Raw genomic sequence first — 55,634 nt, forward strand, 5'->3', positions numbered from 1 at the left:
GTGGTGTTTCGGACGTAAAGCGGAGCAGTCCGAAACACCACCCCCGCCCCCACCACCGCCTCGTGTCACGGGGGCGGTTTCCCGTCGTCTGCCGGCGCTTTCCCTGGTGGTGCGTCTGCCGTCCCCTCCCGGCCCGTTCCACCCCGTGCGAAGCTGGGCCCGACACGGCGTGCGGGCAAGGGGGATCCGACATCACCAGCGGGACGGGCGAGCAGCGGACGGGCGGAGGACCGGTCCACCCGGTGCAGCGGACCGGGGGAACACGCGGTGGTGCGGCCCCCGAGGGCCCTGGCCGAGGGGGTGGCGAGCCGTCCCGTGGAGGGTCCGGTGAGATCTCCGGCGCCGGCCCGGATGGGGCTCCCGGCCACGGCTCCGACGAAGCCCGCCCCCGTGGCCTGCTGGACCTCCGGGCCGCAGAGACCGTCCCCGGTCTCCTCCGCTATCCGCCCGGTGCCGTCGTCGTGGTCGCGGGGCTGCCGGGCAGCGGCAAGAGCACCCTGCTGGGACGCTGGTCGGACGGGCCCGGGGCGCCCGCGGTGATCGATCCGCGCGCGGTGCACGTCGCCTGTGAGGCGGTGATGCCGCACTGGCTGCCGTACCCGGTCTACCGGCCGTGGGCGCGCTGGCGGCTGCTGCGGGAGGTGGTGGCCGCGCTGCGCGGGGACGGTCCGGTGCTGGTCCACGACTGCGGGAGCCGGGTCTGGCTGCGCCGGCTGCTGGCGCGCGGCGCCGCCCGCCACGGCCGGACGCTGCACCTGGTCCTGCTGGACGTCGGCGCCGCCACCGCGCTCTCCGGGCAGCGCGCCCGCGCCCGCCGGGTGCGCCGCCGTGTCTTCGCCCGCCACTGCCGCGGCCTGGACCGGCTGCTGCGCTCCCTGGACCGCCCCGCCGACGCCGCCGCGGAGCTGCCGGACACGCTCGCCGAGCTGACCTCGCTGGTGGTGCTGGACGCCGGTACCCGGGAGCGGGTGGCGGCCGTCCGTTTCGACGCCGTACCGCAGCGGGACGGCCGGGAGGCGCTTCCGCCCCGCGGGACCGCCGGGCCCGGCCCCCGCATATGCTCGGCCGTATGAGCGAAGCCGCACCGCTGGACCCCGAAGACCGCAAGATCATCACGCTCGCGCGCTCGGCGCGGGCCCGCAACGGCGTGCCCGAGGGTGCCGCCGTACGCGACGAGACCGGCCGCACCTACGTCGCCGGGACCGTCGCCCTGGACTCGCTGAAGCTCAGTGCGCTGCAGACCGCCGTGGCGATGGCCGTCGCCAGCGGCGCGCGGTCCCTGGAGGCCGCCGCCGTGGTCACCGACGCGGAGCACGCCGCCGACGCGGACCGCGCGGCCGTCGCCGACCTGGGCGGCCCGGACACCCCGGTGCTCGTGGCGGGCCCCGACGGCACCCTGCGGGTCACCGTCCCGGCGGGCGACGTCCGGGCCTGAGCCCCGGCGGGCGGCGTCCGCTCCTCCTGCGCCCGGCGCGGCCGTCCGGGCCGGAGCGCAGCGCCGCCGCACGCCGTCTCCGCGGACGCCGTCCGGCACGCCGGGCCCGGCGCCGCCGGTCGGGCGTCCGGCTGCCGCCGGGGCGACCGGTGGTCGGTCGGGCCGCGCGGATCGGGGACAATGGGCGCCATGAGCGCTCGTACAGACTCCTCCGCCCCGCACCGCGCGGGCTTCGCCTGCTTCGTCGGCCGCCCCAACGCGGGCAAGTCCACCCTGACGAACGCTCTGGTCGGCACGAAGGTGGCCATCACCTCCAACCGTCCGCAGACCACCCGCCACACCGTCCGCGGCATCGTGCACCGCCCTGAGGCGCAGCTGGTGCTCGTCGACACCCCGGGGCTCCACAAGCCGCGCACCCTGCTCGGTGAGCGGCTCAACGACGTGGTCCGCACCACCTGGGCCGAGGTCGACGTGATCGGCTTCTGCCTCCCCGCCGACCAGAAGCTCGGCCCCGGCGACCGCTACATCGCCTCCGAGCTGGCCGGTATCAAGAAGACCCCGAAGATCGCCGTCGTCACCAAGACGGACCTGGTGGACTCCAAGACGCTCGCCGCGCAGCTGCTCGCGGTCGACCGGCTCGGCAAGGAGCTGGGCATCGAGTGGGCCGAGATCGTGCCGGTCTCCGCCGTCGGCGACGCGCAGGTGGGCCTGCTCGCCGATCTGCTGGTGCCGCTGCTGCCGGAGAGCCCGCCGCTCTACCCCGAGGGCGACCTCACCGACGAGCCCGAGCAGGTCATGGTCGCCGAGCTGATCCGCGAGGCGGCGCTGGAGGGCGTCCGAGACGAGCTGCCGCACTCGATCGCCGTGGTCGTCGAGGAGATGCTGCCGCGCGAGGGCCGGCCCGCGGAGAAGCCGCTGCTGGACATCCACGCCAACGTCTACATCGAGCGTCCCAGCCAGAAGGGCATCATCATCGGCCCCAAGGGCAAGCGCCTGAAGGAGGTCGGGACCAAGTCGCGCAAGCACATCGAGGCGCTGCTCGGTACGCCCGTCTTCCTCGATCTGCACGTCAAGGTCGCCAAGGACTGGCAGCGCGACCCGAAGCAGCTGCGCAAGCTGGGCTTCTAGCGCCGTACGCCGCCGGACCGGCCCGTGCCCGCGTCCGCAGGCGCGCGCCGGACCGGCGGCCCCGGGCGCTCATCCCCGCTGCGCCCGCCAGGCGTCGCGCAGCCGGCGGAAGGACGCCTTCGGGGTGCGGCGCTGCGTCGCGGCGTCAAGGTCCGCGCTCCGGGCTGTCCGGATCGGTCCGGGAACACGGGCGGAGGGCGGCGCGGCCCACCGGCCGCCACCGCCCTCCGCCCGTCAACTCCCTTGCGCGGTACGTCAGTCACCCTCCTTCAGCACCCGGCTGATCAGCGTGCGCTGCTCCTCGGTCAGGCGCGGGTCGGAGCAGTAGACGGTTCTGCCGTCCACGGTGATCTGGTAGCGGAAGCCGTCCGGCACGCCGATCGGGGGCTCGGTGTGCCCCTGGGCGAGGGACCGTTCGGCGAGGGTGTGCCAGGCGTCGGCGTCGGACCGCGCCGAGGTGTCGACCTCGGCGCGGCGCTCGATGCCCGCGAAGCCACCGGTGCGTCTGATGTGAATGTGCATGGGTGGCTCCTACCCGCCCGGGGCGCCGCAGACGTCCCGGCGCTGTGCTATTCGGCGGTGACGACACCGACCGTCGACCACGCCTTGACGACGGCCTCGTGCTCGGCGCCCGACGCCCCGAAGCGGGTCTTGGCCGCCTCGATGGTCAGCTTGGCGAAGTCGGCGAACTGGGCGGTCTTCGTCAGCTTCCCGCCGGTCAGCACGTCGTACCAGACCTGCCCGGCCTTCTCCCAGGCGTTGCCGCCGACCGCCGTGGCGAAGAGGTAGAAGGCGTGGTTGGTGATGCCGGAGTTGATGTGCACGCCGCCGTTGTCGTCCTGGGTGTCGACGAAGTCCGCCATCTTCGCCGGCTGCGGGTCCTTGCCGAGGGCCGGGTCGTCGTACGCGGTGCCCGGCGCCTTCATGGAGCGCAGCGCCGCGCCCTTGACGCCGGGGGCGAGGAGGTCGGCGCCGATCAGCCAGTCGGCCTGGTCGGCGCTCTGCTTGAGGGCGTACTGCTTGATCAGCGAGCCGAAGACGTCCGAGATGGACTCGTTGAGCGCGCCGGACTGGCCGTTGTAGTCGAGGCCCGCGGTGTACTGCGTGACGCCGTGGGTGAGTTCGTGGCCGATGACGTCGACCGGGATGGTGAAGTCCTTGAAGAGCTTGCCGTCGCCGTCGCCGAAGACCATCCGCTCGCCGTCCCAGAAGGCGTTGTCGTACTTCTCGCCGTAGTGGACGGTCGCGTTGAGCGGGAGGCCGGCGTCGTCGATGGAGTGGCGGCCGTAGACCTTGAGGTACAGCTCGAAGGTGGCGCCGAGCCCGGCGTGCGCGCGGTTGACCGAGGCGTCCTTGGAGGCGCTGTCGGTCTCGGAGTGCACCTTGGTGCCGGGCAGGTCCTGGCTGTGCCGGGCGTCGTAGATGGTGCGGTTCGGCTTGTCGGAGCCCTCGGCGCGGGCCGCGGCGGTGCGCAGCGTGCACTCGTGGCGCCGGGTGCGTAGGAACGCGTCGTGTTCGAGGGTGCGGCGGGCCGGCTCGTGGTGTTCAGGAGCGTCGGATTGTGCCAGCTTGTCGAGGAGGTGGGGCGGCACGATCGTGCAGAAAACGGGAGTGGCCGGGGTACCCGGCTTCGAGGTGACGTCCATACCGCAAATGTCGCATTGTGTGACGCCCGTGTCACTGCCCGCTCCTGGATTTCCCGAAAAGGTGTGGTGCAAAAACGTGTGCTTGATCGCATTCCGGCCATGCTGTCCAAGCAGTCCCGCATACTGATACGGGGCCGCAGGACTCGATCGGCTCGGTTAAGGTGCGAGGCATCATGCGTTTCGGGCTGCTTCTCCTTAGCTGCCGCGGCGAGGGCCTGTAGTCGTAGGCCGACCCCCTCCCCGCGGAGTTCGGTGCTGCGAGTGATCGCCCCGTCGGCCTTCCCCGGCTCCCGGACCAGCCCGGACCGGGGACTTCCGCGGACTGCACGAGGAGCCCCACGCACCATGTCGAACCCGTCGACCCCCGCCGAGAACGCCGTCGGCCGTCCCACCCCGATCACCAATGCCACGCAGATGCAGCGGCCTTCGGGCATGCCGGTCCACAAGTACGGCCGGTACGAAGCGGTGGAGATCCCCGACCGCACCTGGCCGGAAAAGCGCATCACCAAGGCGCCCCGCTGGCTCTCGACCGACCTGCGCGACGGCAACCAGGCGCTGATCGACCCGATGTCCCCGGCCCGTAAGCGGGAGATGTTCGATCTGCTGGTGCGGATGGGCTACAAGGAGATCGAGGTCGGCTTCCCCTCCTCCGGCGACACCGACTTCCAGTTCGTCCGCTCCATCATCGAAGAGGGCGCGATCCCCGAGGACGTGACGATCTCCGTCCTGACGCAGGCGCGCGAGGACCTGATCGAGAAGACCGTCGAGTCGCTGCGCGGCGCCCACCGCGCCACCGTCCACCTCTACAACGCCACCGCCCCCACCTTCCGCCGGGTCGTCTTCCGCGGCTCCAAGGAGGACATCAAGCAGATCGCGGTGGACGGCACCCGGCTGGTCATGGAGTACGCCGAGAAGATCCTGGGCGACGAGACGATCTTCGGTTACCAGTACAGCCCGGAGATCTTCACCGACACCGAGCTGGACTTCGCGCTGGAGGTCTGCGAGGCGGTCTGTGACGTCTGGCAGCCCGAGGAGGGCCGCGAGATCATCCTCAACCTGCCCGCCACCGTCGAGCGCTCCACCCCCTCGACCCACGCGGACCGCTTCGAGTGGATGTCGCGGAACCTGACCCGCCGCGAGTTCGTCTGCCTGTCGACCCACCCGCACAACGACCGCGGCACCGCCGTCGCCGCCGCCGAGCTGGCAGTGATGGCCGGCGCCGACCGCGTCGAGGGCTGCCTGTTCGGCCAGGGCGAGCGGACCGGCAACGTCGACCTGGTCACCCTGGGCATGAACCTCTTCTCGCAGGGCGTCGACCCGCAGATCGACTTCTCGCAGATCGACGAGATCCGCCGCACCTCCGAGTACTGCAACCAGATGGAGGTCCACCCGCGCCACCCCTACGCGGGCGACCTGGTCTACACCGCCTTCTCCGGCTCCCACCAGGACGCCATCAAGAAGGGCTTCGACGCCATGGAGGCCGACGCGGCCGCCCGGGGCAAGACCGTGGACGAGATCGAGTGGGCGGTGCCGTACCTGCCCATCGACCCGAAGGACGTCGGCCGTTCGTACGAGGCGGTCATCCGGGTCAACTCGCAGTCCGGCAAGGGCGGTATCGCGTACGTCCTGAAGAACGACCACAAGCTGGACCTGCCGCGCCGGATGCAGATCGAGTTCTCCCGCACCATCCAGGGGAAGACCGACGCCGAGGGCGGCGAGGTGACCCCGGCGGCGATCTGGTCCGTCTTCCAGGACGAGTACCTGCCCACCCCGGAGAACGCCTGGGGCCGGATCGCGCTGCGCTCCGCGCAGACCTCCACGACCAGCGAGGGCACCGACGCGCTGACCGTCGAGGCGGTCGTCGACGGCACCGACACCGTCCTGACCGGCACCGGCAACGGCCCGCTGGCCGCGTTCATCGACTCGCTGCACGCGATCGACGCGGACGTACGGGTTCTGGACTACGTCGAGCACACCATGAGCGAGGGCGCCGCGGCCCAGGCCGCCGCGTACGTCGAGTGCGCCATCGGCGACAAGGTCCTGTGGGGCGTCGGCATCGACGCGAACATCGTCCGCGCCTCCATCAAGGCCGTCGCCTCGGCGGTCAACCGCGCGGCCCGCTGACCGCCCGGGGCGCCGCCCCGGCCCCTCCGGTGCCCCGTCCGCCCGTACCCCGTGTACGCGGCGGGCGGGGCACCGCGCGTCAACCCGCCGCCCGCCGCCTCCCCCTGACGGTGCGCACCCTTCGTCATTCGGCCGTTGTCCGTCCGGGGTGCTGACGCCGCATCGTGGATGTGGCTAACATCACGTCGGTGCGGCGAAGGGGCCGAGAAGCAGACGTTCGGTGCCCTCATGGCTACGGGGGAGATACGGAGGTCTGACGCGATGGTCAAGCTGGGTGTGGTGGGCGTACGCACGTCCTGGCGGACCGTCGCCGACGGCGAGTTCTTCTGCCCCGACTGCGGCGGCGACCGCAACTACCGCCGCCGCACCGGCCGGCGCCGCCTCACCGTCCTCGGGCTCCCGCTGCTCTCCCGCGGCCAGGCCGGACCGGTCGTCGAATGTTCCGCCTGCCGTGGCCGGTTCGCCCCGGACGCCCTGGACCACCCGACCACCGTGCGGCTCTCCGCGATGCTGCGGGACGCGGTGCACACCGTCACCCTGGCGCTGCTGGCGGCCGGCGGCACCGCCTCGCGTGCGGTGCGGGAGACCGCGGTCACCACCGTCCGCGACGCCGGGTTCCCCGACTGCTGCGAGGACCAGCTGCTCACCCTCCTGGCCGCGCTCGCCGCCGACACCGGTGCGCTGAGCCCCGCCTTCGAGGCGCTGACCGGCGACGACGGCGCCTCACGCGGGCTCGACCCGTGCGGGACGGCCCTCGCCATCGAGCTGCACTCCTCCCTCGGCCCGCTCGCCCCGCACCTCGCCCCGGCGGGCCGTGAGGCGCTGCTGCTCCAGGCGGCCCGGATCGCCCTCGCCGACGGTGCGTACACCCCCGCCGAGCGGGAGGTGCTGGCCACCGTCGGCACCGCGCTGACGCTGGCGAACGCCGACACCGAACGCCTGCTGGCGGCGGCCCGCACCCCGTCCTGACCGTCCCGGGGACCACAACGGCCGTCGGCCCCGCAGCCCGTGGTGGGCGGCGGGGCCGACGGCCGTTCAGGCGCGGATCAGCTCAGGCGTACCGGCAGCTCGCGGAAGCCGCCGACGATGAAGCCGCCCGCGGGCTCCAGCTTCTCGGTGGGGACGGCGAACGCCAGGTCCGGGAAGCGGGCGAAGAGCGCGGGGAGGGCGATGCGGGCCTCCATCCGGGCCAGCGGGGATCCGAGGCAGTGGTGCACGCCGTGGCCGAAAGTGAGGTGCTCCGGGGCGGGGCGGCGGATGTCGAACGCGCCGGCGGTGGGGCCGTGGTGCGCCTCGTCCCGGCCGGTGGCGGCGATGGCCGCGAGGATCGGCTCGCCCTTGCGGATGGTCGGGCCGCCCGGGATCTCGATGTCCTCGACGGCGAAGCGGAGCGGCAGGTTGGCGACGCTGGGGGTCCAGCGCAGGGTCTCCTCGATGACGTCGTTCCAGCCCGCCTTCCCGTCGCGCACCAGCTGGAGCTGGTCGGGGTGGGTGAGCAGGTTGTGCACCGCGTTGCCGATGAGGTTGACGGTGGTCTCGTGGCCGGCGACGAGGACGAGCAGGAGCGTGTCGATCAGCTCCGCCTCGCTCATCTTCTGGCCGTCGTCGTCGCGGGCGGAGACCAGCAGGCTGGTGAGGTCCTCCGCGGGCTCCTTCCGCTTCAACGCGACGAGGTTGCCGAGCAGTTCATGCGTCGCCACCAGCGTGACCCCGGCCTCCTCGGGGTCGACGGTGGTCATGATGATCTCGGAGAGCCGGGCCAGCTCCACGCGGGTGTCGCCGTCCGGTATGCCGAACAGCTCGCAGATGACCTGCATCGGCAGCGGGTGCGCGAACCCGGCACGCAGATCGGTGGTGACGCCGGCGGGGAGCGCCGCGAGGTCGTCGAGGAGCGCGGTGGTGATGCGCTCGACGGACGGCAGCATCGCCTCGGTGCGGCGGACGGTGAACGCCGGGGCGATCAGCTTCCGCAGCCGCCGGTGGTCGGCGCCGTACGCGGTGAACATGTTGTTCACGCCGACCCAGGTCTGCAGCCAGGTCTCGTGGTACTCGCCCCGCTGCCAGGCGGGCCAGTGCTCACGGGCGTTCTTGGAGACGCGCGGGTCGGTCAGCAACTCCTTGAGCAGGGCGTGGCTGGTGATCGACCAGGCCGTGGGCCCGTCGGGCAGCTGGACCAGGGTGGCGGGGCCTAGTGCGCGGAGGCGTGCCGCCTCGCCGTGGATGTCGGCTCCGGTCGGGTCGATGGCGACGGGCTGCTGTCCCATGGTGTAGCTCCTGCCTGGTCGGGAGTGATCGGGGTGAAGCGGGCCGGAAGAGCCGCGAGAGCTCGTTGGAACCCGCCGGGCCGCCACGTCAACGCCTCCGCCGGAACGGCGAGTTCGATGTCGGAGAGCCAGGCGGTGAGACGTTCGATCGCGGTGGTCGCGATCACCAGGGCGTGCCGCTGGACGGGGCACATGTGCGGCCCCGCCGCCCATGCCAGATGGGCGCCGCTGCCGGACCGGTCGTCGAGCGCGACCGCGCCGAACTGCGTGTTGGCCGCCGCGTACGAGACCAGCACCAGCTGCCCCGCACGCACCCAGGTGCCGTGGAAGAACACGTCGCGGCGCGGGTAGTGGGCGGAGTAGTTGGCCATCGGGGGGTCGTTCCACAGCACCTCGTTGATGGCGTCCTGCGCGGTGAGCGCGCCGCCGGAGAGGGTGCTGTAGTAACGGTCGTCGGAGAGCATCCGCGACAGGGCGTTGCCGATGAGGTTGGACAGCGGTTCGTTGCCCGCGGCCAGCGTCACGACGATCTGCGCGATGACCTCCTCGTCGCTCAGCCCGTTGAGGTGGTCGAGGAACCACGAGGTGAGGTCGGCGCCCCGCTCGGCCTTCTTCCGGCCGACCAGCTCCATGATGTACGCGGTGAAGGCCGCGTCCGCGCTGGCCGCCTCCTCCGGCGTCGCCCCGTCCATCAGCCCGCCCACGGCGGCGATCAGCTGGTCGCCGTACTCCTCGGGCATCCCGAAGAGGTTGTTGAACATCAGCAGCGGCAGCCGCTGGGCGTACTCCGGCATCAGGTCCACGTCGCCGCGGGCGCCGAAGTTCCGGATGAGGCTGTCGGCGGCGTGCCGGACGCGGGCGCGCAGTTCGTGCGGTTCGACGAGCCGGAAGCTGTCGGTGATCACCTGGCGGTAGCGCCGGTGGGTGTCGCCGTCGGAGAACAGCGCGTTCGGCCGCCAGCCCAGCATCGGCAGCACCGCGGAGTCCGGCGGCACGGTCTGCTGCCAGCTGCGGGAGTCCTTCGACCAGGTGGTGTCGTCGTTGAGCAGGTCGAGGGCGGCGCGGTAGTCGGTGACCAGCATCGCGGTCACACCGGTGCCGATCTCGACGGGCGCCAGGGCGCCGTACTGCCGCAGATGGGCGTAGTAGCGGTGCGGGTCGGCCGCGAACTCCGGGTCGTACAGCCGCACCAGACCGCTCTGCTCGGCGGGGTCCGGCCCGGGGGCGCCGTGCGCGGGGCCCGGCGCGCGGCCGTCCTGCGGTCCGGCGGGGGCCGCGCCGCCGTGTGCGTGCGCGGGGCAGCCGGGCGGCGGGGCGGCGCCCGGTTCGTACGGGGAAGTCACGGGTTCTGGTTCTCCTGGGGCGTATGGGCCAGCACATGTCCGACGAGGGAGATCAGCGCGTCGACGGACTGGTCGCGGTCGCGGGCGTCGCAGAGCACCAGCGGCGTCTCGGGGTGCAGGTCGAGCGCGTCGCGGAGCTTCTCGGTGTCGTAGTGCGGCGCGTCCGGGAAGGTGTTGACCGCGACGGCGTACCGCAGCCCGGCCTCCTCGATGATGTCCATCACCTCGAAGGAGTCCGCCAGCCGGCGGGTGTCGGCCAGGACGAGGGCGCCCAGCGCACCGCGGGCGATGTCCGCCCACAGCGGACGGAACCTCTTCTGCCCCGGGGTGCCGAAGAGGTACAGCACCAGATCGCCGGGGAGGGTGAGCCGCCCGAAGTCGATGGCGACGGTCGTGGTGGTCTTCTCCCGCACCCCGGCGAGGTCGTCGACGAACGCGCCGGACTGCGTCATCACCTCTTCGGTGTGCAGCGGCTGCGTCTCGGACAGCGCGCGGATCAGCGTCGTCTTGCCGACGCCGAACGGCCCGGCGACCAGCAGCTTGACCAGCGTCTGGTCGGTGCCGGACAGGTACATCGAGCCGCCGCCGGTGGCGGGCGCGCCGCTAGGACTTGAGAGAGCGGAGTCCATCGAGAACCCTCTCCAGGATCTGCCGGTCGAATTGCTCGGCTTCGGGTATGGGGACACGGGCGTGCAGCCGCCCGGCGTCGACGAGATCGGCCACCAGGACCTTCACCACGCTGACGGGCAGCCGCAGATGGGCCGCCACCTCGGCCAGCGACAGCGCGCCGGGCCGCAGCAGCTCCAGGATCCGGCGCTCCTCCGGCCGCAGCTCGCTGGTGGGCGGCATGTCCACGCCGTGCAGCAGTGTCAGCCGGTCCAGCGTGTTGCGGCTGGGCCGGGCCCGCCCACCGGTGGCCAGATAGGCCGGCACCAGGCGCCTGCCGTTCTGCCGCGGGGTCATGCGGGGCTGCCGAGGTCCCGGGCCGGGCTGTTCATGACCTTGGCGCCCAGCGTCGACACCTGCACCTGCATGTGGTGGGCGACGATGCCCATGTTGACCTCCGGCGCGGCGAAGACCGCGAGGCAGGTGTTCTCCCCGGCGGGGATGGCGAAGACCCAGCCCTGCTCGGACTCGACGACGGTCTGCCGCAGCGTGGCGTCGCCCTGCTCGGCGAAGGCGGCGGTCACCGCCCGTCCGGCGCCCTGCAGCGCGGACATCATCGCGGCGACGCCCTCGGCCGCCTCGCGGGTCAGGCCGGGCGAGGAGCCCTCGATGAATCCGTCACCCGAGATGACGGCTGCGTGGATAACATGCGGCAGCTCCAGGAGAGGCGCCAGCACCCAGGACTTGTCCTCGGTGACACGGCGGCGGGTCGGGGTGTTCATGCGTGGGGATTCCCTTCGGGGGAGCGAGGGGGCTCCGGGCGGGCGGCGGCTGCCCGGCCGGACTCGGTGCCCTGCTGGAGCGCGGCCCAGCGGGAGGCGGTTTCTTCCGGCGTGCGGTCGGCGACCGGTTCACTGCGCGGCAGGCTCTGCTCGGGTTCGGCGGTCGGCCGGCGGCGGCGCCGGCGTGGCAGATCACCCTCGGCGCCCGGGGCGGCCCCGGGGTCGGGGTGCCCGGCCGGCGCGCCCGGCGCGGGCGCGTACGGCTCGGTGGCCGGTGCGGGGGCGTGCTGGGCGGGCGACTGCGGGGCGGCCACCGGCGCCGGGCTGGTGCCGCTGCCCGTCGCGGGGACGGAGCCGCCCGCCGGGGCGGCCGGACGGTGCGGCACGGGGGCCATGACGGACATCGGCTGACGGCTCTCGTCGAGGACGGTCAGAAGCGGGTCGCCCGGGATGTAGATCACCGCGCGGACACCGCCGTACGGCGACGACTCGACGTGCACCCCGAAGCCGTACTGGCGCACCAGCTGTCCGGCGGCGGCGAAACCGGCCCGCGGCGGGTCGCCCAGCTGGGTGAGCATGACCTCTCGCTCACCGGACATCAGCGTCATGGCGTGCTCGATCTCGTCGGCGTGCATACCGACGCCGTAGTCGTCGATGATCACCGAGGCGCCGCGGTTGCCCTGCTGGAGCGTGACGGTGACCGGCAGTTCCCGGTGCGAGTGGTGCAGCGCGTTGGCGAGCAGCTCGGTGACGGTGATCGCGATCGGCTCGACGGCACGGGCGACGACCGCGACCGGGTCCCGCAGCTGGTTGCTGACCTGCACCCGCTCGTAGCCGCGCAGCCGGGAGGTGGCGCCGACGACCAGTTCGGCGAGGTAGGAGTCCTCCCGCGTCAGGCCCGGCCAGGCGCCGCAGACGACACCGGTGGCCTGAATGCGCCGCAGCGCCTGCTCGTTGAGGAAGTCCGCGTGGAGCAGGTCCTGGGCGACCGACGGGTCGTCGTAGCGGTGCTGCATCTCCTGGAGCGCGGTCTGGAGGCGGTAGAGCAGCGCCTGGATGGTGGTGGTGGCGCCGCGCAGCGTGGCCTGGGCGGCGGCGTCGACCCGCAGCCGCTCCTTGGTGACCGCCTCGGAGATCTGGTCCAGCACCGCGGTGAGCGCGTGATCGGTCTCGGAGTCCGCGAACCGTCCGTCGAGGAGACCGCGGACGGGCACGTGCGGATGGGCCAGCGCCGTCGTCAGATCGGGGATGCGCGCACCGGCCAGATGCCGGATCTCCGCCTCGGTGGCCCGCAGCCGGGCGTTCAGCTCGGTGTTGCCGCGTACCGTCGCCGCGTGCTGTTCCTCGGCGGCGGCCAGGCGCCCGGCGAGGGCCTTGCCTTGCCGCTGGGCGCGGAACAGGCACGCGGCCAGCACCACGGCGGCGGCCGTTCCTGCACTGAGGCACCACAGCAGTGCCTCCGGTATGGATGTCATCGAGATCCTTGTTGGGGGAACGGGGCCGGTCGTCACGGTGTCGGCCGCACGGCGTCCACGGCACGGAAGAGCCGCGGACAGCCGTACGGGAAACCGGACCTGACGGGATGTTACCGGCGCGTCGGTTGCGGTAACGGGCCGTTCCCGGGGTGGTCGGAGAGGTGCGGAAGGTGTGCTGCGATCCCGTCGGCCGGGCGGGGAGCGGGCGGGGGTGCTCCCGGGCGGCGGTGGCACACGGAGGGCCGCCGCGCCGCCTCCGGCGGTTGCCGCAGGTGCCGCCGCCGCGGCTGCGGATGCCCCGCGGCGGGGTGTTCGAGCGGGCGGCGGTGCATTGCGTGCCTTCCTCCGACGCCGATGTGGCCAGGTCAGGGATGCCCGCGGCGAAAGCCGCGGCGACGAGAAGAGCGTAGGGGCCAGCCGCGCCCTTCACCAGGGATGGACGGGCGACGATCGCCACACGATCCCGGCCCCGGGGACGGCAGTTGACGCGACGGCACCCGGTGATCTAAACGGGCGCGCGGCGCGTCCCCGGGGGCGTCCGGCGGCCATTTTCCGGCCCCGGCGCGCAAGGCATTCCCGCGCGCCGGGGCGCACCTTCGCGCGCCCTCTGCCCTCTTGTGCCGGGCCTTCCGAGAAGGCGTGGCACCGGCGGATCCCCGGCTTCGCACTGTCGCGAAATCCCCGCAGACTGACGGGTTTTCGCTCACCCTCTGAGCTTTTCTCGAAAGAACGGCCGGATTTCCGGCCCGTACCGAATAAGGGGCGACGCGCCGAATGGGGTCTTACGGACTCGTGTTCCGTCTCCGGCCGTGCCCTCCGGTACGGCACCGGAAAAGGAATATGTGCGCGAACGGGCCGTCTCGTGCGGGTGGACGCCCATTCGCCGGACCGGTGGCCGGGGGGGCGTCGAATGGGATGCGAACCGCCCGGTGTTCACCGTCTTGTGAAGCATTGGCCATAACCCGCTCCGGTTACCCGGTCCGGGCTTTGCGGTGCGCCCCTCGTTGCGCAGTCCGGTCCGAGGGGTCACTCTTTACCCCCCAACGGCGAAAGCTCCGACAGAAGGTGTGGGTCTCCGATGGACCGGATCGAAGAAGTTGAATCCGTCACCAAAGAATTGCGAAATACCCTCGCACGCGCGGGAATCGTCCTGCCGTCCCTTGGACCCGACCCCGTTTCCTGTGCCAATTACGCGATGCTCCCGCTGGTGGAATTGGGCCGCTGCACGATGGATGTCGCCCGACGGCTGACGGACGCGCTGGGGGAACGATGAACACCACGCCCCGGCCACCGGTCGGCGCCTTCGCCCTCGATATCCGTACGGCGCGGGTCGGCAAGGTCGTGGCGGTCGACGGCGAAATCCTCCGGCTGCGGCCGATCGGCGGGGGCCGGGACTGGGAATGTGCCCGCACGACGGTGCGGCCGGCCACCGTCACCGAGCGTCTCCGGGCGACGACCGCGTACGTGAACGCCCGCAGCAGAGGCGAATTGGCCTGACGCCCTTCCCGGCGGGGTCCGGGCCGGAAAGGCTCCACCCCGCCGCCCGGCGGCCCCGTTCGCCCGCCGACGCGCATTTCCCCGGCCGCCCTGCCTTCCGCGATTCCCCGGTTTCCCGAGTTTCCCGAGTTTCCCGAGCTTTCCGCGATTTCTGCGGCTTCTGTGATTTCTGCGTTTCCTGCTGTTCCCGGCTTTTCCGCCCGCCCGTCCCGCCCGTCCGCAGCGGTCGCGCCGGCGGCGCGGACAATCCCCGCCCCGGCCACCGCCCCGCATCCCCCGGGCCGCCCCGTGCTCCCCGCCCCCCGGCCGCCCCGCCGCCCCCGGCGGATGCGGGACAATGGCGGCATGAGTCTGTTCCGCGACGACGGCATCGTGCTGCGCACCCAGAAGCTCGGGGAGGCGGACCGGATCATCACGCTGCTCACCCGCGGCCACGGGCGGGTGCGGGCCGTCGCCCGCGGAGTGCGGCGGACGAAGTCGAAGTTCGGCGCGCGCCTGGAGCCGTTCTCCCACGTCGACGTGCAGTTCTTCGCCCGCGGCAGCGAACTGGTCGGGCGCGGGCTGCCGCTGTGCACCCAGAGCGAGTCGCTCGCGGCGTACGGCGGCGGGATCGTCACCGACTACGCCCGCTACACCGCGGGCACCGCGATGCTGGAGACGGCGGAGCGCTTCACCGACCACGAGGGCGAACCGGCGGTGCAGCAGTACCTCCTCCTCGTCGGAGGGCTGCGGACGCTGGCGCGCGGTGAGCACGAACCGCATCTGGTCCTCGACGCCTTCCTGCTCCGGTCGCTGGCGGTGAACGGCTACGCCCCGAGCTTCGGCGACTGTGCGAAATGCGGGCTGCCCGGCCCGAACCGGTTCTTCTCGGTCGCTTCGGGCGGGGTGGTGTGCGGCGACTGCCGGGTGCCGGGAAGCGTCGTACCCTCCTCGGAGGCCATCGGGCTCCTCAGCGCGCTGCTGACCGGCGACTGGGAGACCGCGGACGCGAGCGAAGCCCGGCACGTCCGGGAGGGCAGCGGACTCGTCGCGGCGTATCTGCACTGGCATCTGGAGCGCGGACTGCGTTCGCTCCGGTACGTGGAGAAATAGCCCGGCGGTATGGTCCGGGCGGGAGGCGCACGAGCCGCCCGGCGAACTCAATCGACCTCGGTACTCAAGACAATGGGAGACGTGGGCCGCATGGCACGACGCGGAATTCTGGGCCGTAATCGACGCGAATACGAGACGCCCGAGCCGCACCCCTCCGGTGCGCGTCCCCCGAAGATCCCCGGGGAGTTGGTTCCCGAGCACGTGGCCATCGTCATGGATGGAAACGGCCGGTGGGCCAAGGAGCGCGGACTGCCGCGCACCGAAGGCCACAAGGTCGGCGAGGGTGTCGTCCTGGACGTCCTCAAGGGCTGCATCGAAATGGGCGTGAAGAACCTCTCGCTCTACGCGTTCTCCACCGAGAATTGGAAGCGTTCGCCGGACGAGGTCCGCTTCCTGATGAACTTCAATCGCGATGTCATTCGGCGGCGGCGTGACGAAATGGACGCACTGGGTATCCGTATCCGGTGGGTCGGGCGTATGCCGAAGCTGTGGAAGTCCGTTGTCCAGGAGCTCCAGATCGCCCAGGAGCAGACCAAGGACAATGACGCGATGACGCTGTATTTCTGCGTGAATTACGGCGGGCGCGCGGAGATCGCGGATGCCGCTGCGGCCATTGCCGCGGACGTGAAGGCGGGCAAACTCGACCCGTCCAAGGTCAGTGAGAAGACCATCGCCAAGTACATGTATTACCCGGACATGCCGGACGTTGATCTCTTCGTTCGCCCGTCGGGCGAACAGCGCACCTCGAACTACCTGATCTGGCAGAGCGCCTACGCGGAGATGGTGTTTCAGGACATTCTCTGGCCTGATTTCGACCGCCGGAACCTCTGGGAAGCCTGCCTGGAGTACGCCAAGCGCGACCGCCGGTTCGGTGCGGCGCCGATCGCCGAGGGCGAATCGGCGACCTGACGGCCACGGGACACGCGAAAGGGCCGCCTCCCGCTCGGGGAGGCGGCCCTTTCGCCGTGCCGGGTGCGGCTACTTCTGTTCGGCCCCGGCGCAGTCGCCGCAGGTGCCGAAGATCTCGATGGTGTGCGCGACATCGCGGAAGCCGTGCTCGGCGGCGATCTGGTCGGCCCACTTCTCCACCGCCGGGCCCTCCACCTCGACCGCCTTGCCGCAGGTGCGGCAGACGAGGTGATGGTGGTGGTCGTCGGTGCTGCACCGGCGGTAGACGGCCTCGCCGTCGCTGGTCCGCAGGACGTCGACCTCGCCGGCGTCCGCGAGCGACTGGAGCGTGCGGTAGACGGTGGTCAGGCCCACCGAGTCGCCCCGGTGCTTGAGCATGTCGTGCAGTTCCTGGGCGCTGCGGAACTCGTCGACCTCGTCGAGAGCGGCCGACACCGCGGTCCGCTGTCGCGTCGACCGGCCGCGTACCGGGGATCCCGCGCTCGTCGCCACCGTTGCCTCCTACGTCGTGGTCGTCCCCCTGGACGGGCGTGTGGCCATTGTGCCAGGTGATGACCGGATCGCCGGGGTGACACTTACGCCCCCGCGGCGCCCGCGGACCGGACCCGCGCTCAGACCCGTACGTCGTCCGCCGGAGTGCGGCCCCCGGGTACTTCCAGGGTGCACCCGTCGGCGCCCCCCGCGGCGGCCCGCGCCCGTTTCCTGGCGAGCGGCGTGGCGAGCAGGGTGAAGAGGATGAAGACGGCGATGGCGAAGAGCACGATCGTCGCGCCGGACGGCACGTCGACGTAGTACGAGGTCGCGGTGCCGGTCAGGGTGACACCGACGCCGATCGCCACGGCCAGCGCGAAGGTGACCGCGAAGCTGCGGCTGATCTGCTGGGCGGCGGCGACCGGGATCACCATCAGCGCGGAGACCAGCAGCAGCCCGACGACGCGCATCGCGACGGTGACGGTGACCGCGGCGGTGACCGCGATCAGCAGGTTGAGCAGCCGCACCGGCAGCCCCGTGACGCGGGCGAACTCCTCGTCCTGGCAGACCGCGAAGAGCTGGCGGCGCAGCCCCACGGTGATCGCCAGGACCAGCGCGGCCAGCACGCAGATCGCCGTCATGTCCTGTGCGGAGACGGTGGTGATCGAGCCGAAGAGGTAGGTGCTGAGGTTGGCGTTGGAGCCGGCGTCGGAGAGGTTCATCAGCATCACACCGCCCGCCATACCGCCGTAGAACAGCATGGCCAGCGCCAGATCGCCGCGGGTCTTCCCGTACCAGCGGATCAGCTCCATGGCGACGGAGCCGGCGATGGCGACGAAGGTGGCGATCCACACCGGACCGGCCCACGCGGAGCTGCTGTTGATCAGGAAGCCGAGGCCGACGCCGGTGAGGGCGACGTGGCCGATGCCGTCGCCCATCAGGGACTGGCGGCGCTGGACGAGGTAGATGCCGATGGCGGGTGCGGTGATGCCGACGATGAGGGCGGCGATCAGGGCCCGCTGCATGAAGGCGTAGTTCAGGATTTCCATGTCAGCTCAGCAGTCCCGTCCCCAGCGTCGCGGGGGCCGTGTCGTCGGCGTGCGGGTGGACGTGGTCGTGGCCGGGCAGCGCGTGCTGGCCGACGGCCTCGGGCGGCGGCCCGTCGTGCACGACACAGCCGTCGCGGAGGACCACCGCCCGGTCGATCAGCGGCTCCAGCGGGCCCAGTTCGTGCAGGACGAGCAGGACGGTGGTGCCGCGGGCGACCTGTTCGCGCAGCGCGTGCGCCAGCACCTCCTGGCTGGCGAGGTCCACCCCGGCCATCGGCTCGTCCATGATCAGCAGTTCCGGTTCGACGGCCAGCGCGCGGGCGATCAGCACCCGCTGGTGCTGGCCGCCGGAGAGCGCGGTGGCGGAGTCCTTGGCGCGGTCGGCCATCCCGACCAGCTCCAGCGCGTGGTGGACGGCCTCGCGGTCGGCGCGGCGCGGCAGCCCGAAGCGGCTGCGGGCCAGCCGCCCGGAGGCGACGATCTCCCGGACGGTGGCGGGCACCCCGCCCGCCGCCGTGGTGCGCTGCGGGACGTAGCCGACGCGGTGCCACTCCTTGAAGCGGCGCAGCGGCGTGCCGAAGAGGGTGAGGTCGCCGCCGGTCAGCGGCACCTGGCCGATCACGGAGCGGACGGCGGTGGACTTGCCGGAGCCGTTGGCGCCGAGCAGCGCGACGACCTCTCCGGCGCGCACGGTCAGATCGACGCCGCGCAGCACGGGCCGGGAGCCGAGCGACGCGGTGGCGCCGCGCAGCGCGATGACCGGGCGGTCGGGCTGCGGGGGTGACGTTTCTTCCATGCGGACCTCCGTCGTGGACCCGGGGTGGCTGATCACTTGGTGCCGAGCGCCTTCTGGAGGGCGGCGAGGTTGGCGCGCATCACGCCGAAGTAGTCCTTGCCGCGGGAGGCGTCGGTGATCCCCTCCAGGGGGTCGAGCACGTCGGTCTTCAGATGCAGGTCGCCGGCGAGCGCCTTGGCGGTGGCCGGGTTGGCGAGCGTTTCGAAGAAGACCGTCGAGACCTGGTGCTTCTCTGCCACGGTGTGGAGGTTCTTGATGCGGTGGGCACTGGGCTCGGACTCGGGGTCGAGGCCGTTGATGGCCTCCTCGGTCAGGCCGTAGCGCTCGGCGAGGTAGCCGAAGGCCGCGTGGGTGGTGAGGAAGGTGTCCGACGCGCGGTTCTTCAGCCCCTTCTCGAAGTCGGCGTTCAGCCCGTCCAGCTTCTTGACGAGGGCGTCGGTGTTCTTCCGGAAGTCGGCCTCGTGGGCGGGGTCGGCCTTGGCCAGCGTCGCGTTCACGCCCCTGGCGACCTCGGCGTACTTCACGGGGTCGAGCCAGATGTGCGGATCGGCGTCGGCCCCGCCCGCGGCGTGGCCGTGGTCGTGGCCGTCGACCTCGTCGCCGTGCTTCTCCAGGGTGGTCATCGCGGCGGCGTCGGCGATGTTCTTCACGCCGGACTGGGCGACCGCCTCGTCGACGGCGGGCTGGAGCCCCTTGAGGTAGACGATCGCGCCGGACTCGCCGAGCTGACCGGTCTGCTTGGGGGACAGCTCCAGGTCGTGGGGTTCGACACCGGGCTTGGTGAGGTTGGACACCTCGACGTGGTCGCCGCCGATCTGCCGGGCGAGGAACTCCATCGGGTAGAAGGACGCCGTCACCCGCAGCTTCCCGCCGCTGCCGCCCGTCGTGGCGGCGGAACAACCGGAGAGGGCGATCAGGCCGAGGCCGCAGGCTCCGGCCAGGGCTGCGGTGGATATGCGACGGCGTGTGTTCATGACTGTCATTTTCAACAAAAGTGGAAACGATTGTCAACAACGTGTTCGAACGCGGCCCCGGGGCGGGTGGTACCGGGAGGAAGCGGAGAGGCGCCCCAGGCGATTTGGCCCGGGGGGTACGCCCGCCGGTAACCTGAATCATTCACCCGCACCGGCGCGCAGCGCCGCCGCCCGTCCATCGTTCGCCGTCGTAATGAAGAGAGCACCGTGGCCGCCGACAAGATCGACAGCATCGTCAGCCTGAGCAAGCGCCGTGGCTTCGTCTACCCCTGCAGTGAGATCTACGGCGGTTCGCGCGCCGCCTGGGACTACGGTCCGCTGGGCGTCGAGCTGAAGGAGAACCTCAAGCGCCAGTGGTGGCGCGCGATGGTCACCTCGCGTGAGGACGTCGTCGGTATCGACTCGTCGGTGATCCTGGCCCCCGAGGTCTGGCAGGCGTCCGGCCACGTCGCCACCTTCACCGACCCGCTCACCGAGTGCACCTCCTGCCACAAGCGCTTCCGCGCCGACCACCTGGAGGAGGCGTACGAGGCGAAGCACGGCCGGCTGCCCGCCAACGGTCTGGCCGACCTGAACTGCCCGCACTGCGGCAACAAGGGCGGCTTCACCGAGCCCAAGCAGTTCTCCGGTCTGCTCTCCACCCACCTCGGCCCCTCGCAGGACACCGCCTCGGTCGCCTACCTGCGTCCCGAGACCGCGCAGGGCATCTTCACCAACTTCGCGCAGGTCCAGCAGACCTCCCGGAAGAAGCCCCCGTTCGGCATCGCGCAGATGGGCAAGTCGTTCCGGAACGAGATCACGCCGGGCAACTTCATCTTCCGCACCCGTGAGTTCGAGCAGATGGAGATGGAGTTCTTCGTCAAGCCGGGCGAGGACGAGAAGTGGCACGAGTACTGGATGGCCGAGCGCTGGAACTGGTACCGCGACCTCGGTATCCGCGAGGAGAACATCCGGTGGTACGACCACCCCAAGGAGAAGCTCTCCCACTACTCCAAGCGCACCGCTGACATCGAGTACCGCTTCAACTTCGGCGGTACCGAGTTCTCGGAGCTGGAGGGCGTCGCCAACCGCACCGACTTCGACCTGTCGGCGCACGCCAAGGCGTCCGGCCAGGACCTCTCCTACTTCGACCAGGAGGCCGGCGAGCGCTGGACCCCCTACGTCATCGAGCCGGCGGCGGGCGTGAACCGCGCGATGCTCGCCTTCATGCTCGACGCGTACATCGAGGACGAGGCGCCCAACGCCAAGGGCAAGATGGAGAAGCGCACCGTCATGCGCCTCGACCCGCGCCTGGCGCCGGTCAAGGTCGCGGTCCTGCCGCTCTCCCGCAACCCGCAGCTGTCGCCGAAGGCCAAGGGCCTCGCCGCCGACCTGCGCAAGAACTGGAACATCGAGTTCGACGACGCGGGCGCCATCGGCCGCCGCTACCGCCGTCAGGACGAGATCGGCACCCCGTTCTGCGTCACCGTCGACTTCGACACCCTCGACGACAATGCGGTCACCGTCCGCGAGCGCGACACCATGAAGCAGGAGCGCGTCTCCCTGGACCAGATCCAGGCGTACCTGGGTGCGCGGCTGCTCGGCTGCTGACCCCGGGCGGGCTCCGGCCCGTCGCCCCTGAGCGTGGCCCCCGGCCCCGCCCGCGTCTCCTGCGGGCGGGGCCGGGGCGTTGTCCGGCTCAGCGCTGCGCCGGGCGCTCCCGGCGCAGCGCGAGCGCCCCGCACACCGCCGCCAGCGGGAGTTCGGCGGCCAGAGCCATGGCGACGGCGGTGGCCAGTTCCGCGCCGGGTGCGGCGGTGGTGACGTCCACGACGGCGTCGGTGAGCAGCAGCAGGGCGGCGGCGGCCGCGGGGCGGCGGTGGCCCGGGGCGCCGCGCAGCAGCCGGCGGCCCGCGCTCAGCAGGGCCGCGGCCTCCAGCAGATCGAGGGCCGCCCAGGCCGCGGCCTGCCCGGGCGGCAGTGTGGCGGCGAGGCAGACGGTCCACGGCAGCAGGGCGATCCCGGCGCCGGTCAGCACCCGGCCCGGCCACCGGCGGCCTTCCGCGGTGAGCGGGCGCGCACCTGCCTTCGGCGCGGGCGGGGCGAGGAGCAGCGTCATGATCCGGGTCCTTTGCGGTGACGGTGAACCCGGACGTCGGGCCCGCACTCCACCCTGGTCATCCCGGTCGCCGGTGTCGGTAGTCCAAGGGGCCGGCCGGAGGTGGTGCCAGGTACACCCCGATCCGGTCCCCACCTGCATGGCGGGCCCGCCCCGGCGCCCCGTACGGTTCCGGCATGACCCTCCCGCCCCGGTCGCGCCGGGCAGCGCTGCGGCTCCGGCGCGACCTCCTCTTCGTCGCGGCCGGGGTGCTGCCGCATCTGCTGGTGGTCCCGCTGTACCTGTGGGCGGCGCTGCTCCTCGGGGCGACGCTGACCGGCAGCGACGCGGACGCCCCGGTGGTCCTCGCCGCCCCGCTCGCCCTGCTCTGCGCCGCCGGGCCGGGCCTCACGGAGGTCCAGCGGTGGCGGTTCCGGGCGCTGTGCGGGGTGGAGCTGCCGCGCCTCGGATTCCGGCGGCTGCGGCAGCAGTTCGGCTACAACTGGCTGATCGGCCCGCTCCTGGGCGCCCTCGAACTCCTGCTGCTGGCACTGCTGGTGGCCGGGGTGGCCGCCGCGACGGTGCTGCTGTGGATCTGGGCGCTGCCCTGGCAGTGGCGCATCGGCCACCCCGGCTACACCACCCAGGCCGCCTACCTCACCGGCCTCGGGCTGCTCGCGTCGGCCGCCGTCGTCCCGGGCGCCGCCGGTCTGGTCCGGCTGGAGAACCTGGTGGGGCGGGCGGTGCTGGGCGTCAGCCGCCACGACGAGTTGGCGCGGCGGGTCGAGGACCTGACCGCGAGCCGGGCCGGGGCGGTGGACGCGGCCGACGCCGAGCGCCGCCGCATCGAACGCGACCTCCACGACGGTGCCCAGCAGCGGCTGGTCTCCCTCGCCCTCAACCTGGGGCTGGCGAAGGCGACCTTGACCGATCTGCCGCCGGAGGCCCGGGAGGTGATCGAGGCGGCGCACCGCGAGGCGAAGGACGCGATCGAGGAGCTGAACCACCTCGTCCGCGGACTGCACCCCGCCGTCCTCGACGAACTCGGCCTGGACGCCGCCCTGTCCGGGCTCGCGGCCCGCGCACCGCTGCCGGTGCGGCTGCGGGTCGAGCCCCTGGAGCGGACGAGCGCCGCCGTCGAGGGCGTCGCGTACTTTGTCGTCTCCGAGGCGCTGACCAATGTCGCCAAGCACGCCCGCGAGGCGACCCGGGCCGAGGTGACGGTCGCCCGGATCGGCGGAATACTGCGGGTGGTGATCGCCGACGACGGGCCGGGCGGGGCCGATCCCGCCCGGGGCAGCGGCCTCAAGGGGCTGGCGCAGCGGGTGCGTTCGGTGGACGGGACGTTCCGGATGAGCAGTCCGGTGGGCGGCCCGACGACGATGAGTGTGGAGCTGCCGTGTCCGGGGTGAGCGCGCCGGCGGCGCCCGCCCCCCGGCCCGGCGCGGACGAGGGGACGGACGGCGTGCGGCGTGCGGTGATCGCGGAGGACTCCGTCCTGCTGCGGATCGGGCTGGTCAAGGTGGTGGAGATGGCCGGTTTCACGGTCGCCGCCGAGGCGGGGGACGCGGCCGGACTGCTGGCCGCCGTCGCCGAACACCGCCCGGAACTGGCCGTGGTGGACGTCCGGATGCCGCCCGGCTTCACGGACGAGGGCGTCCGGGCCGCGCTGTCGATCCGGCGGGAGCACCCGGACACCGCGGTGCTGCTGCTCTCCCAGTACGTCGAGGAGCGGTACGCGGCCGATCTGCTCGCGGCCCACACCGGCGGGGTGGGCTACCTCCTCAAACAGCGCGTCGCGGACGTCGAGGAGTTCGTCGAGGCGCTGCGCCGGGTCGCCGGCGGCGGCACCGCCCTCGATCCGCAGGTCGTCTCCCAGCTGCTGATCCGGCGGGCGAGCGATCCGCTGGAGCGGCTGACCGCCCGGGAGCGGGAGGTGCTGGCGCTGATGGCGGAGGGCCGTTCCAACTCCGCCGTCGCCGCGCAGCTGGTGGTGAGCGAGAGCGCCGTCGCCAAGCACATCAACAGCATCTTCACCAAGCTCGACCTGCCGAAGGCGGACGCGGACCACCGCCGGGTGCTGGCGGTGCTGCGGTTCCTGGGCGTGGCGGCAGCGGGGCGCTGACCTGGGAGAACGGGGCGCACGCGGGCGGCGGGCGCCCCGCTGCCGGTGGCGCCCCGCGCCTCACGGCCCCCGGCCGGGCCCCCGCGCCCCCGCCCGCACCGCCTCCGGCGCCGTCTCGCCGTCGAAGAGCCCGGCGGTGCGCAGGGCCGTCGTACGGGCCCAGACGCCGGTGGTCAGGGCGCCGAGCAGCAGGACCGCGGCGCCGCAGCCGGCGATGATCCACCACGCGGGGCGGGCCGCCGCGACGAAGTCGGCCGCGGCCGCCGCGCTCGCCGCACCGCCCGGGCCCGCGGCGCGTACGCCGCCGGCCAGCACCGCGCCGATCACCGCGACCCCCAGCGACGAGCCGACCTGCCGGCTGGTGGACGCCACGGCCGCCGCCACGCCCGCCTGCGCCCGCGGCATCCCGGAGACCGCGGTGTTGGTGATCGGCGCGTTGACCAGGCCGAAGCCGATGCCGAACAGGACGTACCCGGTGAACAGCAGGGCCGTGGTCGACTCGGCGTCGAACGCCGCGAACATCAGCCCGCTGGCGCCCATCGCACACCCCGCGAGCAGCAGCGGCAGCCGGGGCCCGCGGTTGCCGACCAGCCGCCCGGACAGCGGTGCGCACACCAGCGTCATCCCGGCCATCGGCAGCATGTAGAGCCCGGCCTCCAGGGCGGAGTGGCCGCGGATGTTCTGGAGGTAGAGCGTGTTGAGGAAGAGGAAGCCGGCCAGCGACGCGAAGGCGCAGACCGCGATGACGGTGGCGCCGCTGAACGGCGCGCTGTGGAAGAACCGCAGATCGATCAGGGGTTCCCGGCGCCGCCGCTCGTAGCCGATCAGCGCGGCCAGCGCCGCCAGCGCGACGGCGGCGAACGTGAGGATCTCCGCGGAGAGCCAGCCCTTCCCCGGCGCCTCGATGATCGCGTACGTGAGGGCGCCCAGCAACGCGATGACCAGCAGCTGACCGACCGGGTCGGGGCGGCGCGGCCGCGGGGCGCGGGACTCGGGGACGTACCGCAGGGTGAGGAAGAGGGCCAGGGCGCCGATCGGGACGTTGATCCAGAAGATCGAGCGCCAGCCGACGGACTCCACCAGCAGCCCGCCGACGACCGGCCCGGCGGCCATGCTGATGCCGACGACACCGCCCCACACCCCGATCGCCCGGGCCCGTTCGCGTGGCTCGGTGAAGGTGTTGGTGATGATCGACATCGCGACGGGGTTGAGCATCGACCCGCCGACGGCCTGCATCATGCGGAAGACGACCAGCCAGGTCAGGCTCGGCGCGAGGCTGCACAGCAGCGAGCCGAGGGCGAAGACGGTGAGGCCCACGGTGAAGACCCGGCGCCGCCCGAGCCGGTCCGCGGTCGAGCCGGACAGCATCAGCAGCGACGCCAGCACCAGCGTGTAGGCGTCGATGGTCCACTGCAGACCGGAGACGGAGGCGTGCAGCTCGTGCTGGAGGGAGGGGAGTGCGACGTTGAGGACGGTGTTGTCGAGGCTGACGATCAGCAGGCTCATACAGCAGATCGCCAGGACGAGCAGGCGCCGCCGGTGGCTCAGCTCAGACATGGTTGAACGCTACAACGATATCCGCGGGGCGGCCCGGCCGGGCGGCGGATTCCGGTCCCCGCCCCACCCGGGCCGCCCGTGGGGGCCGCTCGCCGGATGCGGGACAATGGGAGGCCGCACCGCCGGGTCGTCCCGGCACCGCACCGCCCCCGACCGCCGAAGGAACCCTCCTGTCATGACCTCGCTCCAGATCGGACCGCACACGGCGTCCCCGCCCGTGGTGCTCGCGCCCATGGCCGGGATCACCAACGCCCCGTTCCGGACGCTGTGCCGGGAGTTCTCCGGCGGCAAGGGGCTCTTCGTCAGCGAGATGATCACGACGCGGGCGCTGGTCGAGCGCAACGAGAAGACCATGCAGCTGATCCACTTCGACGCGTCCGAGAAGCCGCGCTCGATCCAGCTGTACGGCGTCGACCCGGACACCGTCGGCAAGGCCGTCCGCATGATCGCCGAAGAGGATCTCGCCGATCACATCGACCTGAACTTCGGCTGCCCGGTCCCCAAGGTGACCCGTAAGGGCGGCGGCTCCGCGCTGCCGTACAAGCGGCCGCTGCTGCGCGCGATCCTGCGCGACGCGGTGAAGAACGCGGGCAGCCTGCCGGTGACGATGAAGATGCGCAAGGGCATCGACGACGGCCACCTCACCTACCTCGACGCGGGCCGGATCGCCGCCGAGGAGGGCATCACCGCCATCGCGCTGCACGGCCGGACCGCCGCCCAGCACTACAGCGGTACCGCCGACTGGGACGCCATCGCCCGCCTCAAGGAGCACGTCCCGGAGATCCCGGTGCTCGGCAACGGCGACATCTGGTGCGCCGACGACGCCCTGCGGATGGTCCGCGAGACCGGTTGCGACGGCGTGGTCGTCGGCCGCGGCTGCCTGGGCCGCCCCTGGCTCTTCGGCGATCTGGTCGCCGCCTTCGAGGGCACCGGAAAGTACACCGAGCCGACGTTCGGCGAGGTCGCGGCCGTGATGGTGCGGCATGCGGCGCTGCTCGGCGAGTGGATCGGCGACGAGAAGCGCGGCGTGATCGACTTCCGTAAGCACGTCGCCTGGTACACCAAGGGCTTCGCGGTCGGCTCCGAGATGCGCCGCGGTCTCGCCGTCAGCTCCTCCCTCGCGGAGCTGGAGGACCTGCTCGGCAAGATCGACGGCGACCAGCCCTGGCCCGCCGGCGCCGACGGCCCGCGCGGCCGCACCTCCGGCCGGGACCGCGTCGTCCTGCCCGACGGCTGGCTCGACGACCCGAACGACTGCACCGGCGTCGACGCCGACGCGGAACTGGACACCTCCGGCGGCTGAGCCGCGGCTCCGCGGCGGGCCGGGCGCCGCGGCCGCCGGGCGCGGCCGGTCCCCGCTCACGGCCGCCCGTCCGGCGGCACCGTCTCACCCGCCGGTACCGGCCCCGGCGGGGTGCCGTCGCCGAACGGCCGCCCGCCCAGCTCCTCGCGGTGGTGCGGGGTGAGCCAGCCGTCCAGCTCCGGCCCGCCCGGCACGATCCCGGTCGGGTTCACTCCGGTGTGCACCCGGTAGTAGTGCTGCTTGATGTGGTGGAAGTCGACGGTGTCCCCGAACCCGGGCGTCTGGAAGAGGTCCTTCGCGTACGCCCAGAGCACCGGGTCCTCGGACAGCTTGAAGCGGTTGCACTTGAAGTGGCCGTGGTAGACGGGGTCGAACCGCACCAGCGTGGTGAAGAGCCGGATGTCGGCCTCGGTGATCGTGTCCCCGACGAGGTAGCGCCGCTCGGCCAGCCGCTCCGACAGCAGGTCCAGCCGCCGGAAGAGCGCCGCGTACGCCGTGTCGTACTCCGCCTGCCCGGTCGCGAACCCGGCGCGGTAGACCCCGTTGTTGACGTCCCGGTAGACGCCCTCGATCACCTCGTCGATCTCCTCCCGCAGCGCCTCGGGGTAGAGGTCGGGCGCCCCGGGCCGGTGCAGCGCCCGCCACTCGGTGGCCAGGTCGAGGGTGATCTGCTGGAAATCGTTGGTGACGAGCTGCCCGCTCGGCACGTCCACGACCGCCGGGACGCTCACCCCGCCCGGGTACCCCGTCTCCCGCCGGTCGTACGCCTCGCTCAGGAAGCGGATGCCGAGGACCGGGTCACGGTCGCCGGGGTCGAGGGTGAAGCGCCAGCTGCGGTCGTCCTGGATCGGGTCGACGATCCCCATGGACAGCGCGGACTCCAGCCCGAGCAGCCGCCGGGAGATCACCGCCCGGCTCGCCCAGGGGCAGGCGCGGCTGATGATCAGCCGGTAGCGCCCCGCCTCGACCGGCCAGCCGGACCGGCCGTCGGCGGTGATGCGGTCGGCGAAGTGGCTGCGGGACCGGGAGAAGGGCTTGCGGCCGTAGGCGGTGTTGCCGACGCCGTCGCCGGGGGCGGTACCGGGTGCGGCGTCCTCGGGGCCGGGGCCGGGGCTGTCGTGCGGGCGGGCCATCGCTCACTCCTTGCCGTGGGGTGCTCCCTCCCCGCCAGCTTTCCCGCCCGCGGCCGCCGCCGCCCGGAGGCATCGGCCGACCGGGCGCCCCGGCCGCCCGGCGCGGATCCGGAATCGGACCCGCGAGTGCTCGAATGATGGGACCGTAGCCCGTCCGAGCGCGTGATTCTCGCCACCCCTGATAACCCTTGCGCTCAGATGAGCAACCCGCAGGGGGGTCCACCTCTCCAATGCTGGCACTGGGTGCCACGTGGTTGATGTTCACCTCCTGTATAAATCAAAGGCGGAGAGTGAGAAAAGTTGGCAATCCCGCAACGCTCCGCGTTCATTCGTTCAAGTGATGTATTCACCCGTCAAGGAGATATTCCTTTCGATCCGGTGGCGGACGGGCGGTTACGTGCGTATGTCGACCAAGTGGACGTACCCAGATGCCTTCGATCTGGGTATGTTCCTCGCCGTCAGGGCAGCCATCCGCGAGGAGTCCAGTCCCGTGTCGGAAACACAGAATCCCCACGTAACCAAGCCTGCGTCCGCGAAGTTCGTGTACGACTTCACCGAGGGCAACAAGGACCTCAAGGACCTGCTCGGCGGCAAGGGCGCCAACCTCGCCGAGATGACGAACCTCGGTCTCCCGGTCCCGCCCGGCTTCACCATCACCACCGAAGCCTGCAAGGTCTACCTGGAGAGCGGGGAGGAGCCCGCGGCACTCCGTGCCGAGGTTTCGCGGCATCTGGACGCCCTTGAGCAGCAGATGGGCAAGAAGCTCGGCCAGGCCGACAACCCCCTGCTCGTATCGGTGCGTTCGGGTGCGAAGTTCTCCATGCCCGGCATGATGGACACCGTCCTCAACATCGGTCTCTCCGACGCCTCCGTCGGCGGCCTGGCGCAGCAGGCCGGCTCCGAGCGGTTCGCGTGGGACTCCTACCGCCGCCTCATCCAGATGTTCGGCAAGACCGTGCTGGACGTCGACGGTGATCTCTTCGAGGAGGCGCTGGAGGAGGCGAAGAAGGCGAAGGGCGTCACCGTCGACGTCGACCTCGACGCGGGCGACCTCAAGACGCTGGTCGAGCAGTTCAAGGGCATCGTCGCCGCGGAGACCGGCCGGGACTTCCCGCAGGACCCGCGCGAGCAGATGGACCTCGCCGTCCGCGCGGTCTTCGACTCGTGGAACACCGACCGCGCCAAGCTCTACCGCCGCCAGGAGCGCATCCCCGGCGACCTCGGCACCGCCGTCAACGTCTGCTCGATGGTCTTCGGCAACCTCGGCCCGGACTCCGGCACCGGCGTCGCCTTCACCCGCGACCCGGCCAGCGGCCACCAGGGCGTCTACGGCGACTACCTCCAGAACGCCCAGGGCGAGGACGTCGTCGCCGGTATCCGCAACACGGTCCCGCTGGCGGACCTGGAGCAGATCGACAAGGCGTCGTACGACGAGCTGATGCAGATCATGGAGACGCTCGAAACGCACTACAAGGACCTGTGCGACATCGAGTTCACCATCGAGCGCGGCAAGCTCTGGATGCTCCAGACCCGCGTCGGCAAGCGCACCGCCGGTGCCGCCTTCCGCATCGCCACCCAACTCGTCGACCAGGGACTCATCGACGAGGCCGAGGCCCTGCAGCGGGTCACCGGCGCGCAGCTGGCGCAGCTGATGTTCCCCCGCTTCGACCTGGGCGCCAAGGCCGACATCATCGGCCGGGGCATCGCCGCCTCGCCGGGCGCCGCCGTCGGCAAGGCCGTCTTCGACTCGTACACCGCGGTCAAGTGGTCCCGCTCGGGTGAGAAGGTCATCCTCATCCGCCGCGAGACCAACCCCGACGACCTCAACGGCATGATCGCCGCCGAGGGCATCCTCACCTCCCGCGGCGGCAAGACCTCGCACGCCGCCGTCGTCGCCCGCGGCATGGGCAAGACCTGTGTCTGCGGCGCCGAGGAGCTGGAGGTCGACACCAAGCGCCGCCGGATGACGACGCAGGACGGCGTGGTCGTCGAGGAGGGCGACACCGTCTCCATCGACGGCTCGACCGGCAAGGTCTACGTCGGTGAGGTGCCCGTCGTCCCGTCCCCGGTCGTCGAGTACTTCGAGGGCCGGATGCACGCCGGCGCCGACGACGCCGACGAGCTGGTCAAGGCCGTCCACCGGATCATGGCCTACGCGGACCGCGTCCGCCGGCTGCGGGTCCGCGCCAACGCCGACAACGCCGAGGACGCCGCGCGCGCCCGCCGGTTCGGCGCCCAGGGCATCGGCCTGTGCCGCACCGAGCACATGTTCCTCGGTGAGCGCCGCGAGATGGTCGAGCGCCTGATCCTCGCCGACACCGACGCCGACCGGGACACCGCCCTGGAGCAGCTGCTGCCGCTCCAGAAGGCCGACTTCATCGAGCTGTTCGAGTCGATGGACGGACTGCCGGTCACCGTCCGGCTGCTGGACCCGCCGCTCCACGAGTTCCTGCCCGACATCACCGAGCTGTCGGTCCGCGTCGCGCTCGCCGAGGCCCGCAAGGACGCCAACGAGAACGACCTCCGCCTCCTCCAGGCCGTCCACAAGCTCCACGAGCAGAACCCGATGCTGGGTCTGCGCGGTGTCCGCCTCGGCCTGGTCATCCCCGGCCTGTTCGCCATGCAGGTCCGCGCCATCGCGGAGGCCGCGGCCGAGCGCAAGGAGGCCAAGGGCGACCCGCGGGCGGAGATCATGATTCCGCTGGTCGGCACCGTCCAGGAGCTGGAGATCGTCCGCGACGAGGCCGAGCAGGTCATCGCCGAGGTCGAGGAGGCTCACGGCGTCAGCCTCAAGCTCACCCTCGGCACCATGATCGAACTGCCCCGCGCCGCCCTCACGGCCGGTCAGATCGCCGAGTCCGCCGACTTCTTCTCCTTCGGTACGAACGACCTCACGCAGACGGTCTGGGGCTTCTCCCGCGACGACGTCGAGGCCAGCTTCTTCACCGCGTACCTGGAGAAGGGCATCTTCGGCGTCAGCCCCTTCGAGACGATCGACAAGGACGGCGTCGGCTCGCTGGTCCGCAACGCCGCCGCGGCCGGCCGGGCCACCCGTCCCGACCTGAAGCTCGGCGTCTGCGGTGAGCACGGCGGCGACCCGGAGTCCGTGCACTTCTTCCACGAGGCCGGACTCGACTACGTCTCCTGCTCGCCGTTCCGTATCCCGGTCGCCCGTCTGGAGGCCGGCCGCGCCGCCGCCGAGGCCAAGGGGAGCGACAGCCGCTGAACCACGGGTGCCGGCCGTGCCCTCACACGTCCGGCACCCGTACTCCCACCGGGGCCACCGGCCGGCACCACCACCCTCACCGCCGCGCCGAGGCTCCGGACCGACGAGGGCGGCACCTGTGCGGAGGTGCCGCCCTCGGTTTCTGCCGTGGTGGGGGCCCGCGGGAGTGGCCGGGCCCGCCGGGTCGGTACCGGCGCAGGACATGGCGCAGTCCATGCGGACAAGGGCGGCACCCGTGCGGAGGTGCCGCCCTCGCCTTTTTCCGAACTCCCCCCTCGGGAGCCGCCGCCTCCCATGTCGGCGTGGGGGCGGCTTTCAACGCAATGCGGCGCGGCTGGTTCCATGCCCGTCACCCCCCACGGGATCGAGCAATCCGGACCGCGTACATCGGCGTTGAATTGAGTACAGCATTCCTCGTGTCCACCCCTGTGCGCGACCCTTTTCAAGTCTGGCCAAAAGGCCATGGTGACCGCGCGTATCGGCGTGCATACTCAGGCGTGGGCCGGGGTCGTCGGAGGTAACCAGGGGTGGGGTTCGGTGTTACGCGTCCATTTCAGTGGACCCGATCTGGCCCGCGTGCGGATAGCGGCGCGCCCCGATGCGCTGTGGGAAACCATTTTAAGTTTTCACCGACTCCGTGACCGGCGGGACGGCCTGGCCTTCGGAAAATGGCGCGCGGAAACCCGGGAAAAGTTGAACGGCGAAACGCGGCTGCTGGCGCCGCTGGTGCCCACCCGCGGATATTTCCCGGATTTCCTCACCCCGCCCGAGGGGCAACTCGGCGTCGACGCCGCGCTGTCCGCGCTCCGCGAGACACCGCCCGCCCGCGTCCACACCGAACTCGCCGGGCTCGCCCGCGCCCGCCCCCTGCCCACCTGGATACGGGCCATGGGCGACGGCGACACCCGCCAGCTCGGCCATCTCGTCGGCGCCCTCCAGCGGTACCACGCGGCGGCGGTCGCCCCCTACTGGCCGCGGCTCCAGGCCCGGATAGAGGCCGACCGCGCCGCCCGGGGCCGGGCCCTGCTCGACGGCGGCGCCGACCGGCTGCTCGCCACCCTCCCGTCGACACTGCGCTGGTGCGCCCCGGTGCTGGAGGTGGAGTACCCCGTCGACCGCGACCTCCATCTGGGGGGCCGCGGCCTCCTCCTGATGCCGTCCTACTTCTGCCGCCGCACGCCGGTCACCTTCCACAACCCGGACCTCACGCCGGTGCTGGTCTACCCCGTCGACCACCCCGTCCCGCGCGCCACCGGCGTGGTGACGCCCGGACGCTCCCTGGGGCGCCTCGTCGGCCACACCCGCTCCGCGATCCTCCGCGGCATCGGAGCCGGCTGCACCACCACCGAACTGGCCCGCCGCGCCGATGTCTCCCTCGCCTCCGCCAGTCAGCACGCCACGGTGCTCCGCGAGGCCGGGCTCCTCTTCACCCTCCGCCGCGGCAACGCGGTGCTGCACACCCTGACGCCACTGGGGGCGGCCCTCCTCCGCGGCGGTCAGGCGGGCGAGGGATGAGCGGTCCAGCGGGCGGAGCCGTCCGGGGCGTCCGTCCGCACCGGCGGTCAGGCACACCGCCATTGAAGCCCCGCTTCCGGGGCTGCCTCGCCCCTGCCGGAATTACCCGTTCTGCTCCCGGTAGAGCGCGATGGCGCTCTCGGTGGGGAGGTTGGGCACGGTGACGGATTCACCGGTCGCCTTGGACACCACGACCTTCGCCCCACCGGGCGGCGCGGGAAGCGGGTTCCCCGCGGCGTCGGTCCGGGATGCCTGCGGGAATACGGGGAAGACGAGATAGCCGATGTCGAATTCCTCAGCCGCCAGCGGAACCGGCGTGCCATCGGCCGACGTCGGCTCCGCGTAGCGGCTACGGACGAGGGCGATCGCTTCGGCGGGCGTGGTGGGCGGGGTGTCGGCGTGCGGGGACATGGTCGGTTGACTCCCGTTCGGTGCGATCCGGCGTGGTCGGGGCGCTTCGTGGGGCCGGGCGGCAGACTGCCCGGACCTCTGCTCACTGGGGGAGGACGTGTCTTTGTCAGGTTTCCTTGACTGTCGCATTTCCGACGGTGCATGAATATCATTCGCCTACGCCGACGCCCCACCGGGCGTTCCCCATCGCGCGCCTCACCCGCTCGGGATGCTGGGACCTATTCAGCCCGGAAGGAACGCCTTCGCTATGCGATGCCACGCAAAAAAGCGGTCGGCCTGCTCCGTCGCGGTGGCTGACTTCCTGTTCAACGAGTTCGTCCCCGCACGCAAGGAGCGCGTCCCCGTCGTGAAGGGCGTCGTGGGCGTCGATGAACATATCGTCTGCGCCCCGTGGGTGAATTAAGCGATGTACGTCTTGTTCGCTGCGGGATTCTCTTCCTTGCCCGAGGTCAAGCTTGCCGCCACCCCTCCGCGCACAGGTTCTCGACGGCTCGATCGACGTGGGGACGCCCCGGGCCTCCGGGGGCCCAGAGGGACCAGTAGATGGAGATGTCCAGCGTGACCTCGCCCTGGTCTCTATGGATTCGATATGCGAACGGCGCGTGGACGGCGGACGCTCCGATCGGACCGTAAATCCAGGAAGCGTCGCCAAGGGTCTTGACGGGATGTTCGACGTGCCCCCGCGCCACTTCCAGCTCGACGGATTTTTCACCCTCCGGGAGGAAGTTGTCGGGCAGGCGGGCCAGCATGGTGCCGAAATTGATCTCCTGCCATCCGATGCTGAGACCGGAAGCGTCGGATGCATCTCCGGAGAGAAGATCCTCGATGAAATCCAGCGCCACGCTTTCCTTGAGATCTGGAACGTGGGTAACCGAGGCGTTTCGTCCCAGTGGCGCCACCACGACGCGTTCCGGAAGGTTGCTGCATCGCAGCATCCCGAACCCTCGCGGGCGCGCCGGCGAAGTGACGGGGAGATCGAACTCATTGTCCCAGTAAGAGGTTTCAACCTCCATGGCGAGCGGGATGCACAGATGCTGCGAGAATTGGAAAACGCTGGCGATCGCCAACCTGGCCACGCCGACGTGGTCTTCGCTCACCTCATCGATGTCGTATTCCAGTCGAATGGAGGAACCCGGGAAGTCGATAATTCGTGCCTGCGTCATCGGATGCGCTCCCATTTCCCCCGTCGTGCGAGGTCGAATTCTGCCATGGCCTCGTTCGGCTCCGTGGTGGGCGCGTTCATCTCCAGCGCGGTGTGGGGCACTGACAGGAGAACAGGTGGTACCGGCCACGCGGCCCCGGCGGCGGCGCGACGGCGGGCAGGAGCGGCCCGCCGCACGGGGCGTCAGCCGGGCCGGTTTCCGCGGAGGCGGCGGTACAGCGCGACGGCGTCCGGCGGCGGGAAGTCGGGCAGGAAGGTCAGCTCGCCGTTCTCCTTGGCGATGACGACATGGCTGCCGCCGGGCTGCGCCGGCGGGACGTCAGGGCCCTCCGGGGACGGCCGGCCCGCGTGGATGAGGTAGCCCTCGGCGAATTCGTGGACGAACAGGCCGGTGGGGCCGCCGGGCGCGCCGACCGGCGGGAAGTGGTTCCGGCCGATCTCCAGCGCCTCGTCCGCGCTCCGCGGCACCGGGCCGCCGGTCGTCCGCGCCTCCGGTGGAATCGGGGGCGGCGGCGGAGGCAGGGCGGGACCGCCGGGCGGCGTGCCGGGGTCGGTCATGGATGCTCCTCGTGCGGTGTGCGGTGGATGAGGACGGTCAAGGTGACGCGCGCCGCCCGGGGCCGGCCCGTTGCACGGAGGCCCCGTGGCCGCCTCGGCCTCAGTACGGCCGGTCGCCCGCGATGGCGACGCGTTCGGCGACGCGGCGGTGCGGGGCGTAGTCGGCGACCGCGTAGTGCTGGGTGGCGCGGTTGTCCCAGAAGGCGATGTCGCCGGGGCGCCAGCCGAACCGTACCTGGAACTCCGGCACATGGGCCTGCTGGAAGAGCAGCCGCAGCATGCGGTCGCTCTCCTCCTCGGTGAAGCCGGTGATGCGGGTGGTGAAGGAGGCGTTGACGAAGAGCATCCGGCGGCCGGTCTCGGGGTGACGGCGTACCACCGGGTGCTCCACCGGCGGGAACGCCCCCTGGAACGGGGCGAGTTGTGCGGGCGGGGAGAAGCGGGCGAAGCCGGGGAGGTAGTCGTGGACGGCGCGGGCGCCCTCGATGCGTTCCTTGATCCGGTCCGGAAGGTTGTCGTACGCGGCGGCCATGTCGGCCCACAGGGTGTCGCCGCCCGACGGGGGCACCTCCCGCAGTTGCAGCACGGCGCCCATGGCGGGGCGGGCGCGGAAGGTGACATCGGCGTGCCAGACGTTCTCGAACGTCGGGACGGCGCCGGCTGATTTGTCGAAGCGCACCACCTCCGCGGCGCCGCCGGTCGCCAGCAGCGGATTGGTCTCCAGCTCGCCCCAGTGGGCGGCGAACGCGCGCTGGGCGGCGGTGGTCAGATGCTGCTCCCGGAAGAACAGCACCTTCCATTCGAGCAGTGCCCGGTTCAGCTCGGCGTGCAGGGCCGGGCCCAGCGGGCGGGACAGGTCGAGCCCGTGGATCTCGGCGCCGAGGGTGCGGCCCAGCGGGTGGACCTCGAAGAGATCGTAGGGCCGGTCCTGCCAGTCGTCTGGGGTGCGGCGCAGGACGCGCTCGCCCTCGTGGAGCCCGTCCGCGGGGATGCGGTACGGGCGCAGGGCGGGGGCGGAATCGGCGATGGCCGTCAACGGGACCTCCTGGGGGCGGAAACGGGTGTGGCGGGGCGCGGGGCGCGGGCCGGAGACTTCGGGCCGCAGGAAGGCGGCGGGCCGGCGGCGCGGGATCGGGGCCCGCCCGGCGTGCGGCGGCCGGGATCAGGCCGTACAGCGGATGCCGGGGGGCGAGCCCACCCGGCCGCGGCGGCGCAGGAAGCTCAGGCCGCGGGGCGCGCAGCCGCCGTGGACGCCGCGAGGACGCGGCTCACGGGCGGTCGGCCGGGGGCGCATGCCGGGGAGCGTACCCCGGTCGTCCCGGAACGATGCGGGACGACCGGGGTGTCCGCCGAAGGGCAGCGGAACGGAGCCGGGAACGGCCCGAACGCCGGATCACCGGTCCGGGCCGTTCCTCAGTCGTCGATCCCCGACCGTTCCACCCCGGCCACGATGTACCGCTGCAGCAGCAGGAAGACCACGACCAGTGGGGCGATGGAGACCGCGGCGGCGACGAAGAGTTCGTGGAGGTTGAGGTTCTGGGCGGTGGTGAAGGTCGACAGTGCGACCTGGACCGTCCACGCCTCCTGGTCCTGGCCGATGACCAGCGGCCACAGGAAGGCGTTCCAGGCGCCGATGAAGACGATGGTGGCGACGGCGGCGAACACCGGGCGGGAGTTGGGGACGACGATGCGCCAGTACGTCCGCCAGTACCCGAGGCCGTCGACCCGCGCCGCGTCCTCCAGTTCCCGGGGGAAGCCGAGGAAGTACTGCCGGAAGATGAAACAGGCGAACGCGCTGAAGAGTGTGGGGATGACCAGACCGCGCAGCGTGGAGATCCAGCCCAGCGACGAGACCAGGACGAAGCTCGGTACGAAGGTGACGGCCGCCGGGACCATCAGCGTGCCGAGGATCGCGTAGAAGACGACGGGGGCGCCGCGGTACGGGATGCGGGCCAGCCCGTACCCGGCGAGCGACGCCAGCAGCACCGTGCCGAGCGTCGTGGAGACGGCGATCAGCGTGGAGTTGAGCAGCGCGCGGCCCAGCGGGAGGTTCGGGTCGGTGAAGACCTCGGTGAGATGGGACCACTGCACGTGGCGCGGGAAGAACGTCCAGTCCGGTGCGGTGATGTCCGCCTCGGTGGCCAGGCCGTTGCGGACCAGCAGGTAGAAGGGGACGAGGAAGAGCAGCGCCAGGGCGGACAGCAGCGCCACCCGCAGCGCGCGGCCCACCCGGATCCAGGCGTGGTGCATCGGCGGTCAGTCCTCCTTGCGGCCGAGGCCGAGCCAGCGGGCCTGGGCGACCGTCGCCACCGCGATGATCAGCGCGAGGATCACCGCGCCCGCGCTGCCCAGCCCGAGGTTCTGCTCCCGCCCGAGAGCCGTGTAGTAGAGGTAGACCAGCGGCGGCCGGGCGTACGGCGGATAGCCGCGGGCGTCGCTGAGCAGGTTGTAGAACTCGTCGAACGCCTGGAACGCGTTGATCACCAGCAGCAGCACCACCGCCACGGAGGTGGCCCGCAGCTGCGGGAAGGTGATGTGGCGGAACGTCTGCCAGCCGGGCCGCGCGCCGTCCACCGCCGCCGCCTCGTAGAGCTGCGGGGAGATCCGCTGGAGCCCGGCGAGGAAGAGGATCATGTAGAAACCGGCCTGGAGCCAGAGCCGGACGGTCACGATGACCAGCCAGTACCAGGGCGGATCGGTCGTCGACAGCCACGCCGTCTGGTCCGCGCCGAACCACCCCAGCACGGTGTTGGCCAGCCCGAAGCGCACCCCGCTGAAGAGCGACAGCTTCCAGATCAGCGCCGCGACCACATAACTGCACGCCGTCGGCAGGAAGAACACCGACCGGAAGAATGCCTGGGCGACGCGGAGCCGGTTGACCATCACGGCCAGCGCCAGCGACAGCGCGTACGTCGCGGGGACGATGAAGAGGGTGAACAGCGCGAAGGTGCCGAGGCTGGAGAGGAACGCGCCGTCCGTCAGCATCGACGTGTAGTTGCCGAGGCCCACGAAGTCGGTCGGGGTGACGGTGTTGTGCGCGTCGAAGAAGCTGAGGTAGACGCTCCACGCCAGCGGGACGTACGTGAACAGCGCCAGGCCCAGCGCGAACGGGCCGACGAAGACCCAGAACCACAGGGAGCGGCGCTGCGGGCCGAAGAACCCCGTGCCGGGCGTGGGCCGTTCCCGCTCCGTGGCGCCGCGCGCCCCCCGCCCGTCCGGGAGCGCCTCCGCCGTCCGCGCGGTCACCTCTTCCTGACCCGGGCCAGCTCGGCGTCGACCTTGCGCACCACGGTCCGCAGTTCGCTCTCCGGGGAGGCACCGTCCTTGATGATGCGGCTCAGCGCGTCCTGGTAGGCGGTGCGCGACGCCGTCGTCCAGCGCAGCGGCTCGGCGTGGCCGTGGTCGGTCGCGTACCGCACGGCGTCCGCGGCGGCGCCGGTCCGCAGCCGCGCCGCCTTCTTCGCCAGCGACGTCCGGGCCGGGATGTGGAAGCCGTACGACAGCGCGAAGTCCTGCTGGAGGTCGGTGCGTTCGATCCACAGCCAGGACGCGAACGCCTTGGCCTCCGCCTTACGGGTGCTGCGCGCGCTGACCGCCGAGGCGTAGGCGCCGACCGGGACGGCCGGTGCGCCGTGCGGGCCGTCCGCCGGGAACGGCAGGACACCGACGTCGTCGCCGAAGGTCTGCTGGATCTGCGGCAGCGCCCACAGGCCCGACCACTGCATCGCGGTGAGCTCCTGGAGGAACGCCGCCGGGTCGGACCAGTCCGTGGGCGCGCCCAGCAGCAGCGACTTGTCGGAGTACAGCCGGCGGATCTTGCCGAGGGTGCGGGCCGCCGCCGGGTCGTCGAAGCCGACCTTGCCGTCCTCGGTGACCAGGCCGAGGCCGGCGGCGAAGAGCGGGGTGCCGCCGAGGACGCCCGCGCCGCCGTCGTTCCCCAGGAACAGCCCCTTGGTCTTCTCCGTCGTCAGCTTCCGCGCGGCGTCCACCAGGGCGTCCAGGGTGCGCGGCGGTTCGAGACCGGCGTCCTTCAGGAGGCTCTTGCGGTAGTAGAGCAGCTGGGTGTCGACGGTCTGCGGGATGCCCCAGATCCGGTCCTGCCAGATCTTGGGGGCCAGCACCGCCTGGTTGAAGTCGTCCTTGACCGGCTCGACCTCGGCGGTCAGATCGACGACCTGACCGCCGCGGATCTGGTCCAGCGTCGGGCCGTTGACCTCGAAGACATCCGGACCGGAGTCGGTCAGCAGCGCCGCGGCGGTCTGCCGGTCGTAGTCGCCGGGCCGCCACTGCACGGTGACGCGCGCCTTTTCATAGGTGTCGGCGTACCGCTTGACGGCCCGTTCGACGCCCGGCTCGCCGTACTGGTGGTACCACTGGCTGATCCCGGGGCCGGACCCGCCGCCGCCCCGACCGGTGTTGGAGCCGCAGGCGGCCAGCAGTCCGGTGAGGGTGAGCCCTCCGGTGGCGGTCAGCAACCTCCGTCTGCCGATGCCCGTGCCGGTGTCCGTCATGGCCTCGCCCCCTGTGTCCGCTGCCTGTTGCGTGCCGACGGTGATCGGCGATCACCGCGTGGTGCCCGACCACTGTGCCGTACGGGCGTGACGGCCGCAGGGCAACTGGACGAATCCTTCGGCTGAACCGGGAGGTGACGGCCCGTCCGGGGCGCCCCGGAGCGCGCTTCCGGGGGCGCGGCGGGGCGGCCGCGCGCCCCGTGGCGCCCCGGTGGCGGCGGGCGCTACGTACCGTCGGCGGGCCGGAAGCCGAGGACGACCGTGGCGGCCCGGTCCGCGCACCGTGCGGTACGGGCGCGCAGTCCGCTGCCGGTCAGGGCGCGGAGGGCCGCCGGTGCCTGGCGGTCGCTGGTCTCGCTCAGCACCACACCGCCGGGCGCGAGCCACCGCGCCGCCGCCCCGGCGACCCGGCGCAGCACGTCGAGGCCGTCGGCGCCGCCGTCCAGCGCCACCCGCGGTTCGTGGTCCCGCGCCTCCGGCGGCAGCAGTCCGACCTCCTGGGTCGGCACGTAGGGGACGTTGGCCAGCAGTACGCCGATCCGGCCGCGCAGCTCCCGGGGGAGCGCGGCGAAGAGATCGCCCTCGTGGACGTGGCCGCCCGCCGCGGCGACGTTGGCGCGGGCGCAGCGCACCGCCGCCGGATCGATGTCGGCGGCGTGCAGCTCGACCGGCCCGGCGCAGGCGGCGAGCGCCGCGCCCAGCGCGCCCGAACCGCAGCACAGGTCGACGACGACGGCGCCGGGGCGGGTGTGCCGGGCGGCGGTGTGGACGAGGAATTCGCTGCGCCGCCGGGGGACGAAGACGCCCGGCCCGACGCGCATCCGGTGGCCGCAGAACCCGGCCCAGCCCAGGACGTGTTCGAGGGGCAGGCCGGCCATCCGGCGCTCGGCCATGGCGGCGAGTTCGGCGGGGGTGCGGGCGGTGGCGAGGAGCAGCTCCGCCTCGTCCTCGGCGAAGACGCACCCGGCGGCGCGCAGACGCGCGACGAGGCCGGGGGAGGACGGCGGTGCGGAGGAAGCGGAGGGAACGGAGGAAGCGGAGGAAGTGGAGGAGGGGGCAGCGGGGTGACGCGCGGGCATGAGGGCCTTTCGGGGTGCCGAAAAGGGCGCTCTCCGGTCACCTCTGCCTGGTGAACCGCGCGATGTCGGGGTGAGAGCACCCACCGGGTACAGCGGTGATGGGTCCCACCTCCTCGTCTCGTCCACTGTTGATGCGCCGTCACTGTACCGCGGGGGCGCGCGCCGGGCATCCGCGCGCCGGTCGCCGTCCCGGGCACGCCGGCCGACGCTCCCGGGGCGGTACGGGCCCGGGCTCAGACCGGTCTCCGCCCGCCGCCCGCCGTGAAGTCGTAGCGCACCCCGGTCAGTTCCTCCGACGCCGCCCAGAGGCGGGCGGCGGCCGCGTCGTCGCGGGCCCAGGGGGCGCGGGGGGAGGGGGCCGGGGCGCCGCGGAGCAGGGCGCGGGGGCCGACGAAGGTGTCCGGCTTCATGCGCGGGGCGGTGGCGGCGCACAGCACGGGCAGCGCCCCGCCCTCCGGGCGCTGCCCGATGAGGCGGTTGCCCAGCTCCATCAGGCGCTCGGTGGACCGGCGGCCCTCCATCCGGGGCGCCGTGGTCGTCAGGTTGGTGGCGGCGTACCCGGGGTGCGCGGCGGCCGCGACCACCGGGGAGCCGATCACCGCCAGCCGCCGGGCCAGCTCGTGGACGAAGAGGAGGTTGGCGCTCTTGGAACGCCCGTAGGCCCGCCAACGCCCGTAGGAGTGCGTGGCGTTGAGGTCGTCCGGGTCGATGCGGCCGAGGGCGTGGAGAAAGCTGGAGACGGTGACGACACGGGCCCCGGGGGTGGCCAGCAGCCGGGGGAGCAGGAGGCCGGTGAGGGCGAAGTGGCCCAGGTGGTTCACGCCGAACTGCCGCTCGAAGCCGTCGGCGGTGGTGCCGTGGGGCAGCGCCATCACGCCCGCGTTGTTGATGAGCAGGTCGAGCCGGACGGCGTCGAAGCTGTCGAGCCCGGCGGCGAAGTCGCGTACGGAGGAGAGATCCGCCAGGTCCAGACGGCGGAACTCCGCCTCGGCGGCGGGCACCTCGTGCCGCAGCTCGGCGAGAGCCGCCTCGCCGCGCGCCACGTTGCGGCAGGCCAGCACCACACGGGCGCCGTGGCGGGCGAGTTCCCGCGCGGTGGCGAAGCCGATGCCGCTGTTGGCGCCCGTGACGACGGCACAGCGGCCCGTCTGGTCGGGGATGTGGCTGGGGTTCCACCGGGGCACGGCGCCTCCTCCGTCGGGGACGCGCATCAGCGTACGCCCGGGGCGCACGGGGCCGGGCGGGCGCAGGGGGCGATTCCGGGGCGCCCGGGGCGCTTTGGTGAGGTGGCCCGGGCGCCGCGACGGTGGTCTCCCCGGGACGTGCAGCTCGGCGGCGCGCGCACCGGGCGCCGCTACGGCTCCCGGACCCGTACCGGATACACCGGCACCGCCACCTCCGGATCGTCCAGACAGGCCCCGCCGGCCAGATCGAAACGCTGCTTGAGCAGCGGTGAGGCGACGTACGGGCGGCCCGCCGCCGAACCGGTCAGCCCGCGCGAGAGGACCTGCGCGCCAGTGAACGGGTCGCGGTTGCCGATGGCGTACACCGTCCCCGTCCGGTCGCGGAAGAGCGCCGCCTGGCCGCCGTCGGGCAGCAGCGCGGCGACCCCGCGCCCGGGGGTGAGCGCGGTGAGCGCGCAGACCGGGAACCAGCCGCCGGGCCCGTGCACCTCGACGACGGCGCCCGGGGCGCCCGCCACGGGCCGCACGCCGGGGGCGCACCCCGCACGCGTCCCGGGGGACGCGGTGGCCGTCGGGGCCGGTGCGGTCCTCGTGTCCGTGGCCGCGGCATCCGTGGGGGTCATCGGGTGAAGGTCCCTTCCAGTGTGCGTACGGGCAGGTCAGGTCCGGTCAGCAGAGGCAGGTCGGGCTTGATCTGGTCGCGTTCGGGGACGAAGCGGACCGATGGGTCCGGTACGCCCGGCGCGTTGACGAAGGAGGCGAAGCGGGCCAGCCGCTGCGGGTCGGCGAGGGTGAGCGCCCACTCGTCCTGGTAGTGGGCGACATGCGCCGCCATCAGGGACTCCAGCTCCGCGCAGAGCCCCAGGGAGTCGTGCACCACCACGTCCCGTACGTGGCCGAGTCCGCCCTCGATCCGCTCCAGCCACGCCGCGGTGCGCTCCAGCCGGTCGGCGGTGCGGATGTAGAACATCAGGAACCGGTCGATGAGCCGCACCAGTTCGGCGTCCGACAGGTCCTGCGCCAGCAGGTCGGCGTGGCGGGGCGTGGCGCCGCCGTTGCCGCCCACGTAGAGGTTCCAGCCGCCCGCGGTGGCGATGACCCCGAAGTCCTTGCCGCGCGCCTCCGCGCACTCGCGGGCGCACCCGGAGACCGCCGATTTCAGCTTGTGCGGCGCGCGCAGCCCCCGGTAGCGCAGCTCCAGCGCGATCGCCATCCGTACGGAGTCCTGCACGCCGTAGCGGCACCAGGTCCGTCCCACGCAGGACTTCACCGTCCGCAGCGCCTTGCCGTACGCGTGCCCCGACTCGAAGCCGGCGGCCACCAGCCGCGCCCAGATCCGCGGCAGCTGCTCGACGCGGGCGCCCAGCAGATCGATCCGCTGCCCGCCGGTGATCTTCGTGTAGAGCCCGAACTCGCGGGCCACCTCCCCGATGACGATCAGCTTCTCCGGGGTGATCTCACCGCCGGGGATCCGCGGCACCACCGAGTACGAGCCGTTGCGCTGGAGGTTGGCCAGGTGGTGGTCGTTGGTGTCCTGGAGCGCCGCCTGCTCGCCGTCGAGGACGTACCCGTCGGCGCCGACCGAGGGCGCCAGCGACGCGATCACCGAGCCGATCACCGGCTTGCAGATCTCGCACCCCTCGCCGCCCCGCGCCTCCGGCCGTCCGTACGACTCCAGCAGCGCGGCGTACGACGGCAGGCGCAGCGTCCGGACGATCTCGTACAGCTCCGCGCGGGTGTGCGGGAAGCAGCCGCAGAGGCCGGGGTCGACGACGGTGCCGGCCGCGGCCAGCTCGTCGTGGACGACGGCTGTCAGGGTCCGCACACAACTGCCGCAGCCGGTACCGGCCTTGGTGCACTCCTGCACCTCGGGCACGGAGGCGCAGGAGTGCGCGGTGACGGCCGCGCGGACGGTGCCCTTGGTGACGTTGTGGCAGCTGCACAGGACCGCGTCGTCGGGCAGCGCCCCCGGGCCGAGCGCCGTGGCGCCCGCCCCGGCGGGCACCACCAGTTCCTCGGGCGCCACCGGGGGCACCGACCCGGTCAGCGGACGCAGCGTGCCGTACGCCTCGGCGTCGCCGACCAGCACCCCGCCCAGCAGCTCCCCGCCCGCGCCCATCACCAGCTTCTTGTAGATCCCGGCGCGGGCGTCCGCGTAGACGACGTCCAGGCTGCCCTCCGTGGTGCCGTGCGCGTCGCCGAACGACGCCACGTCCACCCCGAGCAGCTTCAGCTTGGTGGACCGGTCCGCGCCGGTGAACTCCGGTGCGGACCGCCCGGCTATCGCCGCCGCCGCGGTGCGGGCCATCTCGTACCCGGGCGCCACCAGGCCGTACACCAGGCCGTCGGCGGTCTGCGCGCACTCGCCGATCGCGTAGACCGCCGGATCGCCGGTGCGGCAGCGGGCGTCGACGACGACCCCGCCGCGCTCCCCGACGGGCAGCCCGCAGTCGCGGGCCAGTTGGTCGCGCGGCCGTACGCCCGCCGAGAACACCACGAGGTCCGCCGGTATCCGGCTGCCGTCCGACAGCTCCAGCGCGCTGACCGCCCCGGACGCGTCGGTGACGATCTCCTTCCCGGCGACCCCGGTGTGGACGTGCAGCCCCTGCCCCTCGACGGCGCGGCGCAGCGCGCGCCCGCCGCCCTCGTCGACCTGGAGGGACATCAGCCGTGGCCCGAACTCCACGATGTGGGTGCGCAGTCCGAGCCCCTTGAGCGCACCGGCCGCCTCCAGTCCCAGCAGCCCGCCGCCGATCACCGCACCGGTGCGCGCGCCACCCGCGTGTTCCTCGATGGCGAGCAGATCCTCGACGGTGCGGTAGACGAAGCACCCGGCGCTGTCCCGCCCGGGGACCGGCGGTACGAACGGGTACGAGCCGGTGGCCAGCACCAGCGTGTCGTAGCGGACGGTACGGCCGGAGCGGGTGGTGACGGTGCGGGCCCGCCGGTCGACGGCGGTCGCCGGGTCGCCCAGGTGCAGTTCGACGGCGTGCCGGGCGAGGAACTCCGGGTCGGTCAGGGTGAGGTCCTCGGCGCTGCGCCCGGCGAAGTACGAGGTCAGCTGGACCCGGTCGTACGCGGGGCGGGGTTCCTCGGCCAGTACCACGACCCGGGTCCGCCCGGTGACGCCCCGGTCCGCCAGCTCCTCCAGGAACCGCTGGCCGACCATGCCGTGCCCGATGAGCACGAGGGTCGGGCGGCGCGCCGGGGGCGCTGCGGCAGAGGGGCGGGCGGTGGCTGCGGCCATGGCGGTGCCTCCATCACGGGCAATGGGGAATGGGGAGCGAGAACGGGGGACAGGGGACGGGGGACAGGGGACAGGGGGCCGGGCAACGGCGAACGGGCAGCGTTCAGCGTCCGCCGCCGCTGTTACCCGCAGGGGTCCTGCCTGTTTCCCGGACGGAACGCTGCTCTCAGCGGGCGGGTCGCGGAGGTGTGAGGGGCGCCCTACGGGCCCGCCGAGGCCGCGGCCCGAAGAACGCGGGCGGCCGCAGCGCGCGTTCGTAAGATCACCCGGTGCCCGCAGACATATCCCTCACCGTCCTGTCCCTGCTCTGCCTGGCGGCGCTCGCCGCGGGCTGGATCGATGCCGTCGTGGGCGGCGGCGGGCTGCTGCTGCTCCCCGCGCTGCTGGTCGGCCTTCCGCACACACCCGTCGTCCAGGTCCTGGCCACCAACAAGTCCGCCGCCGTCGTCGGCACCACCGCCGCCGCCGTGACCTACGCCCGCAAGACCCCCGTCGACCTGCGGACGGCGCTGCGGATCGGGCTCGCCGCCCTCGCCGGATCGCTCGGCGGCGCCTTCTTCGCCGCCGGGATCAACAGCGCGGTGCTGCGCCCGCTGATCATGGTGATCCTCCTCGGCGTGCTCGCCTTCGTCCTCCTCCGCCCGTCCTTCGGCACCGCGCCCGCCCCGTCCGGCCCGGCCACCCGGCGCCGGGTGGTGGCCGCGATCCTCGTGGCGGGCCTCGGTATCGGCTTCTACGACGGGCTGATCGGGCCCGGCACCGGCGCGTTCCTGATCGTCGCGCTCTCCGCCGTGCTCCGCATGGATCTGGTGGCCGCCTCCGCCACCGCCAAGATCGTCAATGTCTGCACCAACGTGGGCGCGCTCACCGTCTTCGCCCTCCAGGGCGCCGTCCTGTGGCAACTCGGGGCGGTCCTCGCCCTGTTCAACCTCACCGGCGGCATGCTGGGCGCCCGGATGGCGCTCCGGCGGGGCACCGGATTCGTCCGCGGCGTCCTGGTGGTCGTGGTCGTCGCCCTCCTGTGCAAGCTGGCGTACGACCAGTGGTCCGGGGCCTGAGGGGTGCCGCGAGGTCCCGCCGGCGCGTCAGCCCTGGGCCGTCGCCGAGCCCGCCGGGGCGGGGCGGGGCGTCTCCGGGACGGCGGTGACGGCGGTGAGCAGCACCGCGGAGTCCTCGACGGCGTGCAGCGCCTGACGTTCCTGGGGGAGACGGGCGATCTGCCCGGCGACCAGCTCGCGGTTGCCGCTCGGCGCGGTGAGCCGGACCCGGCCGTGCAGCACCTCCAGGCTGGCCGCGGGCGGTGCGTTGTGCTCCTCCAGCGCACAGCCGGCCAGCAGCGCGATCACGGTCTGCCGCAGCGGACCGTCGTGCAGGAACAGATGGGCGCTGCGGCCGTGCGCCGAGGCACGGGCGTCGGCGAGCCGATCGCGGACGAGGGCTCCGAGGTCGTTGACGTCGCTGTCCATGCCGTGCCTGCCCTTTCCTCCGCCCGTCGGCCTTCCGGCCACCAGGGCGCCCGGCCGTCCCGCCTCCGGCCGCCCGTCACGGGGCCGGTAGCGGCCCGCCGGACACACCGGCCGCGCCACGGTCCACGGTGCGGGCCGTGTGCCGCCCCTCCCGTTCCATCGTGGCCGCTGGTACGCCGCGCGCAAGCCGGGCCGAGGGGCGGCACGGACGGGCCGCACGGGGCAGGGACGTCCCGCCCGTACGGGGCGCCCCGGAGGGGCCGGACGCGCCCGGCGCCCGGCCCGGCCCCGTGCGCCCCCGGTCGGCGCCCGCCCGCGCCCGTGCCCGCTCCGCGCGCCGCGCGCCCGTCCGTGACGGCGGGGCGGGCGGGCGCGCTCACACGCCCCGGCCGCCGTCGTTCCCCCGCGCCGTCCCCGGTCCGTGCCGTCGTGCCGGTCCCCGGTGATCGTGTGCGTCCGTACCATGCCGTCCGGAGATCAACTGGGCCTGTCCGCCCGGGAATCGTCCCGCCATGAACCGTTCCGACCGGGAATCCCCCCGGCCGGCCCGCCCGACCCGCAAAGGTGCGCATCCGTGACCGACCCGTACGAGACCCCGGCACCCGCCGAGTGGCCGGCCCGCTGTCTGACCGTGCTGACGACCATCGACGACGAGGCGAAGGCGCAGGAGCTGGCGCGCGGGGCGATCGAGGCGCGGGTGGCGGCGTGCGCGCAGGTCAGCGCCCCGGTGACCGCCGTCTACCACTGGGCGGGCGCCGTGGAGACCAGCCGCGAGGTGCAGGTGCTCTTCAAGACCGCCGAGGACCGCTACGACGCGCTGGAGGCCCACATCCGGGCGTCGCACGACTACGCCACCCCCGAGATCATCGCGACGCCCGTGGTGCGCGGCTCGGCGGACTATCTGGCCTGGATCGTTGAGGAGACCCGCTGACATGCGACGACACGGCAGGAAGCACCGCGGGAAGGCCGTGGCGGCCGCACTCGGCGCGGGCCTCGGCCTGACCGCCTTGCTGACCACCGCCACCGTCAGCCAGGCCGGAACCGCCCCCGGCCCCGACGACCGCCCCCGGACCCGCACGGCACCCGGCGCCCCCGGGGACACCACCGGGGACGGCCACGAGCCCAGGATCAGCATCGTCTCCGCCGCCGCCTCCTGGACGGCCGAGGCGGCCGCCGACTTCTGGACGCCCGCCAAGATGGCCGCGGCGATGCCCCACGGCGACGCGCCGGCCGGCCCGGCGGCGACGGCGGCCCTCACCCCGGCCGCGGCGTCCGTGCCCACCGCCCGGCACATCAGCGGCATCCCGTCCGTCGGCGTCCTCTTCTCCGTCGACAAGGACGCCCACGCCCACTACTGCACCGCGAGCGTCGTCTCCAGCCCGCGCCGCAACCTCCTGCTCACCGCCGGGCACTGCAACCCCGGCAAGCGCGCCGCGTTCGTCCCCAAGTACCGCTCCGGGGCGACCACCCAGCCGTACGGGGTGTGGGCGATCACCAAGTCGTTCCTGTACCCCGGGCACGGCACCACCGGCTCCGCCTCCGACCTGGACTTCGCGTTCGCCACCGTCGCCCCCGACCGGCGCGGCCGCTCCGTCGAATCGCTCACCGGGGGCAACACCCTCACCCCGACCCCGGGCTACACCAACGACGTCACCGTCATCGGCTACCCGAGCGTCCGCAACGACCCCGAGGACCGCGCCATCCGCTGCGAGACCCGCACCACGCGGCTCGACGGATACCGCCAACTGCGGATGCGGTGCAACGGGTTCCACGGCGGCACCTCCGGCAGCCCCTGGCTGACCCACTTCGACGAGCGCACCAGGACCGGCCGCGTCATCGGCAACATCGGCGGCCTCAACGGCGGCGGTCCCAACGGCCCCCACGCCGACCGCACCTCCTACAGCCCCTACTACGGCACGGAGATCCTCGCGCTCTACCTGCGGGCGATCAGCGGCTGACCCGCGGCCCCGGGGCGCCCGGCCGCGCCTCCGCCCTCGGGCGGCCGCCGGACCGCGCGCCCCAGGGCGGCGCCCCGGAGGGCTACCGCAACGCCGCCGTCAGCCCCGGCTCGCGCGGCCCCAGGAACCGCGGATCGGGCCGCAGGGCCGCCTCGGCCGCCGCCTTGCCCGCCGCGGCGATCTCCCGTACGCCGCCGTACACCCAGGTCACATCGTGCGGGGTGGCGACGCCCACGCCGTACGCGTCGATCCCGGCGGCGCTGCACAGCGCCAGCGCCCGCCGGATGTGGAAGCCCTGGCTCACCAGAACGGCCTGCCGGACGCCGAAGATCCGGCGCGCCCGGCTGCACGAGTCCCAGGTGTCGAACCCGGCGTGGTCCCCGACGATCCGCCGCCCGGGCACGCCGTGCCGCACCAGATAGCGCCGCATCGCGTCCGGCTCGTCGTAGTCGGTCCGCCCGTGGTCACCGGTCACCAGGACCGCCCGGACGGTGCCGCGCCGGTAGAGCCGGACGGCCGCGTCCAGCCGGTCCGCCAGATAGGGCGACGGTTCGCCGTCCCACAGGCCCGCCCCGAACACCACCGCCACGGGGGCGCGCGGCACCTCGTCGAGCGCCCGCACCCGCGGCCCCGCCGAGACGTTCAGCCATGTCGCCGGGGCCAGCGCCAGGACGGTCAGCGCCACCACGACCTGGTAGCCGCGCCGTTGCCCCCGCCGGGTCCGCGGCCACCGCCACCACGTCCGTCCCCTCGGCCCCCGCATCCCACTCCTCCGCTCCCGGGGACCGGCCCCGGCCACCCGTCACCGGCAGCGACGCACCCCGCCCCGGCGCGGTTGCAGCCGGCCCGCCACCGGGGCCACGGCCGCCCCGGCCCACCGTCCACCACGCCCCGCACCGCGGCTAACCTGGGCGAATCCGCCGACCGACCACCGATCCGTACCGCAGAACAGGTGTGACCGTGCCCTCCTCCCCGCCCCCCGCCCCCGCCCCGCTCCCCAAGGCCGAACTGCATCTGCACATCGAGGGCACCCTGGAGCCCGAACTGGCCTTCACCCTCGCCGAGCGGAACGGCCTCACCCTCCCGTACGCCACCCGCGACGAGCTGCGCAGCGCCTACTCCTTCAGCGACCTCCAGTCGTTCCTGAACCTCTACTACGCGCTGATGGCCGTCCTGCGCACCGAGGACGACTTCCACGACCTCGCCGACGCCTACCTCACCCGCGCCCGCGCGCAGGGCGTCCGGCACGCCGAGATCTTCTTCGACCCGCAGGCCCACACCGCCCGCGGCGTCCCCCTCGCCACCGTGATCAACGGCCTGGCCCGCGCGCTCGACGCCGCCCCAGAGCGCCACGGCATCACCACCCGCCTGATCATGTGCTTCCTGCGTGACGAGAGCGCCGAATCGGCCCTCGCCACCTTCGAGGCGGCCCGCCCGCACCTCGACCGCATCACCGCCGTCGGCCTCGACTCCGCCGAGGTCGGCCACCCGCCGTCGAAGTTCCGCGAGGTCTACGATCTGGCCCGCGAGGCCGGGCTCAAGTGCGTCGCGCACGCCGGTGAGGAGGGCCCGCCCGCGTACGTCTGGGAGGCGCTGGACATCCTCGGCGTGGACCGCGTCGACCACGGCGTGCGCAGCATGGAGGACGAGCGGCTGGTGGCCCGTCTCGCCGCCGAGCAGCTGCCGCTGACGGTCTGCCCGCTCTCCAACGTCCGGCTGCGTGTCATCGACGACCTCGCCGACCACCCGCTGCCCGCCATGCTCGACGCCGGACTGCTGGTGACCGTCAACTCCGACGACCCGGCCTACTTCGGCGGCTACGCCGACGACAACTTCACCGCCGTCCGCGACGCCCTCCACCTGGACGACGCGACCTTGCGCACCCTGGCCCGCAACTCCTTCCGCGCCGCCTTCCTGGACGAGGCGACCCGGGACAAGTACCTCGCGGAGGTCGACGCGCACCAGGGATAGCACCCGGGGCCGCGTAGCCCCCGGGCCCGCGGCCCCGCTCCTCTCACGCCCCCTCCCGGCCCGGGGAGCCCCCGGTTACCGCGCGTTCCCCGCCGGGAAACACCCCGGAAACGCCCGCTCGCCACCCTTGCCCCATGACGGCGTCCCGCTCCCGCACCCCGCTCCCGCCGCCCGGCGCGGCCCCGTACGGACCGGGCGGGCCCGGCGCCGACGGCGGGTGGCAGGGCCGGGGCGGGCCCGCGCTCGTCGCCGTCGCCCACGGGAGCCGCGACCCGCGCGCCCTGCCCGCCGTCCGCGCGCTGCTGGCCCGGGTGCGGGCGCTCCGCCCCGGACTGCCGGTCCGCCTGGGCCATCTGGGGCTCGACCGGCCGCCGCTCGCCGACACCCTCGCCGGGCTGCGCGGCGGCGCCGTCCTCGTCCCGCTGCTCTTCGGCCACGGCCACCACGTCACCCACGACCTGCCCGCGGCCCTCGCCGCCGCCCCGCACCTGGACGGCCGGATCGCCGCGCCCCTGGGCCCGCACCCGCTGCTCGCCGAGGCGCTGCACGGCCGCCTCACCGAAGCCGGGTTCATCCGGTACGCCGCGCCCGGTCGCCTCGCCCACACCGCCGTCGTCCTCGCCGCGGCCGGCTCCCGCGCCCCGCGCTCCGCCGCCGGCACCGAGGCCGTCGCCGCGCTCCTGTCGGCCCGGCTCGGCGGCCTCCCCGTCGTCCCCGGGTACGCCTCCGCCGCCACGCCCACCGTCACCGCCGCGGTCCGCGCCCTGGCCGACCGGGGGCACCGCCGGATCGCCGTCGCCGGGTGCTTCACCGCACCGGGGCGGTTCGCCGCCCGGTGCGCCGCCGACGCCCCGGACACCGCCGCAGCCCCTTTGGGCGACCACCCCGCCCTGGCCCGCCTCCTGCTGCACCGCTACGACGAGGCGCGCGCCGCCGGAGGCGGGTGTCCGGTCGCTGCCGGACCCTCCGCCACCGGCCGGGATGCTGCCGGAGGCGACGGTTCCGCCCGCCGCTCCGCCGGGGCGGCTACCGTCGCGGTATGACGGGCATTCCTGCACACACCGGCCGTAACGGCACCGGCGTCGAGGACACCACCGGGGCGCACCCGGGCGGCCGCGCGCCGTCCGGCCCGCCGTCCGCTACCCCCGGCTACGCCCCGGCGGACACCGAACGCTGGGTCGCCGAACCGGACAAGCGCCCCGGCCGCACCGCCTTCCAGCGGGACCGGGCGCGGGTCCTGCACTCCGCCGCCCTGCGCCGCCTCGCCGGGAAGACGCAGGTGGTCACGCCCGGCACCCGCACCCACCTCTGGGACGCCAGCCCCCGCACCCGCCTCACCCACTCCCTGGAGTGCGCCCAGGTCGGCCGCGAACTGGGCGCCGCCCTCGGCTGCGACCCCGACCTCGTCGAGACCGCCTGTCTGGCGCACGACCTCGGCCACCCGCCCTTCGGCCACAACGGCGAGCAGGCGCTCAACCAGGTCGCGGCGGGGTGCGGCGGCTTCGAGGGCAACGCCCAGTCGCTCCGCCTCCTCGCCCGCCTGGAGCCCAAGCGCTTCCGCACCACCGCCGACGGCACCCCCGTCAGCGTCGGCCTCAACCTCACCCGCGCCGCCCTGGACGCCGCCACCAAATACCCCTGGCCCCGCGGCGGCCACCCCACCGACCCCGCCTCGCCCAAATTCGGCGTCTACGAGGACGACCTGCCGGTCTTCGCCTGGTTCCGCCAGGGCGCCCCGGCCGCCGCCCGCAGCTTCGAGGCGCAGGTCATGGACTGGTCCGACGACGTCGCCTACTCCGTCCACGACGTCGAGGACGGTCTGCACGCCGGCCACCTCGACCCCAACCTCCTGCTCGCCGACGCCGAACGCACCGAGATCTTCGCCGTCGCCGCCCGCCGCTACGCCCCCGGCGCCGACCCCGCCGAACTGGCCGCCGCCCTCGACCGCCTCCTCGACCAGGAGTGGTGGCCGCACGGCTACGACGGCTCCGCCCTCGCCCAGGCCCGCCTCAAGGACGCCACCAGCCAGCTCATCGGCCGCTTCTGCACCGCCGCCGAGACCGCCACCCGCGCCGCGTACGGCACCGGCCGCCTCACCCGGTACGGCGCCTCCCTCGTCGTCCCGGAGGAGACCCGGCTGGAGTGCGCCGTCCTCAAGGCCGTCGCCGACCGCTACGTCATGCAGCGGCCCGACCAGGAGGCGCTCCGCGCCGACCAGCGCGTCGTCCTCACCGAACTCGCCGAGGCCCTGCTGCGCCGCGCCCCCGACGGCCTCGACCCCCAGTTCCGGTCACTTTTCGACGCGGTCGACGCCGATGCCACGGCCGACGACACCGCCCGGATGCGTGTCGTCATCGACCAGATCGCCGCCCTCACCGACGCCTCGGCCCGCAGCCTCCACGCCCGCCTCACCCGCGCCCCCGGAACGCCCTGACCGCACCACCCGGGACGCGCCGCAGCGGACCGTACTCTTCCGTCCGCCCCCGCCGTGCGGGAGGCTCGGACCGGCGGGGTGCGCGGGCACCACGTGGGTGTCGCCGGGTGCGACACCCGCACCGGTACCCGGCCGCGAAACACGGTAACGAGGACGGAGAACGGGGGAGCGTAATCGGGGGACCGAACAGCGGGGGAACGATCGGCGACGTGCACGGCCGCGGAAGCGGACGTACGGCACCGACAACGAGGAGGAAGCAAGTGGTCGAAGCACACCAGACGTTCGTCATCGTCGGGGGTGGCCTGGCCGGCGCGAAAGCCGCCGAGACCCTCCGCGCGGAGGGCTTCACCGGACGGGTGATCCTCATCTGCGACGAGCGCGACCACCCGTACGAACGCCCGCCGCTGTCCAAGGGATACCTGCTCGGCAAGGAGGAGCGCGACAGCGTCTTCGTCCACGAACCCGCCTGGTACGCGGGCGCCGACATCGAACTCCACCTGGGCCAGCCCGCCGTCCGCCTGGACCCGGCGGCCCGCACCGTCCGCCTGGGCGACGGCACCCTCATCGTCTACGACAAGCTGCTGCTGGCCACCGGCGCCGAACCGCGCCGCCTCGACATCCCCGGCACCGGCCTCGCCGGCGTCCACCACCTGCGCCGCCTCGCCCACGCCGAGCGGCTGCGCGGCGTCCTCGCCTCCCTGGGCCGCGACAACGGTCACCTCGTCATCGCCGGGGCCGGCTGGATCGGCCTCGAAGTCGCCGCCGCGGCCCGCTCGTACGGCGCCGAGGTGACAGTCGTGGAGACCGCGCCGACGCCGCTGCACGCCGTCCTCGGCCCCGAACTGGGCGACCTCTTCGGCGACCTGCACCGCGAACACGGCGTCCGCTTCCACTTCGGCGCCCGCCTCACCGAGATCGTCGGCCAGGACGGCATGGTCCTCGCCGTCCGCACCGACGACGGCGAGGAGCACCCCGCCCACGCGGTCCTCGCCGCCATCGGCGCCGCGCCCCGCGCCTCCCTCGCCGAACAGGCCGGACTGGCCCTCGTCGACCGCTACGACGGCGGCGGCATCGCCGTCGACGCGACGCTGCGCACCTCCGACCCGCACATCTACGCCGCGGGCGACGTCGCCGCCGCCGACCACCCGGCCCTGGGCACCCGGATCCGCGTCGAGCACTGGGCCAACGCCCTCAACGGCGGCCCCGCCGCGGCCCGCGCCATGCTCGGCCAGGAGGTCTCCTACGACCGCGTCCCCTACTTCTTCTCCGACCAGTACGACGTCGGCATGGAGTACTCCGGCTACGCCCCGCCCGGCTCGTACGACCAGGTCGTCTGCCGCGGTGACGTCGCCAAGCGCGAGTTCATCGCGTTCTGGCTGCGCGAGGGACGGCTGCTCGCCGGGATGAACGTCAACGTCTGGGACGTCACCGCGCCGATCCAGCAACTCATCCGCTCCGGTCACCCGTTGGACCCCGCCGCCCTGGCCGATCCGCAGGTTCCGCTGGAGAGCCTGCTCCCGTAGCGTGCCGCCCATGAGCGCTCGCCCCTCGGGCCCCAGCGGCCCCACCCCGCCCGCCGGCCCCGCGGCCGTCACCCTCGACTCCGTCCGGGAGGCCGCGGCCCGGCTGGCGGGCGTCGCCCACCGCACCCCGGTGCTGCGCTCGCGCACCCTGGACGCGCTGGTGGGCGCCGAGGTCCACCTCAAGTGCGAGTCCTTCCAGCGCATCGGCGCGTTCAAGTTCCGCGGCGCCTACAACGCCGTCGCCCGCCTCACCCCCGAGCAGCGCCGGCGCGGCGTCGCCGCCTACTCCTCCGGCAACCACGCCCAGGCCGTCGCCCTCGCCGCCCGCGAGCTGGGCACCACCGCCGTCATCCTCATGCCCGAGGACGCCCCGCGCTCCAAGCGCGAGGCCACCGCGGGCTACGGCGCCGAGATCGTCACCTACGACCGCTACACCGGCGACCGCACCGCCCTGGGCCGCGCCCTGGCCGAGGAGCGCGGGCTCGCCCTCATCCCGCCCTACGACCACCCGGACGTCATCGCGGGCCAGGGCACCACCGCCCTGGAGCTGATCGAGGAGACCGGGCCGCTCGGCGCGCTGCTCACGCCGGTCGGCGGGGGCGGCCTGATGGCGGGCTGCGCCACCGCCGCCACCGCCCTCGTCCCCGGCATCCGCATGATCGGCGTGGAGCCGGAGGCGGGCGACGACTACGTGCGCTCACTGGCCGCCGGGGAGCGCGTCGCCGTCCCCGTGCCACGCACCATCGCCGACGGGCAGGCCACCGAGATCCCCGGCGAGCTGCCCTTCGCGATCAACCGGCGGCTCCTCGATTCCGTCGTGCTCGTCACGGACGACGAGATCCGCGCCGCCATGCGGTTCGCCTTCGAACGCCTCAAGATCGTCACCGAGCCCAGCGGCGCCTGCGCCCTCGCCGCCCTGCTCAGCGGCCGCGTCGACGCGCTCCCGCCGCGCGTCGGCGTGGTCGTCTCGGGCGGCAACATCGCCCTCGACCGCTTCCTGGAGATCATGGGCGACGCCCCCGACGCGGCCTGACCCGGCCGCCCGGACGGGACTGTCGGTGCCCGGCCGTAGAATTCATGCGTGGCAGGCAGGATCAACGATGACGACGTGAAGGCGGTGCGGGACGCGGTCCCGATCGACGCCGTCGTGTCCGAATACCTCCAGCTCCGCAACGCCGGAGGCGGCAATCTCAAGGGCCTGTGCCCGTTCCACGACGAGAAGTCCCCGTCCTTCCACGTCAGCACCGCCAAGGGGCTCTACCACTGCTTCGGCTGCCAGGAGGGCGGGGACACCGTCGACTTCGTCATGAAGATCGACCACCTCTCCTTCGCCGAGACCATCGAGCGCCTCGCCGCCCAGGCGGGCATCACCCTGCGCTACGAGGAGGGCGGCTACGCCCCCGGCCGCCAGCAGGGCGAGCGCACCCGCCTGGTCGAGGCCCACAAGGCCGCCGCCGCCTACTACATCGAGCAGCTGGACTCGCCGGAGGCCGAGATCGGCCGCCGCTTCCTCGCCGAGCGCGGCTTCGACCAGGCCGCCGCCCAGCACTTCGGCGTCGGCTACAGCCCCGCCGGCTGGGACCACCTCACCCGCTTCCTGCGC

53 protein-coding genes (1 of these 53 running past the window's edge) are annotated in these 55,634 nt (G+C 73.0%); 25 read left to right on the forward strand and 28 right to left on the reverse strand.

Annotated features, from left to right (window positions below; genetic code table 11):
- Positions 1-461 precede the first annotated feature (461 nt).
- The 3 genes from ACF1BH_RS13750 (at position 462) to era (ending at position 2,563) form a co-directional block, all read left to right on the forward strand.
- The gene (locus ACF1BH_RS13750) at positions 462-1,073 is read left to right on the forward strand and encodes an AAA family ATPase (protein ID WP_391642668.1); all 612 of its coding nucleotides are present in this window, start codon (positions 462-464) and stop codon (positions 1,071-1,073) included.
- A complete protein-coding gene (locus tag ACF1BH_RS13755; RefSeq protein ID WP_391642669.1) occupies positions 1,070-1,435 on the forward strand; it encodes a cytidine deaminase in 366 nt (121 codons plus the stop codon). The genes ACF1BH_RS13750 and ACF1BH_RS13755 overlap by 4 nt, the downstream gene beginning before the upstream one ends.
- 189 nt (positions 1,436-1,624) lie before the next feature.
- Positions 1,625-2,563: a GTPase Era gene (gene era, locus ACF1BH_RS13760; RefSeq protein WP_030286952.1), complete on the forward strand. Its 939-nt coding sequence runs from the start codon at positions 1,625-1,627 to the stop codon at positions 2,561-2,563.
- Positions 2,564-2,818: 255 nt separating this feature from the next.
- On the opposite strand, the gene ACF1BH_RS13765 is transcribed toward era, so the two are convergent.
- Positions 2,819-3,085, reverse strand: a complete 267-nt coding sequence (locus tag ACF1BH_RS13765) for a protealysin inhibitor emfourin (protein ID WP_391642670.1) — start codon at positions 3,083-3,085, stop codon at positions 2,819-2,821.
- 47 nt (positions 3,086-3,132) lie between these two features.
- On the reverse strand, positions 3,133-4,209 hold the full coding sequence (locus ACF1BH_RS13770) for a M4 family metallopeptidase (RefSeq protein ID WP_391642671.1): 1,077 nt from the start codon (positions 4,207-4,209) through the stop codon (positions 3,133-3,135).
- A gap of 345 nt (positions 4,210-4,554) precedes the next feature.
- On the opposite strand from ACF1BH_RS13770, the gene leuA reads away from it, so the two are divergent.
- The gene (leuA, locus tag ACF1BH_RS13775) at positions 4,555-6,333 is read left to right on the forward strand and encodes a 2-isopropylmalate synthase (protein ID WP_391642672.1); all 1,779 of its coding nucleotides are present in this window, start codon (positions 4,555-4,557) and stop codon (positions 6,331-6,333) included.
- A 261-nt stretch (positions 6,334-6,594) separates the two neighbouring features.
- A complete protein-coding gene (locus ACF1BH_RS13780; RefSeq protein ID WP_391642673.1) occupies positions 6,595-7,302 on the forward strand; it encodes a TerB family tellurite resistance protein in 708 nt (235 codons plus the stop codon).
- Positions 7,303-7,379: 77 nt separating this feature from the next.
- Here ACF1BH_RS13780 and ACF1BH_RS13785 read toward each other — a convergent pair whose 3' ends face one another.
- Genes ACF1BH_RS13785 through ACF1BH_RS13810 form a run of 6 tightly spaced genes read right to left on the reverse strand, consistent with a single transcriptional unit; the run spans position 7,380 to position 12,803 of the window.
- A complete protein-coding gene (locus tag ACF1BH_RS13785) occupies positions 7,380-8,597 on the reverse strand; it encodes a cytochrome P450 (RefSeq protein ID WP_391642674.1) in 1,218 nt (405 codons plus the stop codon).
- Complete coding sequence (locus ACF1BH_RS13790) at positions 8,522-9,940, reverse strand: cytochrome P450 (protein ID WP_391642675.1); 1,419 nt, start codon at positions 9,938-9,940, stop codon at positions 8,522-8,524. The genes ACF1BH_RS13785 and ACF1BH_RS13790 overlap by 76 nt, the downstream gene beginning before the upstream one ends.
- Positions 9,937-10,515 (reverse strand): ATP/GTP-binding protein, encoded by a 579-nt coding sequence (locus tag ACF1BH_RS13795; RefSeq protein WP_391643058.1) that lies wholly within the window; start codon positions 10,513-10,515, stop codon positions 9,937-9,939. The genes ACF1BH_RS13790 and ACF1BH_RS13795 overlap by 4 nt, the downstream gene beginning before the upstream one ends.
- Before the next feature lie 28 nt (positions 10,516-10,543).
- Positions 10,544-10,903: a DUF742 domain-containing protein gene (locus tag ACF1BH_RS13800; protein ID WP_030286933.1), complete on the reverse strand. Its 360-nt coding sequence runs from the start codon at positions 10,901-10,903 to the stop codon at positions 10,544-10,546.
- A complete protein-coding gene (locus tag ACF1BH_RS13805; protein ID WP_391642676.1) occupies positions 10,900-11,328 on the reverse strand; it encodes a roadblock/LC7 domain-containing protein in 429 nt (142 codons plus the stop codon). The genes ACF1BH_RS13800 and ACF1BH_RS13805 overlap by 4 nt, the downstream gene beginning before the upstream one ends.
- Entirely contained in the window at positions 11,325-12,803 is a 1,479-nt protein-coding gene (locus ACF1BH_RS13810) for an ATP-binding protein (RefSeq protein ID WP_391642677.1), read from the reverse strand. The genes ACF1BH_RS13805 and ACF1BH_RS13810 overlap by 4 nt, the downstream gene beginning before the upstream one ends.
- A gap of 1,078 nt (positions 12,804-13,881) precedes the next feature.
- Here ACF1BH_RS13810 and ACF1BH_RS13815 point away from each other — a divergent pair.
- The 4 genes from ACF1BH_RS13815 to ACF1BH_RS13830 all read left to right on the forward strand — a co-directional run bounded on the left by ACF1BH_RS13815 (position 13,882) and on the right by ACF1BH_RS13830 (position 16,301).
- Entirely contained in the window at positions 13,882-14,076 is a 195-nt protein-coding gene (locus ACF1BH_RS13815; protein ID WP_078654204.1) for a hypothetical protein, read from the forward strand.
- A complete protein-coding gene (locus ACF1BH_RS13820) occupies positions 14,073-14,300 on the forward strand; it encodes a hypothetical protein (protein ID WP_391642678.1) in 228 nt (75 codons plus the stop codon). The genes ACF1BH_RS13815 and ACF1BH_RS13820 overlap by 4 nt, the downstream gene beginning before the upstream one ends.
- 345 nt (positions 14,301-14,645) lie before the next feature.
- On the forward strand, positions 14,646-15,392 hold the full coding sequence (gene recO, locus ACF1BH_RS13825; protein ID WP_391642679.1) for a DNA repair protein RecO: 747 nt from the start codon (positions 14,646-14,648) through the stop codon (positions 15,390-15,392).
- Between the two features lie 90 nt (positions 15,393-15,482).
- Positions 15,483-16,301: an isoprenyl transferase gene (locus ACF1BH_RS13830; protein WP_391643059.1), complete on the forward strand. Its 819-nt coding sequence runs from the start codon at positions 15,483-15,485 to the stop codon at positions 16,299-16,301.
- Between the two features lie 69 nt (positions 16,302-16,370).
- Here ACF1BH_RS13830 and ACF1BH_RS13835 read toward each other — a convergent pair whose 3' ends face one another.
- The 4 genes from ACF1BH_RS13835 to ACF1BH_RS13850 all read right to left on the reverse strand — a co-directional run bounded on the left by ACF1BH_RS13835 (position 16,371) and on the right by ACF1BH_RS13850 (position 19,591).
- The gene (locus ACF1BH_RS13835; protein ID WP_391642680.1) at positions 16,371-16,793 is read right to left on the reverse strand and encodes a Fur family transcriptional regulator; all 423 of its coding nucleotides are present in this window, start codon (positions 16,791-16,793) and stop codon (positions 16,371-16,373) included.
- A 119-nt stretch (positions 16,794-16,912) separates the two neighbouring features.
- Positions 16,913-17,821 (reverse strand): metal ABC transporter permease, encoded by a 909-nt coding sequence (locus ACF1BH_RS13840; protein WP_391642681.1) that lies wholly within the window; start codon positions 17,819-17,821, stop codon positions 16,913-16,915.
- Position 17,822: 1 nt separating this feature from the next.
- On the reverse strand, positions 17,823-18,617 hold the full coding sequence (locus ACF1BH_RS13845) for a metal ABC transporter ATP-binding protein (RefSeq protein ID WP_391642682.1): 795 nt from the start codon (positions 18,615-18,617) through the stop codon (positions 17,823-17,825).
- Between the two features lie 32 nt (positions 18,618-18,649).
- Positions 18,650-19,591 carry a metal ABC transporter solute-binding protein, Zn/Mn family gene (locus ACF1BH_RS13850; RefSeq protein ID WP_391642683.1) on the reverse strand — a complete coding sequence of 314 codons (942 nt, stop codon included), beginning with the start codon at positions 19,589-19,591 and terminating at the stop codon, positions 18,650-18,652.
- A 207-nt stretch (positions 19,592-19,798) separates the two neighbouring features.
- On the opposite strand from ACF1BH_RS13850, the gene ACF1BH_RS13855 reads away from it, so the two are divergent.
- Complete coding sequence (locus tag ACF1BH_RS13855) at positions 19,799-21,181, forward strand: glycine--tRNA ligase (protein ID WP_391642684.1); 1,383 nt, start codon at positions 19,799-19,801, stop codon at positions 21,179-21,181.
- Positions 21,182-21,269: 88 nt separating this feature from the next.
- Here ACF1BH_RS13855 and ACF1BH_RS13860 read toward each other — a convergent pair whose 3' ends face one another.
- Positions 21,270-21,689, reverse strand: a complete 420-nt coding sequence (locus tag ACF1BH_RS13860) for a hypothetical protein (RefSeq protein WP_391642685.1) — start codon at positions 21,687-21,689, stop codon at positions 21,270-21,272.
- Between the two features lie 176 nt (positions 21,690-21,865).
- Here ACF1BH_RS13860 and ACF1BH_RS13865 point away from each other — a divergent pair, with 176 nt between their 5' ends.
- Both ACF1BH_RS13865 and ACF1BH_RS13870 read left to right on the forward strand, forming a co-directional pair.
- Positions 21,866-23,080 (forward strand): sensor histidine kinase, encoded by a 1,215-nt coding sequence (locus tag ACF1BH_RS13865; RefSeq protein WP_391642686.1) that lies wholly within the window; start codon positions 21,866-21,868, stop codon positions 23,078-23,080.
- 65 nt (positions 23,081-23,145) lie between these two features.
- Entirely contained in the window at positions 23,146-23,793 is a 648-nt protein-coding gene (locus tag ACF1BH_RS13870; protein ID WP_391643060.1) for a response regulator, read from the forward strand.
- Positions 23,794-23,853: 60 nt separating this feature from the next.
- Here the strand turns inward: ACF1BH_RS13870 and ACF1BH_RS13875 are convergent, their stop codons facing one another.
- Positions 23,854-25,350, reverse strand: a complete 1,497-nt coding sequence (locus tag ACF1BH_RS13875) for an MFS transporter (protein WP_391642687.1) — start codon at positions 25,348-25,350, stop codon at positions 23,854-23,856.
- Positions 25,351-25,525: 175 nt separating this feature from the next.
- Here ACF1BH_RS13875 and dusB point away from each other — a divergent pair, with 175 nt between their 5' ends.
- Positions 25,526-26,653 carry a tRNA dihydrouridine synthase DusB gene (gene dusB / locus ACF1BH_RS13880; RefSeq protein WP_391642688.1) on the forward strand — a complete coding sequence of 376 codons (1,128 nt, stop codon included), beginning with the start codon at positions 25,526-25,528 and terminating at the stop codon, positions 26,651-26,653.
- Positions 26,654-26,709: 56 nt separating this feature from the next.
- Here the strand turns inward: dusB and ACF1BH_RS13885 are convergent, their stop codons facing one another.
- Complete coding sequence (locus ACF1BH_RS13885) at positions 26,710-27,786, reverse strand: glutathione S-transferase family protein (protein ID WP_391642689.1); 1,077 nt, start codon at positions 27,784-27,786, stop codon at positions 26,710-26,712.
- 445 nt (positions 27,787-28,231) lie between these two features.
- On the opposite strand from ACF1BH_RS13885, the gene ppdK reads away from it, so the two are divergent.
- Positions 28,232-31,012: a pyruvate, phosphate dikinase gene (gene ppdK / locus ACF1BH_RS13890; RefSeq protein ID WP_391643061.1), complete on the forward strand. Its 2,781-nt coding sequence runs from the start codon at positions 28,232-28,234 to the stop codon at positions 31,010-31,012.
- 693 nt (positions 31,013-31,705) lie between these two features.
- Positions 31,706-32,527: an ArsR/SmtB family transcription factor gene (locus ACF1BH_RS13895; protein ID WP_391642690.1), complete on the forward strand. Its 822-nt coding sequence runs from the start codon at positions 31,706-31,708 to the stop codon at positions 32,525-32,527.
- Between the two features lie 102 nt (positions 32,528-32,629).
- On the opposite strand, the gene ACF1BH_RS13900 is transcribed toward ACF1BH_RS13895, so the two are convergent.
- Entirely contained in the window at positions 32,630-32,938 is a 309-nt protein-coding gene (locus ACF1BH_RS13900; RefSeq protein ID WP_391642691.1) for a hypothetical protein, read from the reverse strand.
- Positions 32,939-33,185: 247 nt separating this feature from the next.
- Here ACF1BH_RS13900 and ACF1BH_RS13905 point away from each other — a divergent pair, with 247 nt between their 5' ends.
- The gene (locus ACF1BH_RS13905) at positions 33,186-33,341 is read left to right on the forward strand and encodes a hypothetical protein (protein ID WP_391642692.1); all 156 of its coding nucleotides are present in this window, start codon (positions 33,186-33,188) and stop codon (positions 33,339-33,341) included.
- A 46-nt stretch (positions 33,342-33,387) separates the two neighbouring features.
- Here ACF1BH_RS13905 and ACF1BH_RS13910 read toward each other — a convergent pair whose 3' ends face one another.
- From ACF1BH_RS13910 to nirB, 10 genes are all read right to left on the reverse strand, one after another.
- The gene (locus ACF1BH_RS13910; RefSeq protein WP_391642693.1) at positions 33,388-34,101 is read right to left on the reverse strand and encodes a hypothetical protein; all 714 of its coding nucleotides are present in this window, start codon (positions 34,099-34,101) and stop codon (positions 33,388-33,390) included.
- 182 nt (positions 34,102-34,283) lie between these two features.
- The gene (locus tag ACF1BH_RS13915; protein WP_391642694.1) at positions 34,284-34,658 is read right to left on the reverse strand and encodes a hypothetical protein; all 375 of its coding nucleotides are present in this window, start codon (positions 34,656-34,658) and stop codon (positions 34,284-34,286) included.
- A gap of 100 nt (positions 34,659-34,758) precedes the next feature.
- A complete protein-coding gene (locus ACF1BH_RS13920) occupies positions 34,759-35,694 on the reverse strand; it encodes a TauD/TfdA dioxygenase family protein (RefSeq protein ID WP_391642695.1) in 936 nt (311 codons plus the stop codon).
- A 377-nt stretch (positions 35,695-36,071) separates the two neighbouring features.
- A complete protein-coding gene (locus ACF1BH_RS13925) occupies positions 36,072-36,908 on the reverse strand; it encodes a carbohydrate ABC transporter permease (RefSeq protein ID WP_391642696.1) in 837 nt (278 codons plus the stop codon).
- 6 nt (positions 36,909-36,914) lie between these two features.
- On the reverse strand, positions 36,915-37,793 hold the full coding sequence (locus ACF1BH_RS13930; RefSeq protein WP_391643062.1) for a carbohydrate ABC transporter permease: 879 nt from the start codon (positions 37,791-37,793) through the stop codon (positions 36,915-36,917).
- A gap of 107 nt (positions 37,794-37,900) precedes the next feature.
- Positions 37,901-39,169 carry an ABC transporter substrate-binding protein gene (locus tag ACF1BH_RS13935; RefSeq protein ID WP_391642697.1) on the reverse strand — a complete coding sequence of 423 codons (1,269 nt, stop codon included), beginning with the start codon at positions 39,167-39,169 and terminating at the stop codon, positions 37,901-37,903.
- 224 nt (positions 39,170-39,393) lie between these two features.
- Positions 39,394-40,248, reverse strand: coding sequence for a putative protein N(5)-glutamine methyltransferase (locus ACF1BH_RS13940; RefSeq protein WP_391642698.1), 855 nt, complete (start codon positions 40,246-40,248; stop codon positions 39,394-39,396).
- Between the two features lie 233 nt (positions 40,249-40,481).
- On the reverse strand, positions 40,482-41,432 hold the full coding sequence (locus tag ACF1BH_RS13945; protein ID WP_391642699.1) for an oxidoreductase: 951 nt from the start codon (positions 41,430-41,432) through the stop codon (positions 40,482-40,484).
- A 170-nt stretch (positions 41,433-41,602) separates the two neighbouring features.
- Positions 41,603-42,055 (reverse strand): nitrite reductase small subunit NirD, encoded by a 453-nt coding sequence (nirD, locus tag ACF1BH_RS13950; protein ID WP_391642700.1) that lies wholly within the window; start codon positions 42,053-42,055, stop codon positions 41,603-41,605.
- Positions 42,052-44,679, reverse strand: coding sequence for a nitrite reductase large subunit NirB (nirB, locus tag ACF1BH_RS13955; RefSeq protein ID WP_391642701.1), 2,628 nt, complete (start codon positions 44,677-44,679; stop codon positions 42,052-42,054). The genes nirD and nirB overlap by 4 nt, the downstream gene beginning before the upstream one ends.
- Positions 44,680-44,948: 269 nt before the next feature.
- Here nirB and ACF1BH_RS13960 point away from each other — a divergent pair, with 269 nt between their 5' ends.
- Positions 44,949-45,737, forward strand: a complete 789-nt coding sequence (locus ACF1BH_RS13960) for a sulfite exporter TauE/SafE family protein (RefSeq protein WP_391642702.1) — start codon at positions 44,949-44,951, stop codon at positions 45,735-45,737.
- 27 nt (positions 45,738-45,764) lie between these two features.
- Here ACF1BH_RS13960 and ACF1BH_RS13965 read toward each other — a convergent pair whose 3' ends face one another.
- Entirely contained in the window at positions 45,765-46,145 is a 381-nt protein-coding gene (locus ACF1BH_RS13965; protein WP_391642703.1) for a cupin, read from the reverse strand.
- A 574-nt stretch (positions 46,146-46,719) separates the two neighbouring features.
- On the opposite strand from ACF1BH_RS13965, the gene cutA reads away from it, so the two are divergent.
- Both cutA and ACF1BH_RS13975 read left to right on the forward strand, forming a co-directional pair.
- On the forward strand, positions 46,720-47,076 hold the full coding sequence (gene cutA / locus ACF1BH_RS13970) for a divalent-cation tolerance protein CutA (protein WP_391642704.1): 357 nt from the start codon (positions 46,720-46,722) through the stop codon (positions 47,074-47,076).
- Position 47,077: 1 nt separating this feature from the next.
- Positions 47,078-48,103: a trypsin-like serine peptidase gene (locus tag ACF1BH_RS13975; RefSeq protein WP_391642705.1), complete on the forward strand. Its 1,026-nt coding sequence runs from the start codon at positions 47,078-47,080 to the stop codon at positions 48,101-48,103.
- Positions 48,104-48,185: 82 nt separating this feature from the next.
- Here ACF1BH_RS13975 and ACF1BH_RS13980 read toward each other — a convergent pair whose 3' ends face one another.
- Positions 48,186-48,866 (reverse strand): vancomycin high temperature exclusion protein, encoded by a 681-nt coding sequence (locus ACF1BH_RS13980; protein ID WP_391642706.1) that lies wholly within the window; start codon positions 48,864-48,866, stop codon positions 48,186-48,188.
- Between the two features lie 197 nt (positions 48,867-49,063).
- On the opposite strand from ACF1BH_RS13980, the gene ACF1BH_RS13985 reads away from it, so the two are divergent.
- From ACF1BH_RS13985 to dnaG, 6 genes are all read left to right on the forward strand, one after another.
- Complete coding sequence (locus tag ACF1BH_RS13985) at positions 49,064-50,074, forward strand: adenosine deaminase (protein ID WP_391642707.1); 1,011 nt, start codon at positions 49,064-49,066, stop codon at positions 50,072-50,074.
- A gap of 134 nt (positions 50,075-50,208) precedes the next feature.
- Positions 50,209-51,117, forward strand: a complete 909-nt coding sequence (locus tag ACF1BH_RS13990) for a sirohydrochlorin chelatase (protein ID WP_391642708.1) — start codon at positions 50,209-50,211, stop codon at positions 51,115-51,117.
- Positions 51,114-52,508 (forward strand): deoxyguanosinetriphosphate triphosphohydrolase, encoded by a 1,395-nt coding sequence (locus ACF1BH_RS13995; RefSeq protein ID WP_391642709.1) that lies wholly within the window; start codon positions 51,114-51,116, stop codon positions 52,506-52,508. The genes ACF1BH_RS13990 and ACF1BH_RS13995 overlap by 4 nt, the downstream gene beginning before the upstream one ends.
- Positions 52,509-52,768: 260 nt before the next feature.
- The gene (locus ACF1BH_RS14000) at positions 52,769-54,031 is read left to right on the forward strand and encodes an NAD(P)/FAD-dependent oxidoreductase (RefSeq protein WP_391642710.1); all 1,263 of its coding nucleotides are present in this window, start codon (positions 52,769-52,771) and stop codon (positions 54,029-54,031) included.
- 10 nt (positions 54,032-54,041) lie between these two features.
- Complete coding sequence (locus ACF1BH_RS14005) at positions 54,042-55,064, forward strand: pyridoxal-phosphate dependent enzyme (RefSeq protein WP_391642711.1); 1,023 nt, start codon at positions 54,042-54,044, stop codon at positions 55,062-55,064.
- Positions 55,065-55,112: 48 nt separating this feature from the next.
- Positions 55,113-55,634 carry the start of a DNA primase gene (gene dnaG, locus ACF1BH_RS14010; RefSeq protein ID WP_391642712.1) on the forward strand. Its footprint extends 1,380 nt past the window's final position, so the window shows 522 of its 1,902 coding nt (coding positions 1-522); its start codon is at positions 55,113-55,115; the stop codon falls past the right edge of the window.

Origin of the sequence: Streptomyces sp. NPDC014733, from assembly GCF_043083385.1 — a bacterium.
In the GTDB taxonomy this organism is placed as follows: Bacteria; Actinomycetota; Actinomycetes; order Streptomycetales; family Streptomycetaceae; genus Streptomyces.

What these genes read in the sequence shown, in the direction of transcription:
- ACF1BH_RS14005 (WP_391642711.1), top strand. Translation starts at nt 54,042, where the DNA reads ATGAGCGCTCGCCCCTCGGGCCCCAGCGGCCCCACCCCGCCCGCCGGC.
- ACF1BH_RS13900 (WP_391642691.1), bottom strand. Translation starts at nt 32,938, where the DNA reads ATGTCCCCGCACGCCGACACCCCGCCCACCACGCCCGCCGAAGCGATC.
- ACF1BH_RS13980 (WP_391642706.1), bottom strand. Translation starts at nt 48,866, where the DNA reads ATGCGGGGGCCGAGGGGACGGACGTGGTGGCGGTGGCCGCGGACCCGG.
- ACF1BH_RS13755 (WP_391642669.1), top strand. Translation starts at nt 1,070, where the DNA reads ATGAGCGAAGCCGCACCGCTGGACCCCGAAGACCGCAAGATCATCACG.
- ppdK (WP_391643061.1), top strand. Translation starts at nt 28,232, where the DNA reads ATGTTCCTCGCCGTCAGGGCAGCCATCCGCGAGGAGTCCAGTCCCGTG.
- ACF1BH_RS13940 (WP_391642698.1), bottom strand. Translation starts at nt 40,248, where the DNA reads ATGCCCGCGCGTCACCCCGCTGCCCCCTCCTCCACTTCCTCCGCTTCC.
- ACF1BH_RS13905 (WP_391642692.1), top strand. Translation starts at nt 33,186, where the DNA reads ATGCGATGCCACGCAAAAAAGCGGTCGGCCTGCTCCGTCGCGGTGGCT.
- ACF1BH_RS13770 (WP_391642671.1), bottom strand. Translation starts at nt 4,209, where the DNA reads ATGGACGTCACCTCGAAGCCGGGTACCCCGGCCACTCCCGTTTTCTGC.
- ACF1BH_RS13780 (WP_391642673.1), top strand. Translation starts at nt 6,595, where the DNA reads ATGGTCAAGCTGGGTGTGGTGGGCGTACGCACGTCCTGGCGGACCGTC.
- ACF1BH_RS13810 (WP_391642677.1), bottom strand. Translation starts at nt 12,803, where the DNA reads ATGACATCCATACCGGAGGCACTGCTGTGGTGCCTCAGTGCAGGAACG.
- ACF1BH_RS13865 (WP_391642686.1), top strand. Translation starts at nt 21,866, where the DNA reads ATGACCCTCCCGCCCCGGTCGCGCCGGGCAGCGCTGCGGCTCCGGCGC.
- ACF1BH_RS13975 (WP_391642705.1), top strand. Translation starts at nt 47,078, where the DNA reads ATGCGACGACACGGCAGGAAGCACCGCGGGAAGGCCGTGGCGGCCGCA.
- ACF1BH_RS13885 (WP_391642689.1), bottom strand. Translation starts at nt 27,786, where the DNA reads ATGGCCCGCCCGCACGACAGCCCCGGCCCCGGCCCCGAGGACGCCGCA.
- ACF1BH_RS13800 (WP_030286933.1), bottom strand. Translation starts at nt 10,903, where the DNA reads ATGACCCCGCGGCAGAACGGCAGGCGCCTGGTGCCGGCCTATCTGGCC.
- dusB (WP_391642688.1), top strand. Translation starts at nt 25,526, where the DNA reads ATGACCTCGCTCCAGATCGGACCGCACACGGCGTCCCCGCCCGTGGTG.
- ACF1BH_RS13830 (WP_391643059.1), top strand. Translation starts at nt 15,483, where the DNA reads ATGGCACGACGCGGAATTCTGGGCCGTAATCGACGCGAATACGAGACG.
- era (WP_030286952.1), top strand. Translation starts at nt 1,625, where the DNA reads ATGAGCGCTCGTACAGACTCCTCCGCCCCGCACCGCGCGGGCTTCGCC.
- ACF1BH_RS13925 (WP_391642696.1), bottom strand. Translation starts at nt 36,908, where the DNA reads ATGCACCACGCCTGGATCCGGGTGGGCCGCGCGCTGCGGGTGGCGCTG.
- ACF1BH_RS13860 (WP_391642685.1), bottom strand. Translation starts at nt 21,689, where the DNA reads ATGACGCTGCTCCTCGCCCCGCCCGCGCCGAAGGCAGGTGCGCGCCCG.
- ACF1BH_RS13915 (WP_391642694.1), bottom strand. Translation starts at nt 34,658, where the DNA reads ATGACCGACCCCGGCACGCCGCCCGGCGGTCCCGCCCTGCCTCCGCCG.
- ACF1BH_RS13820 (WP_391642678.1), top strand. Translation starts at nt 14,073, where the DNA reads ATGAACACCACGCCCCGGCCACCGGTCGGCGCCTTCGCCCTCGATATC.
- ACF1BH_RS13965 (WP_391642703.1), bottom strand. Translation starts at nt 46,145, where the DNA reads ATGGACAGCGACGTCAACGACCTCGGAGCCCTCGTCCGCGATCGGCTC.
- ACF1BH_RS13845 (WP_391642682.1), bottom strand. Translation starts at nt 18,617, where the DNA reads ATGGAAGAAACGTCACCCCCGCAGCCCGACCGCCCGGTCATCGCGCTG.
- ACF1BH_RS13765 (WP_391642670.1), bottom strand. Translation starts at nt 3,085, where the DNA reads ATGCACATTCACATCAGACGCACCGGTGGCTTCGCGGGCATCGAGCGC.
- ACF1BH_RS13785 (WP_391642674.1), bottom strand. Translation starts at nt 8,597, where the DNA reads ATGGGACAGCAGCCCGTCGCCATCGACCCGACCGGAGCCGACATCCAC.
- ACF1BH_RS13795 (WP_391643058.1), bottom strand. Translation starts at nt 10,515, where the DNA reads ATGTACCTGTCCGGCACCGACCAGACGCTGGTCAAGCTGCTGGTCGCC.
- ACF1BH_RS13995 (WP_391642709.1), top strand. Translation starts at nt 51,114, where the DNA reads ATGACGGGCATTCCTGCACACACCGGCCGTAACGGCACCGGCGTCGAG.
- ACF1BH_RS13850 (WP_391642683.1), bottom strand. Translation starts at nt 19,591, where the DNA reads ATGAACACACGCCGTCGCATATCCACCGCAGCCCTGGCCGGAGCCTGC.
- recO (WP_391642679.1), top strand. Translation starts at nt 14,646, where the DNA reads ATGAGTCTGTTCCGCGACGACGGCATCGTGCTGCGCACCCAGAAGCTC.
- ACF1BH_RS13875 (WP_391642687.1), bottom strand. Translation starts at nt 25,350, where the DNA reads ATGTCTGAGCTGAGCCACCGGCGGCGCCTGCTCGTCCTGGCGATCTGC.
- ACF1BH_RS13935 (WP_391642697.1), bottom strand. Translation starts at nt 39,169, where the DNA reads ATGACGGACACCGGCACGGGCATCGGCAGACGGAGGTTGCTGACCGCC.
- leuA (WP_391642672.1), top strand. Translation starts at nt 4,555, where the DNA reads ATGTCGAACCCGTCGACCCCCGCCGAGAACGCCGTCGGCCGTCCCACC.
- nirB (WP_391642701.1), bottom strand. Translation starts at nt 44,679, where the DNA reads ATGGCCGCAGCCACCGCCCGCCCCTCTGCCGCAGCGCCCCCGGCGCGC.
- ACF1BH_RS13815 (WP_078654204.1), top strand. Translation starts at nt 13,882, where the DNA reads ATGGACCGGATCGAAGAAGTTGAATCCGTCACCAAAGAATTGCGAAAT.
- ACF1BH_RS13840 (WP_391642681.1), bottom strand. Translation starts at nt 17,821, where the DNA reads ATGGAAATCCTGAACTACGCCTTCATGCAGCGGGCCCTGATCGCCGCC.
- ACF1BH_RS13910 (WP_391642693.1), bottom strand. Translation starts at nt 34,101, where the DNA reads ATGACGCAGGCACGAATTATCGACTTCCCGGGTTCCTCCATTCGACTG.
- ACF1BH_RS13990 (WP_391642708.1), top strand. Translation starts at nt 50,209, where the DNA reads ATGACGGCGTCCCGCTCCCGCACCCCGCTCCCGCCGCCCGGCGCGGCC.
- nirD (WP_391642700.1), bottom strand. Translation starts at nt 42,055, where the DNA reads ATGACCCCCACGGATGCCGCGGCCACGGACACGAGGACCGCACCGGCC.
- ACF1BH_RS13805 (WP_391642676.1), bottom strand. Translation starts at nt 11,328, where the DNA reads ATGAACACCCCGACCCGCCGCCGTGTCACCGAGGACAAGTCCTGGGTG.